Consider the following 57,671-nt stretch of genomic DNA (forward strand, 5'->3'; position numbering starts at 1 on the left):
GGGGATAGCCTAATCCATATATTTGCCCGTTAGGGTGAAGTTCTTAGGAATCCCCTTCTTCAAAAATCAATTGATTTTAAGAAGGGGTAGTTCAAAAAATCATTTTATCCAAATATAAGGAGAAAAAAATGGCATAACAGGTACGGCTTAAAGGACAGTCGAATGATATTCGACTGTCCTTTTCTCATCCTAGTATATACTTAGAAATTAACACCGGTTTCCTTTGTAGCCCAAGACTTTCTCCAAGAGCGTGTTACTGCATAGAAAACAAGTGTCGAAACTAATACGATAGAACCAACAACAAGAAATCCAGTAACGTGAGTGCCTGTCGATTCTTTTAATGGACCGAGTATATATTTAGGAAGCAGAAATCCTCCTAAGCCGCCCGCAGCACCGACGATTCCAGTAACAACTCCGATTTCCTTGGAGAAACGTTGCGGTACAATCTGGAACACTGATCCGTTCCCCATACCGAGGCATGCCATCATAATACTCGTATAAACAAGCATAACGAGGAATGAACTTGGCATTGTAGCAATCGCGAACGCACATAAAGTAATAATACTAAATAATAGGGTCAAGAATCGCATTCCGCCAACTTTATCCGCTATCCAGCCGCCTACAGGCCGAAAGAAACTGCCAGCTATAACGGTAATGGTAACCAGGTAACCAACCTGTATTTTGGTTATTCCGCCTGGATTTACACCATCGCCATACACATCGTAGAAGAAAATGCTGAAGTAGCTGGCAAACCCGACAAAACCGCCAAATGTAACCGCGTAGAAGATGGAGAACCACCATGTGTCCGCAAATTTAAATACACTGAGGTAATCCTTCAAAGTTTTAGGTGCAGGCGCATTCGGAGCATCCTTGACTAAAATCGCAAAAATAACAATGACAATGACCAAAGGTATAATTGCCATTCCAAAAACATTGTGCCATCCGTAAGCTTGCGCTAGCTGCGGTCCGAAAAATGTAGCCAGCGCAGTACCGCTGTTGCCTGCTCCGGCAATCCCCATCGCCAGACCTTGATATTGTGGAGGATACCAGCGGCTGGCCAAGGAAAGCGATACGGCAAAGCTTGAGCCCGCGATACCGAGCAAGAACCCTATAGATTGAATTTGAAGCAAGCTGGTACCGCCGAGCCAACCCCAGAGAAGGGGAATGGTGGTAAGCACCATCCCGATAAGGCCTGCTTTTTTACAGCCTATCCGGTCCGCCAATATCCCCATCGGTATCCGGAAAATAGAACCGCCCAAAATGGGGATTGCTACCATGGTAGCTTTCTGGGTATCCGACAAACCGAAATCTTTAGTAATGTAGAGCGATAAAGCTCCGCAAAACACCCAAATCATAAAGCTTACATCAAAATAGAGGAAAGATGACAACAAACTTGGGAAATGACCAGACTTACGAAAACTTTGTGCTTCCATTTTTTATGCCTCCTTTAAATGATAAACCACTGTTCTCTTTTCCCGGCTAAATTGGAGCTTTGGCTGGGATCATTCGCGTTCGATGCTGCTGTTATAATCGATTTTTTACAACCGCTCTGCTTATTTCTTCGTAAACCCTCCATTTCTCGGCAGTAATTGGGCAAAAAGAGGCCGACTAACAGAACCGCATAAATGCGAATTCAGTTCATCGGCCTCATTGCCATAACAGCCACGCCGTCGTGACTGATTTTTTGAAAATCCATGTAAAATTACAAAAAGCCTATCCTTACACTATGTTATTAGGATAGGCTGCATTGCCGGGAGTTAACACATCATTGTGTCGTTGAGCTTATGGAATTACTATAAATCGCTTTTTGTTTCATGTCAACAAATATAACATAGAAATTGAAAAAAATAATTTTAAGGTCTTTATGCAGGGATAAAGCCTTCTATTGTTAGGTTACATAACACGAAATGCTATTGATTCCAAAGATATTGAGAAAATAAGGTCATGCAGAAGAGATATTATGTTACATTTACTTTCAACCGTCGGAGCCGAGTCCAGCATCAAAGACGGCATCTATCGGCCGGAATACCGATGTAAGCGTTAAGGTGACGGATTCGAGCGGCGATTCGATGGATATTATCTCTAATGCTGTAGACCGTGAACCGCCGCTCGAATTGAATCCGGCGGGCGAGACCGCTTTTAGCGAGGGAGCAGAGGGTAAGGTCAAGGAAAAAGACGGAGAGTACTTTGTTACCGATGCTGAGGGGATGTTCCCGTATCATCGTTTCAACTTTAAGCTGGACAAGGCGCCTGCGGCGACCGACGAAGTGAAGGTTGTATGGGAAGGGCATTCCCTGCCTGGCCGGCAGGTCACGATGTATACCTTCGCGGGGGATATGGTGCGAAATAAGCAGATCCATGTCTTGATCCAGGATCTTCTGCTCGATTATATCGATGTGAATGTCTATACCCAAGATACTACTGGTACGCCGATGTGAAGGACGCTTACGGAGGTCATATGGTATCGGACATTTGGTCCTTTTCGACAGGAATCTTCGGCAATCCGAAAAGCAAGTCATCTAAGGATTGATGGAATTCGAATAAATCGCTCCTGCAATATCCGGTATTTCCATGAAAAAGCGGGCGGATACGTCTTTTATATATGAATTTAGATTATACGTTCTCCGTACCGGTTGAGTCCTATTCCAGAACGCGGCATTTACCGTTTCGGGTCTCATCGCGTTGACAGGCTTTAATTGGTTTTTCGAACGCGTATTATTCTAGCCGCTCACTCCGGTCACCGAGATACAACCATGGAAAGGGAGCACTAGGAATGAGCGCCTTATGCTGCGCGCAGCCACTCAAGCGGTACTCTGGAACAGCATTCTATTGTTCTCGCACCATGCCTGCCATTCGGCATTGGGATTACGCTGCGGGCGTTTCTGCTGAGGAATGCCTTGCTGCAGCGTTTCATTATTAAACTGCCTATCCGGTAAGATGGATAACGATCGTTTCTCGACAACGTGTGCTTCAAACGAAAAGATTAAACCAAGACAGGCTGTACCCGTATTTGACGGCTTACTATCGGTTTGAATGATTAGCTTCATAAGATTCCAGAAAAAAAGGAAAATCGTTCTCATTTTTTTATTCCTCCCAATCGAATAATAGGTTAATCATGTTTTGCCAACAACATATCAACGAAAGTTAGAAACATCAATCCCGTTCGGGTGCCTTAAGCAGTGCTCTGGAATAACATTTTATTGTTCTCGCACCATATCTGCCATTCTGTGCGAGGGTTGCGGTTCGGGTGTATATGCATAGGGATAAGTTGCGGCGGCGGATCGTCATGCTTCTGCCTGTTCGGCAGGATGGATACCGTGTGTTTTTCCGTCATGTACGCTTCGAACGAATAAACGAAACCAAGACATGCGGGCTTACCCTTATCAGACTGTTTTGTAGGGGTTCGTTTGTCTACCATCATCAGTTTCCAGATGAATAAAATAATAGCTATCATTTTTCCATTCCTCCCAACCTAGTATTAAGAGTTAACTAGATTATACCAAGCTTGAATTGGAACTTCTGTCGAGTTGTGGTCTATGCAAATAAAAATATTTAGACAAAAATCTTCGTCCGTATATCGGCGCATGGAGCGGGTTTAACTCATTTTATAGGATGGCAGCATAGAAGGGTTGGTCGTATTCGCAACAAAAATCGAGATCTTGATGTAGGAATGTGCTGTAACATTATGTTGGAAAAAAAGCAACTTAAGCTCTATTATGCGCCGCCGACCTTAAACAGGGCTCCAACACCCCGCGGATCTGAAATAGATCTAAAAACTAGCTCTATTACCTCCAAGCCAACCCAAATTGCAAATATAGAGCTAGAAATTAGCCCAATTACCTTCTGGTGGAAAGCAGCAGGGTGTGATAGAATCGAGACAAATTGACAGAAGAGGTGATCTGCTCTTGATAGGCCGTAGCGGCAATCCTACATTGAAAGACCGTACTTTTGATCAAAAGGGGAGTTATTCTTTACAAGATGCAATGACGATCGAAGGTACCGTGAATAAGGCGTTCATAACGCTGGCAGTGCTCCTTGGAGGGGCATTCGCCGCATGGTCTATGTATGCCAACGGTCAGAACGTGTTTCCTTATGCTATCGGCGGTGCGGTCATTGGATTTATTCTTGCTCTGGTGATCAGCTTTAAACCTGCGGCTGCTCCGTACCTGGTGCCGGTATATGCGGTATGCGAGGGACTCTTCCTTGGAGCTCTCTCCGCGAATTACGAATCGCTTTACAATGGAATTACGCTGCAGGCCGCTTTATTAACGATGTGCGTGTTCATTGCTTTGCTTCTGGCTTACAAAACCAGATTGATAAAGGCGACGAAAAATTTCAGGCTCGGCGTTTTTGCTGCTACGGCAGGCATTGCGCTAGTTTACTTGCTGAGCTTTGTTCTTGGCTTTTTCGGCATCACGGTTCCTTATCTGCACGATAATAGCTTGATCGGTATCGGCATATCGCTCATTATCGTCATCGTCGCAGCGCTGAATCTCGTTCTTGATTTCGATTTCATTGAAACCGGCGCGCAGCAAGGCGCTCCGAAATATATGGAATGGTACGGGGCATTCGGCATGATGGTTACGCTGGTGTGGCTGTATATTGAGATGCTCCGCCTTCTCTCCAAGCTGTGGAGTCGAGATTAAAGTTATGGTAAAAGTATCCGACTGAAAAAAATTATAGGGGCAATGGATTGAAGACAAGTTTGGTGTATTATGGCAAATCAGTATGGAGCCGGGTACTTCTCAGAAATAAATCAAACAGCCTTCCCGTCAGCCTTTGCTGCAGGAAGGCTGTTTTTTTGTTAACGGTCTCCCAAAATAAAAGTAAAAACAACCTTCTATTCAAATATAGAAGGTTGTTTTTCATTTTTCTGAATTTTCTAAACGATTTCTTTATATTTTGATGACATTGCAAACGACAGGTACAAACTGAATGAGCGTCTACCGTTAGAAGCCCAATTGTACAGTCGTTTTAGAGAAAACCGGTATACGATCAGACAAGCTTTAGACATTCTTTTGTACAAAGGCGTCATTCGTTCGCATCAAGGCAAAGGTTATTATAACCGGATTCCGAACCTTCCAAGCCATTTACCCTACGGCGCTAGAGGCCAGTTATTTAAATGTACCGTCGAACATTACTCTGCTTCATATTGAAAGCGTCATGGGGGATGGCGATATGCGCCTGGTCAAGGGTAAGCTCGCGTTAATTTCTGTCGTTATTGCAGCATTGGCACTGTCCGGCTGCGGGAACTAGCTTAAGCGGAGAAAATACGGTGCGACCTTCCGATTCTGCGCGCTTCAATAATATGCTCGTAGTCCTCCAGAAGTTTGTCGAACACGCTGCTCCAGGAACGGCTAAGCGCCAAACGCCGGGATTCGCGACTGTATGCAGCGAGCTGCTCCGGGTTTTCTGCCCACATGGTAATCGCTTTAACAAAAGACGCCGGATTGCGGGGCTCACAAAGCAAACCGCTACGGCCGGGTACAACAATTTCCTTTACTCCGCCGGCGTTGGCTCCGATCACCGGCAAGCCGGATGCCATGGCCTCAAGTACAACGTTCCCGAAAGTTTCGCTGCTGGACGGAAAAACAAACATATCTGCCGAAGCGTAGAGCTGAGCCAGTTCTTCGCCATGCTTGTAGCCTGTAAACGTGACATTGGCGGTTGCCTGCTTCTGCAGCTCCGGCTGATTGGGGCCTTCCCCTACGATGAGCCAATGAATATGCGGTTTCAAGGATTCGGGCAGCTCATGCATAACGACGGAGAGCGTATCGATATCCTTTTCGGGTGCTATGCGCCCAACGTAGAGCAATAACAGCGGAGCTGTAATGCCGTATCGCTCACGGACCGACAGGCTCCGTTTGTCAGGTGTGTATTGCTGGCAGTCTACACCCCTGGACCAAAGGCGCAGCCGGTAAAACCCTTGATCGCGAAGCGTATCTATCGTTTCATGAGAAGGAGCGAAGATGGCATCGCACGAACGATGAAACCATTTCATGTAGGACCAATAGAGGGGGACCATTCTTTGCATCCGGTAATGTTCAAGATATCGGTCGAAATGAGTATGGTAAGATGCAGCATGGGCAATTTGGTGCTTTTGGGCAAAGCGGAGTCCGGTTAGGCCGATGTTGAATGGAGTGGCCAAATGGAGCAAATCGGGTTTAAAGGATAGAAGTTCATTGCGTATAGCCGCCATATTGGGCATGGCGAGCCTGCATTCAGGGTACAGAAAGAACGGTATGCTTGCAATGGGGCGAACCGGGCTGGCGTAAGCATCTTCTTGGGGACATTTCGGTGTAAAGACGAGATGCTCAACGCCGCGCCGCTGCAAATGATCGATTAACCTTTGGAGTGTGCGAGCAACACCGTTGATTTGAGGAAGAAAGGTATCGGTAAATAACGCAAGCCGCATCAATATTCCTCCCAACACTGTTTTACCTATATCGTATCAGGCTTTCGTTTGATGGGGGTTAACGTTATGTTAAGTAAATAATAAGATGTTTGGGCATAAGCTGAGCCTGGGTAGGACTAACTCCGCCGAACGATGCATATTATTCAAAAGTTGGGTAAGTGAAATAGGGTCAACTTTTCATACCAAGGAACGAAAGGGAGTGAAGCTTGAGCATGTATAGGCAGAGTGACCGAGCTGCAAATTTGTACAACGAATGGATTCCGCTTACACCGCTGGAGGATATGGAGCGAACGGAGTACGATGTGCTTATTGTCGGATCGGGAGCGGGCGGTGGCGCCGTTCTCTCACAGTTATGCAAGCAGTGGGGGGCAAATGGGAAAAAGATCGGTGTCGTAGAAAAGGGAGGGCTGCTGCTGCCCACCCACTTTTATAATATTCCAACGTATACACTGCCCCGATTCAGAAGCTACTTCGATAAAGTATCCACACCGGTCAACCAAACCTTGTTCAGGGAGCTGTTCGCACTCGGCGGCAGGACGCTGGCCTGGCAGCTAGTAGCGCCGCGAATGCCTCCCTCCGAAACCGTGAGCTGGCCCGTGCCTGCAAGGGAATTGTCCTTTTATTACGCTGCCGCCGAACGGGCCATACGAGTTACTCCCTATTATCAAGAGGGCTCCTATTATACCTCCATTCTGCTCGACAGGCTTCATTCGCGCGGTTTCCCGCACGCGGTCCCGATGCCGATCGCCGTTGATCGCGAGCCGACAAAATATGGGCAGCTTCATTCCAATGCCGCCTTTAGCTCCATTATTCAATTTGCCGAAGCTTTGAACCGAAGGCCCTATGATTTAGCCGTAAATGCGCGCGCGGTGGAAATCATCACGGATAGAAAGCGAGTGACAGGCGTTAGAGTGATGTCGCCGGACAAGAAATCTTATATTCTTAAAGCTAAGACTGTCGTATTATCCGCAAGCACATTTGAAAATCCGCGTCTGCTGATGGCTTCCGGCATTCCGGGTCGGGCCATTGGACATTATCTCACCACGCATTCACTTTTGGGATTAACCGGATATTTTGACCGTCGGCAATTTCCCGAGGTGCTCGGCGCGCTAGGCATTTTGATCCCTGGTCAGGCCGGCCATCCTTATCAAGTGATGATCGGAGGCCCGCCGGAGGAATATAACGCCTATCAGCAGTATCTGGTTAAACCTTTGCAGAATCAATTAAGAGTGGTAGCCGGAGCATTTGGCGAGGTCGAATCCCGTTTTGACAATCGGGTTGTACTGGACATGGCGAAACGCGATGAGTACGGGGTACCGGACATTCAGGTTCACTTTTCCTACAGCGAGAAGGATCAAGCCGTTATTCGGCAAATGAGAGCTGGAGTGAGGCAGCTTTTTACGGCTATGCAAGCGACATCGGTCGAACAAGTAGAAGGGCCGGTAATCGAAGCTATTCATGATATGGGAACGTGCCGGATGGGGTATGATCCCAGTACTTCTGTAACCGATCCGTACGGTCAAGTCCATGGCGTATCGGGTCTGTTTGTAGCGGATAACAGCGTGATACCAACCAGCGGCACCGCGAATCCAACGCTAACCACTGTTGCTTTGGCTATTCGTACGGCGGATTATATCATTCAGCGGCTGAGGTAATCCCAGATGTTGGTCCAGACTAAAAAGGTAGATGTAATTTCGTCCAAGCAACAAGCTAAAAGCACTTGTGTATAAAACAAGACTTATCAGATTCATATTGCCCGATAGGATGAAATTAATATGCATAAACAGGCAAACAAGTATAGATGGAATCGTCAATAACCCTAATAATATACTTATTCCTACGATAACTTGCACAATCGGGATGGCATAATTTAAAAATCCCACACTTTCTAAAGCGATATTTTCGAGAAAATATTTGTAGAATTGTGGGACATTTTCATTTTCCAATGAAAGAAGCAAGTAAACATGGGTTACTCCTCCTGTTCATTTGAAAGCGAAAGCTCGATATATCTATATGTGTAACTCACTTAAAAAGTTTCCCTACTGCAAAAATTTTACCACGAACAAAATAATTGTAAATAGTAAAATTTGAAGTGTGTAATTCCCATGAAAATCTATGTAGCGGATGAGTGGGAGGAGGAGCGGCGCTTTGGAGGATATGTCAACAGTGGGAAGCAATCATAAAAAAATCGGAGTTGTCGGGTGAGCGTGAAAAAAGGATCTGTCCCAAAAGTTATTGCTGATGACTTTTGGACGGACCCTTTTTTACTTGTACATTTTGTCATATTGTTTTGTAAGAATAGCGGACATTTCTCCAGCGATTACAGGGCGGCTAAATAAGTATCCTTGTGCTTCGTTACACTTGCTCTCTTGAAGGAAACGAAGCTGCTCCTGCGTTTCGACACCTTCCGCAATCACTTTTAAATCCAGGTTGTGTGCCATAATGATTATGGTATGAACAAGTGCCGCATCTTTTGAATCCGTAAAAATATTACTTGTAAAAGACCGATCGATCTTTAAGCTGTCGATGGGGAAAAGTTTCAGATAGCTTAAAGAAGAATATCCTGTTCCAAAATCGTCAATGGATAGATGGATACCCATTGATTTTAATTTTTGCATGGTAGAAACAGCATACTTCGAATCTTGAATGATACTTTCCGTTAGCTCAAGATCAAGATATTGAGGATCAAGTCCCGTTCTCTTTAACGTTTTACTAACCGTTTCAACTAAATTACTTTGTTGGAACTGACGGGAAGAAATATTAACAGCCATGCGTAAAGGGGGATATCCCTGATTTTGCCAACATTTATTTTGACGGCATGCCTCATAAAGTATCCATTCACCTATTGGGATGATTAATCCTGTTTCCTCCGCCAAGGGGATAAAATCAGCAGGGGGAATATTTCCCCACTCAGGATGTTGCCAACGGATAAGCGCTTCTACACCAATCACTCTGCCGGAAGTGACATCAACTTGAGGCTGATAGTAAACCTTAAACTCATCGCGCTCCAATCCTTTACGCAACCCAAATTCCAACTTCATTTTTTTGGACACCGCTTCATTCATATCAGGAGTGTAAAACCGGAAATTATTTTTTCCTTGCTCCTTCACACGGTACATGGCTGTATCCGCATTTTTGATCAAGGTCTCCATATCCAAGCCATCGGATGGATACAAACTAATCCCAATTGACGGGGTTACAAACATCTCATGTTCGTTAAGTTCAAATGATTGAGTGAATTGATCGACTATTTTGTGGGCTATTTTCGTAACCTCATCAGCAGTCGTGTTGGGGAGAAGGACAATAAACTCATCTCCGCCTTGACGTGAAATGGTATCCGCTTTATCTAAGCAGGCATGGATTCGCTTGGCAACTTCAATTAATAAACGGTCACCCATGGCATGTCCTAACGTGTCATTGATATATTTGAAACGGTCCAGATCGATAAACATAATCCCGATGTTCTGTTTATTTTCTCTCGCCTGGTCCAATGCTTGTGTGAGACGATCATTTAATAAATGACGGTTCGACAGACCTGTCAAAGGATCAAGGTAAACCATTTGATTAATTTTTTCTTCGGCTTTTTTACGTTCCGTAATATCTCGTATGCTGCTGCTGAAATAGGTATTTTCTTCCTCTACCCACGTGGCGAGAGAGAGTTCGATTGGAAATTCGCTTCGGTCTTTCCTTAGTCCTTGTAATTCAACCGTTTTTCCAATGATCTGTGGTTTACCTGTGGAAATGTAACGTTCCATACCTTTCCGATGAGCGGCTCTGTATCGTTCGGGTATAATGATTTGTATATTTTTGCCCAAAACTTCTTCTTCCTCATATCCGAAAATGAGACGGGCTCCCTTATTCCAGGAAATAATGGTGCCCTTGCTGTCAGCTAATACAATAGCATCATTGGCAGATTCAAACACGGATCGAAATTTTCTTTCCGACGTTATGGAGTGAGATTCAAACCGTTTATCGATAAAAATGCTAATGAACACCAATCCTAATATATATAACACACCAATTCCAATCAAATAGGCCAGCAGCGTATTATCGAATGATCCCGGCAAGCTAATTGGATGATGATCGTGTTTGAACGTTGCTGCCGACATTCCAGTGAAATGCATACCTGATATGGCGATTCCCATAACGAGGGCACTTCCTGCTTTTCTCCGCCAAAATCCCGGTGTGCCGGATTTTTGTTGAGCCCAAAATAATAGCTGCAAGGCTGCTAATGAAACGACATATGCGATTATTGCAGAAAGAACCCATAAAATTGGATTATACTCAATTGTCGCCCTCATCACCATGGCTTCCATCCCGATATAATGCATGGAAACAATGCCTGTCCCTATAAAAAGTGCACCTATGAAAACTTGGGATATGCGCATTGTAGGTTGGCTTACTATATGTAAAGCTAGTCCTGATGCTAAAATCGCAGGAATAATAGAGAAAATAACCAATGATAAGCTGTATGTTACCGGGATAGACAAATGAAACGCAAGCATGGCAATAAAATGCATAGACCATATGCCCATCCCCATCGCGAATGCTCCGCCAGATAACCATATGTATCGAGCAAAACCTTTTGCTTTATGTATTCGATTGCCTAGATCCAACGCAGCAAATGAAGCAATGATTGCAATAATAATAGAAAGGAATACGAGGGGCAAGTGATAGGTGCTTGAGATCGTTTCCATAATAGTTGTCTTATGTCTCCTTATTTGGAATCAAACGTATTATAAAATCTGACATTCACAATAAACTAGTTCATTTGAACTATACCATGATTTTCTAGCGATGACTAACGATATTATTGAAGTGGGTACGCTATACCGCCGGCAAACGGCCAGAAAGGCGCTCATTGTATCCTAGGGCGGGCCGCTGCACCATTGTGTTATCCAATCCTTTTACCCCACTTACAAATTTTAATTATTATGATTTTGATGATACAGATTCGAGAACGTAATGATTTTATTCCATACCAGAAAGAGCCTGCGGAGAGTGATCCGTAGGCTCTAAAAACCATGATCGTTCATTGAAGAGGATTGTTTTGATAAGTCATTGCACTGGATTGTGCCTGTTGAACGTCATGTTGTTCCTTCCTAACTTGTTGTTGTGCTTGCAGTACTTGTTGGATATTCGTTTGCAACTGTTGTTCTGCTTCTCCGCGAGCTCCGCTGCCTTGCTCCGGGCAAAAGCTGCGGTTTGGCTTTATGTAGCTCAAGTAAGCACAATTGAATAAGCTAAGAGTAAGAAGCACGGCATGCAGGCTTCAAAGGGGGAGTTCACTTGGACGTGTGGAAACAAAGTTATGAGCAGCTCATCTTCCTCCAGGACCGCTCTATCGGATTAAAGGCAATCATTGCCATTCATAGCTCGAAGCTTGGTCCTGCTCTCGGCGGCTGCCGGATGTGGCAATATGCCAGCGAAGAGGGTGCCGTTTTGGATGCGCTTAGATTAGCGAAAGGAATGACCTATAAATCGGCAATCTCCGGCCTTCCTTACGGCGGGGGCAAAGCCGTAATCCTCAGCCATCACGGACAAGGCTCGCGTGAGATATTATTTCGGGCGCTAGGACGGTATATCCAAAACTTACAAGGGAGCTATATTACCGGCATGGACTTGGGGACTACGGTTTCCGATATGGACTGGATCCGTCTCGAGACCTCCTATGTGACGGATATATCCGGATCGCTCGGAGCTGTGGACGAGTTAACCGCTAAGATGACCGCTTACGGGGTGTTCCTGGGAATCAAGGCGTCGCTTAAACGTGCTTATGGTTCCGAAACGATGCAACATAAAGTCATTGCCGTGCAAGGCTTAGGCAAAGTAGGCTATCAGCTTTGCCGCTATTTGAAGCATGCAGGTGCCCAATTAGTCGTAACGGACGTCAATCCAATGCTGGTGAAAAAGGTTGTCGGGGACTTTGAAGCAAGCCCGCGTCAGCCGGACGAAATTGCGGCCGCGCCCTGCGACGTATTTTCCCCATGCGCCTTAGGCGGCATCTTGAACGATTTCACCCTGGGGCAGTTGAGCTGCCGAATCGTTGCGGGGGCCGCCAATAATCAATTGGCGGAAAGCCGGCATGGCGAGGAGCTTCATGAGAGAGGCATTTTGTATGCTCCGGATTATGTTATAAACGCAGGCGGCATAATCGTAACGTCGTCTGAGCTGAATGGCGGGGATGCTGCATTAGCACAGAAGAACGTGGAGAGAATCCATGACACGCTGACGAACGTATTCAAAATAGCGGATGCAAAAGGAATCTCGACAGCGGCAGCAGCCGATTGGATCGCTGAGCAGCTTCTTGATAGGTGAACGCTAACGACTAATTCCACTTTGTCAACCGAATAGCGGCAGCCAGGGACATGTAAGTTATGCCGGTGGCTGCCGCTGACTTCATTGAACTAACGTCGCCAAAGAGATTGTGGTAATCCCTTGAATTAACTTGGGCCATTGGTTTATGTACGTTCTGTGGCTTCTTTTTGGCTTTGATTGCATTTCAAATATTTAAGCTTGTCCGTTTGAACCCAGCGGCTGTTTGGAGGAAGAGGGCTCTTGCGAAGCTGAACAGTCAATTCATTTAACAGTCGTGCAAGGGCGGATTGTTCGGGTTCGGTAATTTGAAATTCGAAGCCGTACTGAAATAGTTGATCCTCCAGCTCATGCTGCCAAACGATGAAGCCGTGAAAGGTCAGCATTTTACCAACAATTTCGGTTGCGAATTCAATAATGATCTCATGATTGACAGGAAGCTTTACGACGGACAGAAAACGTAAGCCGCCGAGCCCAATGTCCTCAATGATGACCTCGGTTTTACCTAATTCCAACCGTTTGTCTCTGATCTGAATAATGGTCATGTCCGAGCTTAGTCCAAACGGAAAGGGGACGCGAAAAAATTGACGCTGATTGTCGAAAAGACGCTCCCCTTCTTCCAGGGAGGAATGATAGTGCAGCGTGCCGCGTTTTAATAATTCCCCCATCTTGGCGGCAGGTACAGGCTTGCTGTACAAATAACCTTGCACTTGATCGCAATTCATTCTGCGCAGAATATGAAGCTGCTCTTCCTGCTCGACTCCTTCTGCGGCCACGAGAATATGGAGACTTTTGACCAATTGAATAATGCTTTTGATAATAAAATAGCTTTCGGAATCGACGCGCAGGTCCCGAATGAATGATTTATCGATTTTTATCGTATCCACCTTGAAATGCTTCAAATAAGAAAGGGAGGAGTACCCTGTTCCGAAATCGTCCAAGGAAATGGAAATGCCCATTTTTTGTAAATTCTGCATCGTTAAAATAGTGGATTGATCATTATCCATCAATATATTTTCGGTAATCTCAATTTCCAGCCAATGTGGGTTTATATCCGTTTCAGCTATGATTCTATTCATATGGTGAATAAAATCTTTGCGCATAAACTGATGGGCCGATATGTTGACGGATACGGAAACGGAAGGCAGTCCTTGCTCCTGCCATGCTTTATTTTGCCTGCATGCCGCTTCGATGACCCATTCTCCGATATAAATGATGAGTCCCGTTTCCTCGGCCAAAGGAATGAACTCATCCGGAGAAACTAGCCCCCACTCGGGATGGTTCCAGCGAATAAGCGCTTCCATGCCGACGATTCGGCCCGTATTCGCGTCTAGACGGGGCTGATAATATAATTCAAACTCGTCCCGCAGCAGCGCTCTCCGGAGATCCTTCTCCAGCAGGAATATTTTATAAGTCTGGATATTCATGGACGAGTGGTAAATCTGATAATTGTTTTTTCCTTGCTCTTTGGCGCGATAAAGCGCGGTATCCGCATACTTCATGAGCGATTGAGCATCTTCCCCGTCATTCGGGTATAAGCTGATACCGGCGCTTGTTGTCAGGTACAGCTCGTATTCGTCCACAATAAACATATGGTCGATGGACTTAATGATCTGCTTGGCTATATCTACGGCATCGTTTAGTGCAAGCACATAAGGAAGCAGCACGGCAAATTCATCTCCGCCCAGCCTGTACAGCGTCCCTTTTTCCTGCACGCATTCCGCCAATCTGTCCGCGATTTGCTTGAGCAGCCGGTCGCCGACCGAATGGCCTAACGAATCGTTAATGTATTTAAAGCGGTCCATGTCCAAATAGATGACGGCCAGCTTTTGCTGTCTGCCTCCTTCCACAGACAAGGCTTGGTGCAGTTCGTCTTTAAACGAGCTGCGGTTAGGAAGCTCCGTCAGCGGATCATGGTATGCCAAATATTGACTGAGCTGCTCCGCTTGCTTTCTTTCCGTAATATCGCGGCCAACGGTTACAAGCCCCTTGCGGCTGCCGTCCGAATTAAAAATAGGGACCTTAACCATATCGTAGACGCTTGTTTGCCCGTTCGGAGCGGTAATGCGGTCTTCATAGCGGGTTAACCTGCTGGATTCCCACACCTGTTCATCAGTGCTTGAGCATTTTGACAGGGATTCCGGACTAATGCTGTAATGCTCCGCTATTTCATCATCGTTTTTCCCTGCATAAGAGTCATCGTCAAGCTGGAATAAGGACAGGGCAAATGCGTTGGCCTTCAGCCATCGGCCCTCTCCATCCTTGAATTGAATGAAATCCGGTATGGCATTAATAAGCGTTTCGGTATAAGCGGGATCAGGCATAGGAGATGCGGAGGAGGCATGAACAGGTTCATTCTTGCCGGTCGGATGGTTATCTGATCCTGGTTCCGTCATGTCCAGCAGCGTACCGATAAAATGAGCAGGTTCCCCGTTTTGATCGTAGAACAAATCCCCAAGGGCGTGAACTGTCCGCACCGAATCGTCCGAAAGCAAAAGGCGATGGATGAGGTTGTATGGGATGCCCTTATTCATGGCCTCGCTCAGCCGCTCTTTAACGATGGCCTTGTCATCAGGGTGGATAAAGTCCTCTAATAATTCGGAAGAGTCAAGATGCTCACGGACAGAAATTCCGAATATTCGGCATATTTTACCGGATAAGACGACTTTATTCGTTTTTAGATCGATATCCCAGTTGCCTAACAAATCAGACGTTGCCTGTCCATTGCGCTGCTCGATGGAAGGCTGGAATGCCGGCTGTCCGCCTTTTGTTGAGCGAAATAATTGCAAAAATGACATGATTACATCTCCTGATATTTTTTATATATAAAAAAAAGCAACCCTGCCCGAAAGGAGAGTTGCTTGATTCACGAATATTCGTATGGATCAGCAACTGGCTGGCATCGTGTACCTGCATACACTTTAGCCCCTATAGCTTTGCGTCCTCATCTTTCAATGAGTTTGCCTTTATGAACTTATGTCATCAATTGAATAGGCAAAAATACCTAATCCATCTTTACAATACAAATAATAGTAGAAATATGTCGAAGAATCAAGTGTTATATTTCGCGACAGCGACTTTTGGATTATGAGAAAGCTAGGCAAAACGACCTCAAAACACTTGAATGGCAGGTCTATCCTCGTTCTTTATGCTTACCGCCTATTCTTGCCATTCCTATATTTACAGTAAGAGCCTTCTTCTGCTAGAATGGCTACAGTTAATTGTTAACCAACATTTTTTTAATGTGGTTAACATATCGAGGAAGCAACGGAGGGGGAATCTTCATGGCTACGCGTTCTGAACAACTGGCTGCCGCCGATCAGTCGTATGTATGGCATCCTTTTACGCAAATGAAAGACTATAACAGAGTCGACCCTCTCATCATCGAACGGGGCGAGGGAGTTATGCTTTATGACATTCATGGACGCGCTTATTATGACGGGTTCTCGTCGGTTTGGCTTAATGTGCATGGGCATCGGGTACCGGAGCTCAATCAGGCGATTACGGACCAGCTGGCGCTTGTCGCTCACTCGACATTGCTCGGGATGGCGAATGTGCCGGCTATTGAGCTTGCAGAGAAGCTTATCGAGATCGCCCCGAAAGGATTAAAGAAGGTGTTTTACTCCGATTCGGGCGCAACCGGCGTGGAGATTGCTTTGAAAATGGCTTTTCAATATTGGCATAACAAGGGAATGCGCGGCAAAACGTCGTTCGTCACCATGAATCAGGCCTATCACGGAGACACGATCGGGGCGGTCAGCGTAGGGGCGATTCCGCTCTATCATGAGGTATTCCGGCCTATGCTGTTCCCTTCACACGTCATCCCTTATCCGGATGCTTATCGTCAAGGAGGTCCGGAGGCTGCGGCAGAGGCTGCTCTATCCGGCTTGAGGCTGCTATTGGAGACGCGTGCGGAATCGATCGCCGCTCTTATCGTGGAACCGATCGTGCAAGGGGCGAGCGGCATTATGGTCATGCCGCATGGATGCCTGAGCGAAATGGCCGCTTTGTGCCGCAAGCACGACGTGCTGTTTATCGCCGACGAGGTAGCTACCGGCTTCGGAAGAACGGGCGCTATGTTCGCCTGCGATCTCGAGGAGGTAACGCCGGATTTGATGGTCGTTGGGAAGGGACTAACCGGCGGCTACCTGCCATTGGCGGCGACATTGGCGACGGACGAGGTGTACGGCGCCTTTTATGCCGATTACGAGGAGCGGAAAACGTTCTTTCACGGCCATTCCTATACCGGCAACCCGCTTGGCTGCGCCGTTGCTTTGCGGAGCTTGCAGCTGATGGAAGAGCGAAACCTCGTCGAAGGCGTGAAGGTAAAAGCAAATCTTGTCGAGCAGCGGCTTGGGCCGCTCGCCGATAGGCGCCACGTCGGCGATATTCGGCAAAAGGGATTGATGGTTGGCATTGAGCTCGTTCGCGATAAGGTATCCTGCGAGCCGTATGACTGGAAGGAGCGTATCGGCGTTCGCGTCTGTCTGCGGGCGAGAGAGCTTGGGATGCTGACGAGGCCGCTCGGCAACGTTGTCGTGTTTATCCCTCCTCTGTCGAGTACGGAGGCTGAGCTTGCTTCTATGGTCGATATTTTGAGCGAGGCCATCATTAGCGTTACCGAACAGGGGTGGGGGGCATGAGTGAGGAGACGTCGGCCCGCGTATTTCGCGGCCTCTTCGTCACCGGCACCGATACCGGCGTCGGAAAGACGGTCGTGACGGCGGCTCTTGCCGCAGCTCTTCGGGCCGAAGGGCAGCAGATCGGCGTCTGGAAGCCGGTGCAGACAGGCACGGCTCTCGGTGCCGGCGTGACGGATGCGGAGCGTCTGCTGCAGAGCACGGGAATTATGGAGAGGCCCGAGGACGTTGCGGCGTTTACTTTTCCAGAGCCGCTTACCCCTATGCTCGCCGCCAAGCGGGCAGGCGTATGCCTGACGCTCGACGGATTGATGGCGGCAGGACAAACGATCATGAACCGCTATGATGCCTTAATAGTCGAAGGAGCAGGCGGAGTCGCCGTTCCTCTAACCGATGACGCAATGATGGTGGATTTGATGGCTGAGCTGCTCATGCCGGCTCTTATCGTAGCCAAGTCCGGCCTCGGTACGATTAACCATACGCTATTGACCGTTGCGATGCTTCGGCACCGGGCTATACCGATTGCAGGAATCGTTATGAACGACGGAGAGCAGGCCGTATGGAAAACAGATCCGAGCGTCGCATGGAATGCGGAGCTGATCGAGCGCTTCAGCGGCGTGAAGGTGCTCGGCCGTTTTCCAAGCTTGCCTCGGTCGTCTCATACGCATATGGAGATACTCATTCAAACCGTTCGCGAGACGATCGATTTATCGCCTGTCAGACAGGCGCTTGCTGTTCAAAATAGGGGAGGTTGTTAAAGATGAACACGATAGCTGCTGAAAAGGATTGGCTGAAGCTGGCCCGGAAAGCGCTGAATGGGGAGCGTTTAACGTTAGAAGAAGGGATTGAGGTATTAGAAGCCGACAACGATGAGGTGCTGCCGCTGATGCAGGCTGCGTTTGCGGTACGGAAGCATTATTACGGAAAGAAAGTCAAGCTTAACATGATCATTAACGCGAAAAGCGGCCTGTGCCCGGAAGACTGCGGCTATTGCTCGCAATCGATCGTATCGACGGCGCCGGTCAAGAAATATACGCTGCTCGATAAAGAGACGCTGTTAGCCGGAGCGCGCGAAGCGATGGCCCGCAAAGCCGGAACCTATTGTATCGTAGCGGCCGGGAAGGGCCCGACGGACAAAGAGCTTAACCAGGTCGTCGAAGCGGTGCAAGAAATCCGCTCTACAATGCCGCTTAAAATATGCGCATGTCTTGGCCTATTGAAGGACGACCAAGCGATGAGGCTTGCCGAAGCCGGCGTACACCGCTATAACCACAACTTGAACACCAGCAAAGCGAACTATCCGGCGATTACGACGACTCATACCTACGATCAAAGAGTTGAAACGGTAGAGAAGGTCAAAACCTACGGCATGTCCCCTTGCTCCGGCGTCATTATCGGCATGGGCGAGACGAATCGGGAAATTGTCGAAATGGCCTGCGCTCTCCGGGAGCTGGACGCCGATTCAATACCGGTTAACTTTCTGAACGCGATTCCGGGAACGCCTCTGGAGGGTGCGGGCCGTACTCCGGCGATGAAAGCGCTGAAGGTGCTGGCTTTGTTTCGTCTCATCTGTCCCTCTAAGGAAATACGGGTGGCAGGCGGCCGCGAGGTCAATCTTCGGACGCTTCAGCCTTTGTCGCTGTACGCCGCGAATTCCGTCTTTGTAGGCGACTATTTGACGACGGAAGGCCAGGAGGCTGCAACCGATCATCAGATGATCGAGGATCTGGGCTTCGAAATTGAAATGTGCGCACTATAAGGGGTATGGACCAATGATGGACTGGATGGAAAAGGAACTTGCGGCATTGACCGGGGAAGGGCTGGAGCGCACCTTAACCTGGCATGCTCCGATTACGGATAACCCCGGGTATCTCTTGCGCGAAAACCGAATGCTTCTGGACTTATCTTCAAATGACTACCTGGGGCTAGCCGGGCATTCCGCAGTAGTTGAAGCCATGCGCCAAGCGCTGTTCGTTGAAGGAGCAGGATCCGGCGCCTCCCGGCTGGTGACCGGCAATAGGCGGCCCTACCGCGTATTGGAGGAGCAGCTTGCTGCCTGGCAGCAAAGCGAGGCGGCGCTTGTTTTTGGAAGCGGCTATATCGCGAATATAGGTGTCATTCAAGCGCTGGTTAGCCGGGATGACGTTGTTTTCAGCGACAAGCTTAACCATGCCAGCATCGTGGATGGTATTGCGCTCAGCCGGGCGGAGCATGCGAGGTATCGCCATAACGATATGGAGCATTTGCGCTCGTTGCTAAACAGGCATCGCGATAAACGGCGCAAGCTGATCGTGACGGACGCCGTCTTCTCCATGGACGGAGACTGCGCACCCTTGCAAGAGCTGGTTGCGCTGAAACGGGAGTATGGAGCGATGCTTATGGTAGACGAAGCCCACAGCGGCGGTCTGTACGGACCGCGCGGAGAGGGACTTTGCCATAAGCTTGGGCTGTCAAACGAGGTGGACATTCATATGGGTACATTCAGCAAGTCGTTCGGCGTGTACGGCGCCTATGTCTGCGGCAGCCATATACTAATTCAATGGCTTATCAACAGAGCCAGGCCGCTCATTTATTCGACGGCGCTGCCGCCTTCCGTTATAACCGGCATTTCGCAAGCGCTGGCTTTGGTCCAAGACGAGCATTGGCGCCGCGAGCGGCTTAGCGCAGCAAGCAGACGGTTTCGTTCGATGCTCGGCGAAGCCGGATTTGAAATCGGCAGGGGCGATTCGCCAATCATACCGATTATTGTCGGCGACAACGCTAAGGCTCTGCGGTTCAGCAGCGCTCTCGAGGAAGAAGGAATAGCGACTGTCGCTATTCGACCTCCTACGGTTCCGAGCGGCACAGCACGCATCCGCTTTTCCTTGTCGGCAGTCCATTCCGATGAGGATTTGAACCGTGCGGCCGCAGCCATTCGCAGAATCGCTATTGAATTAGGCGTGCTGCGGTCATGAAGAGGACGGATACAGTCGGCACAATACTGTGGTTCACCGGATGGAGCATGCCGCGTACGGTTTTCGGCAGCCTTCAGGTTTTGTTGCCGGATTATAAGCATGTTTCGTTTGAGTATGGAGAGGTCGAATCGGATGAAGAGCTGTTAGCGCTGGCGGAAGCACAGGCAAGAAGCATTAGGGAAGCTGCAATGGAGGGGGCGGCTCTATATAACGGTACATATAGACCGCTGTTAATTGGAGGCTGGTCGCTCGGAGGCTTGCTGGCATTGCACCTTGCCGTTAACGGATTGGCGGACGGCCTTATTTTGATGGGGGCTACAGCAAGGTTCATTCGCGAGAGAGAGGAAAGCGAACGGGGCTGGCCGGATGTTTATGTCCGGCAGATGATTTTGATGCTCGGAAAGGACCGGCAAGCCGTAGAGGAATCCTTCCGGCATAGACTGCTGACAGCAGAGGGATCGAAGAAAGAGCTCGTTGTGAAGCTCTCTCCTATCGGCAGCTGGTCTACGGCGGCGCTCATTGCGGGTCTCCAGCTGCTTCGAAGTACGGAGTACCTTTCCCGTCTGCCCGGCATTCATTGTCCGGTGCTGCTGATCCACGGAACCAAGGATACGATTTGCCCTTACGGGGCGGCAGAAGAAATGGCTGCCCTGCTGCCGCACGTCGAGCTGCTAACGATAGCGGAATGCGGGCATATGCCCTTTCATGGAAGAGAGGAAAGCATGGCGGCGGAAATAAGGAGATGGTGGCATGGATGCAAAAGCAAGCTCGATCAGCCGTCAATTTAATCGCAGTGCAGCGGGTTCTTACGATGTTCATGCGCGCGTGCAACTGGTCATGGCAGATAAGCTTGCCAGCTCTCTCCGCGGTCGGAACGGAGCGGCAGGCGCAGCGGAACCGGAGCTGCTTGAGATCGGCTGCGGCACCGGCATTTTGACCGAAATGCTGCTGCGGAATTGGCCCGGTTCTTCGATCACGGCACTTGATATTGCCCAGGCAATGATCGAAGCTGCTGAACGTCGTATCCGCTCTATTGGACAACCGCATGGCATTCGCTTCGTGCTTGCCGACGTGGAAGCCTGGGCGTTTGAAGCCCCGCAGTCCTCGTTCGATCTCATCGTCTCGAATGCTTGCTTTCAATGGCTGAGAAATCCGCACGATACGCTAATCGCCCTTAGGCGGCTACTTCGTCCGGGAGGAACGCTTGCATTCGCGACCTTCGGGCCGGATACGTTCCGCGAGCTGCACGAGTCCTTCGCGGAAGCCTACCATGCTAGCGGGAAGGAGCCCCAGCGGCATGGACTTTCCTTTCAGTCGGCAGCCGATTGGCAGACGATGCTAAGGGAAGCGGGCTTCTCCTCCACGAAATATGAGCGTTCCCTTGAAGTAGAAACGCATGCTTCCGTTAGGGATTTTTTGAATGCTGTCAAAGCGGTCGGAGCGAACGCTTCAGAAGCCGCACCGCGCGGACTGGGATCCCGACAGCTATTTACGAAGATGCTTAAGCGGTATGAGGAAAAATTCGGCATACCGGGCGGCATTGCCGCTTCTTACGATATTTTTTATATTCACGCAACGTCTCCGCTCGATCATGAGAAAAGCGCGACCCTGCCATGCATATCCAGAAGCTAATCTTGCGCCCGCTCCTTGTTTAAAGCATAAAAATCTGGGACAATAATAAACAGATTGATAGCTTTGAGCTTGAAGCTTTGGAAAGAGGGCATCGAATGAATATATCATCCATTTATGGATTAACATTAGAGCAATTGACGGCATGGCTTAACGAGCATGGGCATAAGAAGTCTCGGGCTGCGCAGGTGTGGGATTGGCTTTATCGGAAGCGGGTCACAGCATTTTCGGATATGGTTGATATAAATAAGGATTGTATACAATTATTATCGGATCATTTTGTTATTCAAACGTTACACGAGAACCTGAAGCAGGAATCGGCGGACGGAACGATTAAGTTTTTATTTCATTTACAGGATGGCAATTTGATTGAAACGGTATTAATGAGACATAAATTCGGCTTGTCCGTTTGTGTCACAACGCAAGTAGGCTGCAACATCGGGTGCAGCTTCTGTGCGAGCGGCCTGCTGGCGAAGAGCCGCGATTTGTCGAGCGGGGAAATCGTGGAGCAAATTATGAAGGTTCAGCTTCATCTGGACCAGGCGGGCAAGGATGAGCGAGTCAGCCATATCGTCGTGATGGGGATAGGCGAACCTTTTGATAATTTCGAGAACATGACAGACTTCATCAATGTGGTGAAGGATCATAAGGGGCTTGCGATCGGCGCAAGGCATATTACCGTTTCAACCAGCGGTCTGGCAGGCAAAATCGTCGAATTCGCGGACAGCGATCTGAACGTCAATCTCGCGGTTTCGCTGCATGCGCCTAATAACGAGCTCCGTACGCGGATTATGAAGATCAACCGTGCCATTCCAATCGAGAAATTAATGCAATCGATCGATTATTATTTGGAGAAGACGAATCGGAGAATTACGCTGGAATATATTTTGCTAAAGGATGTCAACGACCGAATGGAGCATGCGCTTGAGCTTGCTGACCTTGTCGGAGATCGGCGACAGCTCGTAAACGTGAATCTGATTCCGTATAATCCGGTGGATGAGCATAGCCAGTATCAGAGAAGCGAGCAGGAATCGATTCGCTTGTTCTATGATACGCTGAAGAAGCAGGGAGTGAGCTGCAGCGTACGTCTCGAGCACGGAACGGACATTGATGCGGCATGCGGACAGCTAAGAAGCAAACAAATGAAGAATGCTAACTGATTGGGCCTTTGGGCTAATTAGTAAATGACAAGGGACAACCGGAGGTTGTCCCTTGTCATTCGGCGCTTTATCCTGTATATAAATCCACTAATTTTGCTAGTGCGAGCTCCAATCGGTGCTCTATCCTGTATAAATCCACTAACTTCGCTCATGCGTCTTAGAATTTTCTAGGCGTTCTAAGGAGCTTTTAAACTGGCATGATTGTAATGTACGAGCAGCTTGGGCTTACAGCCTTTTCAAGGCATGCGCTAAGCCAGCATTTTCTCGAAAACAATAACGTCGAACCCGTCGACGACCGTGGGGCCTTTCTCCGCGTAGCCGTTTTTGATGAACATTTTGCGAGCGCCATGTTGGCTCGCCAGCGCGTCCAAATAAATATGCTTAAAGCCGAGCTCCACGGCGCGCTGCTCCAGCTTGGTCAGCATGAGCTGGCCATAGCCATTCTTCTGATAGCTCGGGTGTACGCGAAGTCTCTTGATCTCCGCTTTATGCTCATCAAGCCTCTTAAGACCGCCCATCGCAATGACATTATCCTGTTTCTCGGTAACGACCAAAAATTCCCCGCCGTTCTGCAGGTATTGTTCTTCTATGTGAAAAATATCGTGATAATGCTGATGCGTAGGTTCAACTCCGGCCTCTGAAATGACGAGAAGATGGACCCTCCACACATGATCATGGTCTACTGTGGAATATTGTCTAACGTTTATCATGAATATCTCTCCTTCGCAACTTCTATGTTATATAAACTAACACATAATCCCGAAAAATCAACCCTTTTTTTACAATAGTGTCATTTAAGCAAATTATCGATAGAAAATCATGCAAAACTATTGACTATTTGAGCGAAATCTATAAAATAAGAAGTATTCAAATTATTAAATGTTAAGTATTATAACATAAATTATACAGTCTTATGGACATTGTAGTCGATATGACGAAGGGCAATGGAGCCCTGCATCCGAGTATGCGCTTTTATACCTCTTCTTTGGTATAAGATCATAACGGGATGCAGGGCTCTTTGTTATTCGGAGGAGGAATGCACGATATAATCAGCTGTACGAATGGCTATCGCGGCAGCCGTAAGGGATGGAGTGGTGGCGCCAATGAAAGGCAGGACGCTGTTGCCCGCGACGTAAAGGCCGGATATGCCGTGAATCTGGCCATAACGATTGGTTACGGAGACAGCCGGGTCATCGCCCATGCGGCATGTTCCGAATTCATGGAAATCGGCTCCCGGAGGCAGCAGGCAGAGATCCGGCTGTCCGTTTCGACCGGTTAAAGGAATGCCGGCGGCTTGGGCGATTCGAGTGATGCCCTCCTTCAGCTGTTCGATGACCGCGTGGTCCCGTGCTGACGGATCCCGTAAGCTCGGTTTGCCGGTCCAGAATATGAGGATTTGCGCTAAGAAGCTCAGTTAAATGGATCTAATATTGTTTGTCTATAGCTTCGATGGTATCGTCTTTGCCGGTGACAAGAACCCTCAAGCTGCGCACTTCCGATCCTCTATATTTATGTGCAATTAAACCCGTCTAATGACAAGGCTCCCCAGGCTTTGTCTTAACGGCACATGGTCACCATTAAGGACTGGGCACATATTATAGAAGTGACACGGATAGTACGGAGGAGATTACAACTATGATAAAAGCGTTTATTGGCAGTAACGAGTATCGTGAAACAAGGGCGATTCGCTTGACAATCTGGAATGAATATATAGACGAGAAGGAAATTGCGGAGTCAGCTGCCATTTATCCTCGAGGCATGCATGTTGCGCTTGCCGCGGGCTTGGCGCCTTATGGTTTCCGAATTCACACGGCAACCTTTGAGGAGCCGCAGCATGGGCTGACCGAGCAGGTCCTCAATCATACGGATGTGCTCATCTGGTGGGGGCATGCGGCGCATGATCAGGTCAGTGATGAGGTTGTTGAGCGCGTTTATCAGAGGGTGCTGAACGGCATGGGGCTCATTGTCCTGCACTCTGGGCATTTCTCCAAGCTGTTTCGCAAACTGATGGGGACGACTTGCGAATTGAAGTGGCGGGTAGCGAAGGAGAAACAGCTCTTATGGATCGTGAATCCCGCTCACCCCATTACGGCGGGGGTTGGGTCATACATCGAGCTGGAGGAGGAAGAGATGTACGGTGAATTTTTTGATATTCCCGTGCCGGATGAGCTTATCTTCGTAGGCTGGTTTCAAGGCGGTGAGGTCTTCCGCAGCGGCTGTGCCTTTTATCGCAGACTGGGGAAGATCTTTTACTTCCAGCCTGGTCACGAGACGTATCCTACTTTTTATAATCCGCAAATTTTGCGCGTTATCGCTAATGCGGTGCAATGGGCTGCATCAGCGCATGGGGCAGCGCCCGTATTCGGATATTCTCCGCCGATTTCGCATATTGACGAAAATTAGGTTAAAATAGAGCAAAGAGAGCAAATGGGAGCTGTTAACATGTCAAAAGATGAAGTTATTTTAACCAAAGAAGGCTTGGCTCAATTAGAGGCGGAGCTGGACGAACTGAAATATGTGAAGCGCAAGGAGCTGGCCGCCCGGATCAAACTGGCGATCAGCTATGGCGATTTGAAGGAAAACAGCGAGTACCATTCGGCCAAGGAAGACCAGGCTTTTATGGAAACCAGAATTCTCATTCTCGATAAAATGTTGAAAAAAGCCCGGGTCGTCGATGCGAAGAGCCTCGACCTGTCAAAGGCCGGTATTGGGTCGGTCGTCGTACTGAATGATATTGAATTTGCCGAGAAAATCGAGTACAAAATTGTAGGTACGGAAGAGGCAGATGTCAATGAAAATAAAATATCCTATGAGAGTCCTCTCGGCAAGGAGCTCATCGGAAAATCAGTCGGCGACATTATTCACGTTAATGCGCCGGTTGGCGTCATCCAATACGAGCTGCTTGAAATAAGAGCGGTATAGGCGTTAGAACGAATAAGAAAGACATCATTCCTTTGCGAAGCAAGGATCGGATGTCTTTTTTTGTTTGCTCATCGTACGTTAATGCAAATGATGTCATTGTTTGATGAGAAAATATTAACCTCCTCTGGGACCGTAGAGGGATGCGCGCTAACACTTCGTGTGGCAAAGTAATACCTATACGCAAGAACAAGGAGGAAGATATTTATGAACTTTCATTTCTTTGTAGGTAACGACAACGGAAACAGCGAGCACGACCTCATTATTGACGGCAGGCTCATTCAGCAGCCCAATGTCAATTGCACGGTGGACGAGCTCCCTTGGAGCGAAGAGCAATCGCCGGAAAGCTTTATCAAAAATTTGCAGGATCAACTGGTCGTCACGATTGATTCGCCGGCTGCCAGACCGGGCATGTACTATGTCGGCAAGTTTGCTCTGGAAAGCGGCGAAATTCTCGATAATTTGCAAATCGGAATCGATCTGAAGAGCGATATGGACCTGCCGGTCATCAACACGCTTGCCCAAATTGCGGCGATTGCCGTACAGAAGGCTTATGAAGAAGAGAAACAAATTCCGGAGCAAATTGACGTTGAAGTAGACATGGCGACGGCTCTGCCGGTTACGCAGCATACGGATGAGACCTCGGCGAAGTTCGAGAAACGTTTTACCTCCGGCTCGCATCATGTAACGGTTCATCTGGGCATTCAACGTGTCGGGGTGAAGATCGTTATTCCATTCGCGAAGGTGGTGCCGGAAGCGACGCCCGTCATTTTTACCCTGCAGAAGGATGGCGAGGGGAACTGGCGCGAGGGCGATATTTTCGAGGAGTTTCTGAAGGAATACGGCATTGAGAAAAAGTTCAACGGCAGTTATTTCAAAGACAAACGAATTCTTCATGTGGATATCGGGGACGGCTCGACCGAGTATCCGATTACGGAGGGCAACAAATTTTTGCGTCAATTTGTCCACGGCAGCCATCATGGCGCCGGTTATGCGATCGAGGAAGCATTGGACGAATTTAATCGTTTGATCCATTTGCCTAATAGCCCGCGTCAATTTTTCAGCGATGTCATCAAAAATCCGAAGCATAAATATCATGCTCGCGCGCTTAAGACGCTGAGAAGGCCGCTGGAAAGCCAAGTAAGACAAATCGTGCAGAACGTGAAGAGACAGCTTACGAAGGCGCGTAATGAAATCGATCTGATCTGCGTATATGGGGGAGGAAGCATTCTTATGCGTTCCATCCTCTATTCCGAAATCAAGGAGCTGTGCGCCGAACGCGAAATGCAGCTGCTGTATATCCCGGCTGACTATGCGGTGCAAATGAATGCCATGGGACTGGACGCTTTTGTACGGGGCAAGATTTACGAGGCTTTGAAGAATAAGGCCGCACAGCCTGTATAAATGGCAAGCATGCGCAAACTATGGGATTTCGGTAGGTGACTTGAGTGAAGAAGACGAAACAGCCAGGTGAAAACATTAGTTTAAAAACGAAAAAAACGGAAGATCCATTGGTGATGCAGTGGCTCAATGCCCAATCGAATCTCATGGATTCCCTTCGTTATTTAATCGAGAAAGAGATTTTTCAGAATGGTGTCCGCAATTTGCAGGCTTTCGTTCCCGTAGAAAGGAACGTCTTGCAAGGAGGCGCGGGTTCTGCGCTGCCGCAGGAAATCCCGTTTGCCGGACCTTCCTCAGGCCAGCGGGAAATGGCTGCAGCCGTGGAGGAAAACAAGGAGAATATGGCGGAGCCTGGGTTTGAGTCTATGCATGAGCCTAAGCAAGAGCCTGTATCCGAGCCGGAAGAAGAAATTGACGATGAGGACATCGATGCTTGGAGCTGATAATAGAAACATCTCACGCGAGTTATATTTAGTATTACCTAATATGACTAGATGACACTAAATAGTACTAAATAATATCCGGTATTATTTAGACACACTAAGTGAGATGGAGTGATGTCGAACAACACATCAAAATTCGGAATACCGCTAATCCCAAACAAGGGGGTGGCGGTATTTATTTTTCATCAGAAGTTACTGTTGCATTAAACATAATCGTATGTGATTAAGGGAGCACAAGAATATGGTTGATCAAGCTCTAGAAAGGCCACTAGAAAAAAAAGAGGAGGGCAGTCTGCAGTCTGTTCTCCTCTTTTCCATATAGCTTAGTATGCAAGCGCGAATAGACCGTGAATATGCGACAGGTAACGAACGTTGCTCGCTTCCTTCATAAGCGTCGCAGGCAGGCCCTTCAGCTGTGTAGCGTTGCCGCCGATTGTGCCGACCGCGTCTTTGCGGCCGAGACTTCCGAGCGTACCGGAGAATACCGGCACAAACTTATCCATCGCGCCGCCCTTGATTTGAGCCGCCAGGTTGCAGCCGACTGTTTCACCCATTTGCCAAGCAAGCTGAGCCGTTGGAGGGTATGGACGATCGCCGCCCTCCGGGAATACGACTGCGCAATCGCCGGCTAGGAATACATCCGGATGCGAAGTCGATTGCAGAGTGGAAGTAACGGTAGAACGGCCGCGGTCTTCAGCAAGGCCGCTGCTGCCGACAACCGGGTTGCCTTTAACGCCGCCTGTCCAAATAATCGTGCTGGACTCGATTGTGCGTCCGTCTTTCAGGGAAACGGAATTTTTCGTCGCTTCCGTAATGGCAACGCCAGTAATAAAGTTTACGCCGCGTTTCTCAAGGCTTGCTACTGCGCGCTCAATCAGATTTTTAGGGAAGATTGGCAGAACGGCAGGTCCTGCTTCAACGCAATATAGCGCCACATCATTGAAGTCGATACCTTTGCTGCGGCAAACCTCAGGCAATTTATCGGCGAATTCGCCGACAAGCTCGACGCCGGTCAAACCTCCGCCGCCGACAACGATCGTTGCGTCAGCTTTGTTGCCCGATTTTTTGTAAGCGTCCAGCCGACTTTCGACATGCGCGCGAATTTTGTTGGCATCCGCAACGGATTTTAGGACCAGGCTGTTCTCTTCCAGGCCCGGGATCCCGAAGTAGTTCGTTTCACTGCCAAGAGCTACGACCAGAGAATCATACTTCTGTATTTGGCCGCCAGCCAAAACGACTTGCTTATCGTTCGGCTTAATTTCTTTAACCGAGTCAACGATGATATTGATCTTTTTATCGCCGAGAAGCTTGTTAAGCGGAAGCGAAACGGCTCCTTCTGAAATCGTGCCGCCTGCAAGCCGGTGCAGCTCAGTAATGATTTGGTGGGTAGGGAAACGGTTCACGATTGTGATTGCCGCTTCAGCTGGCGTTAGGTGCTTGCGTGCCGTCATAGCGGTAAGAACGCCGCCATATCCGCCGCCCAGAATTAAAATTTGCTTCGACATGTTTATCCTCCATTCGTTCTATGGGTGTTCCGTTATTATGCTTTTTCGTTTTTCCGTTCAGCTAACACATTCAGGAACGCTTGCGCGAAACGGAGCGTTTTTTGAACTTCCGGATCCTTCAGCATTTTCAGCATGGCGAACAGGCCAACCGTTGAACCAGCAGCCTCTTGCGAGCGCTCGCCTGCTTCTATTGCAGCTGTAGCGATGCCTTTTGCTTTCTCCTGAACCGGCTTGACGAATTCACCGATACCTTGGGCGAAATCGTTGATAAGTACTTTATCCGTTGCGATGTTTTGAGCAAAATCGTAAGCCTTCGTCATAAGCGTGACCATCTCGGCCAACTTCGGCAAATTGTCCACCAGCACAGTCAAGGACTGTTGAACCTCTGGCTTCATTAGTTGATCAAGAATGTCCAGCGTTTGTTTTTGCTCGGCAATGCTCACCGCTACTTCTTGCTCGGCAGATAGTTGTGACATAAGAGAATGTCCCCCTTTACGTAAATTTAAAAGTAAGTTATGGTCTCAATCGTGTCAGCCGCTAAAGATTCAGCTAAACCCCAAGAGATTGTTACACTTTTCACATAGTTTTCCGTTAAGACGTTCGATCAGATGCGACAGACTACTTGTGACTGTAGCGGGGGCTAAGAGCATTAGCGAAAATGACAAAAACGGATCTAAACCCATTGTTTCTATTCTACATCGTTTGGTGCAAAATGAAATAAGAAATTTATACATTTCGAAAAAATAATGATCGGAGATTTATTGTATACTCGGAAATAGAAAGCAGGTGACCTTATGCAGCCATTTACAAAGCGAGTAATTGAGATTATAAAAGCAATTCCTGAGGGCAATGTAATGACCTACGGGCAAATCGCGGCACAGGCGGGAAGCCCGAGAGGTGCGAGACAGGTGGTTCGGATTCTTCACTCGCTAAGCGCTGTACATAGCCTGCCCTGGCATCGGGTCGTTAATGCAAAAGGCGAAATCGCGTTGCAAGAGGAGGAAGCCCGCTTTATGCAGTCGTTCTATTTGAACAATGAGGGCGTCGAAACGGATGAAGCCGGGCGCGTGAATTTAGAGCGGTACCGCTATATCGATACAGAGCAAGCATCCGATCCGGACGCATTGCAATAGGCCTTGCTCTTTCTCTTAGATGGTGCTTTATACGCGCGCTTGCGAGTTTTGTTATAAAATTCTCATAAAGCCTAAATTGAATCCCCTTATCCGAACATTTATTATAGTATAAACCATATGGAAAGGAGAACATGATGATGACCAATGAACTTATAGCAGGCAATATTCGCAATTTCACGGTTTCAACGGAAATCTTTTTCAAACCTAACTTGGATATTTATTCGCAGATGATTTATATCGTACTCAGCTCAAGCACCGCTGATTCCGCTTCACTAACGATTAACGAGGTCGCAAGCAAAGGCCGGATGACAACGAAGCAAGCGATCAAAGCGATGCAGGCTCTCGTCGACGAGCATCTCATTCCACATAAATTGTTCCGCAAAATGATCGGGGAATTCCAGGATGACCGGTTGTCATGGGCGGCCAAAGGGTTGCTCACCTACTGCAAGGAGCATAGGAATATTACGATTGCCGAACTGCTCCAGCTGTCCGACCAGTCCGGGGAGAACGAGCAAAGCATCCGCAAGGCGCTTGTCGAGCTGGACCGCAACGGATATTTGGAGGACTACCCGGAGCTTAGCAAAATCGCGAATTAATCAGGCTAAAAAGATCGGGACCGGTGTTGCTCGTTTGAGGCACCGGTCCCGATTTGCTTATTGAATGCTCAATCGCTCGAGCAGCGCATCTCCGTTTTTACCTACTTTGACATAGGCGAAGCGGGCGTTTTGTTCGGTCTCTGTGCCGGTGCCCTCCGGTACGAAGTAGGTTTCTATGCCGTAGTAAATGCTTGACCAGCCGCTTACGGTTCCATTTATAAGGATCTCCTGAACGGCCAGCTTGTCGCCGTTCTTATACAAGCGATCGAAAACATACACGCCGGAAGCGTCCGGACGAAGCACCACCTTGACGCGGCTTAGGCCCGGGCGCGACTCGAGTTCAGTCATAACCGCAGCCGGAGGCGTAGAGATACTATAATTAAGCGTGACATAGTCGCCCTGCAGGAGCGATCTTGGATCCAGCGGCTCAATCTGCAGCTTGACCTGGGCTCCATTTGCCAATAAGGATTCGCTTGCTGCCGTATGGTAACCGATATAGCTCAGCTGAAGCGCAATGACGATTGCGATCCAGAGTGAGCTTTTTCGCATATATGGCTGAAACCCTGCTGCTTCGGCTGGCTCGCCCGCCCGTGCCCGATAGGCGTAAATATAGGTTGCTGCAATAAAGACAGTGCCTAGGAGAGCAAGCGTGATCGATTTATGCATGAGCGTCCACAGCAGATCGTAGTACTTGAAAGCGATATAAACGAACCAGAACGTGAAGCTTACTGCGGCTTCTAAAGCTTGGCTGCGGCGGACGAATACGAAAGTCATTCCCGTAACGACGATGAAGTTGATGATGTTGAACCATGTATTCGAATGCGGAAAAATATCGTCCATAAAAGTAAGCCATAATAAGAACAGCAGAGTAAAGAACAGTCCGCCCTCCCGCACATGCTGCCGCAAAGAGCCTTCACGCAGCAGGAGGCGGCCGGCATAGATGACAGCGTTCAGCGTCGCAAGAATTAACACAATAAACGCAGCGGCATGCTGCACCGATTGGAAAAGCTGGAACAAAATAATTGCGATATTGCCGTTAATAAGCGTATAAATGAATAGTTGCTGAGCACGTCCGTCTAACCGAAACCATCCTCCGACAGTCAGAAGAAGGAACATAACCGATAAGGCCGTCATGTCGATCCAGACGATGGACACCATTCCAGCCGCATAGCCGATCATCAGCACCGTATACCGAATAGCCGGATTCAGGCGCGGCAGCAGGATAGCGGGAATGACGAACAACAGAGACACGGCATAAAGCGTATGCTGAGGCTCGATTTCTCCCGAGGCCATAAATACGAGGCCGATTAAGGAGATGCTGCCGATGAGGACGCCAATTACCGTCACGATGGTCGATGCGATTTTGCTGACGACCACGCTCTTCTTCTCCTCGGATTGCAAATCCGCAGCATTTTCTTCCGTAGAGGACGGGTTATTGCCGAGCTTGTTTAAATAACGGAAGAAAAACACATTGCCGGTAAGCAATAGAGCGACGAACACAAGCCCCAGAATGAAGAAAGTTGTAGACGCATGCTCCGACATGAGCTCGATAAATCGGATGACCGCAAAAGCGGAGGCGGCCAGCGCATTTAGGGTCAGCATGATTTTGTCCAAACGTACACGGATAAAATAATAAAATCCAATAAGAATGGCGGCACTGCTTGCGATATTCATTGTTGCGTCATATACGTTATTCTGAAACGTTGTCGATAAGATTAGCAACGAGACATGGAATAGAACAAAGCTTGCTGTCTTGACCGGCGCTGACCGCAGCCAGTTGTTCTCCGCAACAAGGAACAGAATCAGATTAATCGCAGCGAATAAACCGCCAATCCATAGAAGCCGCTCCTCGCTGTGCATGAAAGATAAGGAGGAAGGAAAGAAGTATTGCCACAAGGTCAAATGAATGAGAGCATACGTTAATAGATAAAACGGGTTGTAGCGCGTTATTATAGCAAACAGCAGCGCAGGAATGGACCAGACGAGGAACAGCTCGTACGTATCGGCATGGGAATTATAAATTTGATTGAGCAGTGCGACCGAAGCGCCGAATGAAATACAGCCGCCGACGAGAAAAATGGCGGATAGAAACGAATGATGCCCGAGCATAAATTTCATCTTGGAAAATAGGAAGGATACGCCGTAAAACAGGACGATCATGCCTGCGGAGGCGAGAATTTTATCGGCACGGCCGAGACCGTTCCAATTGGCTGCGAAAAAATAAATGATGGCTGCAAGCAGCAGGGAAACGCCCATTAGAAATCCGACTCGCGTGACGTTTAAACGGACCATTGCATTCACTTGCCTTTCTTGTTGGTATGTCTTGTATTATAATAGCCCGTTAGGAGTGCAACTAGTACTCACTTTATGTAGTACCGCTAGCCGCGAAGCCTTTTCGGGTATAATGGAGGATGTACGAATATGAAACGGAAGAGGTTTATCGATGAGCGAGAAGCAATTTAACCAATATGGATTAAGTGAGGAAATAGAAAGAGCGCTGGAAAGCTTGGGCTACGAGAATCCGACCGAGGTGCAAAGCGAGGTGATTCCCGTGGCGCTCGAGAAGCGGGATCTCGTCGTCAAATCGCAAACGGGCAGCGGCAAGACGGCCGCGTATGGCATTCCGTTATGCGAGCTTGTCGACTGGAACGAGAATAAGCCGCAGGCATTAATTTTGACGCCGACAAGAGAGCTTGCTGTCCAGGTCAATGAGGACATTACGAATATCGGGCGCTTTAAACGGATTAAAGCGACGGCCGTGTTCGGAAAGTCCCCCTTCCATATGCAGAAGGCCGAGCTGAAGCAGCGTACCCATATGGTGGTGGGAACGCCGGGCCGCGTGCTGGATCATATCGAGCGGGGAACGCTCGCTCTGGAGCGCATCAAATATGTCGTGATCGATGAAGCGGACGAAATGCTGAACATGGGCTTTATCGAGCAGGTGCAGGCCATTATGAAGGAGCTGCCGGTCGATCGTGTAACGATGCTGTTCTCGGCTACATTTCCGCAGGATGTGGCGAAGCTGGCAGATCAATATTTGGACTTGCCCGTCCATATTGCGATGAAAGCAGCCGGATTAACGACAGCTGCGATCGAGCATGCGCTCATTGAAGTGAAGGAATCGGATAAGCTGAGCTTGCTGCAAAATGTACTGACCGTCGAAAATCCGGACAGCTGCATTATTTTTTGCCGGACGCAGGAAAATGTCGATTATGTATTCAGAGAGCTGGCGGAGCTCGATTATCCTTGCGATCGGATACATGGCGGGATGGAGCAATATGAGCGCTTCGAGGTGATGAATGCTTTTCGGAGAGGCCAATTCCGCTATTTAATCGCAACCGATGTAGCGGCCAGGGGCATTGACATTACCAATATTACGCATGTTATTAATTATGACATCCCGCTGGAGAAGGAAAGCTACGTGCATCGCACGGGGCGAACGGGCCGGGCAGGGCAATCGGGCAAAGCGATTACCTTCGTGACTTCCAAGGATAGCAGGCGGTTATCCGATATTGAAGGTTATATCGGTTTTGCGATTCCGCGCGTTACGGCTCCGTCTGAAGCGGCTGTCGAGGCGGGGAGGGAGCCGTTTGAACGGAAGCTGCAAATCGGGCCGATCCTAAAGAAAGATAAGCGGGAGCAGCTTAATAAGCAGATTATGAAGCTTAACTTCAATGGCGGGAAGAAGAAGAAGTTCCGTGCGGTCGACTTTGTAGGGACGATTGCCAAATTAGAAGGGGTAACGGCGGACGATATTGGCATCATTACGATACTCGATCATGTCACGGACGTCGAAATATTGAATGGCAAAGGGTCGCTGGTACTCGAACTGATGAAGAATACGACGGTCAAGGGCAAGCTGTTAAAGGTGCGTAGAGGGAATAAGTCCTAATGGCCGACAGGCTGACTGTACCAAGAGCGCCGCCTGCTTCCTAATGAAAGCAGGCGGTTTCTTGTAAATAAAGCTATATAAGTTGAACTAATCAATCTCGCGAGTTCACGGCTGCTCCGGCAGCACGAACTGGAATAACTCCAGCTGTCTCAGACACACTCTATTAAAGCAACCACCACTCACCCAAATTAGTCTAGAAAATAGATCTAATCCGATCAAACTAACCCATTCAGCCAACTTTGGTCTAGAAACTAGCTTTAATACGTCGCACCATCCGCTATTCGCCCTCAAAAGCTCACTTACTCGCTGATGGAGTAAGTTTAGCGGGATCTTTTCCAGTTAGATTCGTCATTCATCTCGCAGGAGCGAAGCTATTTTGTCAACATGCTTAATAGGACCTGAAAAACTATGCTAACATTAGTTCAACTTATATAGCCTATTAGAGAGTTGCCGCTGCTTGCAAAAGAGGAGATAATCGCTCACGCGTTTACAGCTGCAGCCACCATACGCCCGCGCACTCGGGCAGCTGCACAAGCTTCCGGCTGGCTACGCGGTCTGCGAGCTCATCGCTGAAGAAGAAGCGGGTAAGCTGCTCCGCCTGGAGCGTGTTGTCGAATTGGTAATCCGTACGAATCCATTTATGAGAGAAGCCGTACTCTTGAACCAGCTCGTCGTAGTAAGGCTTTAGAAACTCGGGCGGATTTGGCGTTTCATAGCCGGTACCCATCGTCTCGAAAATAATAATCATGCCTCCCGGCCGCAGTACGCGCATCATTTCGTCCATGACATCCCTAATGTTTTGCTTCCAGTTAGGGATATTTGCGCTGCCTACATAACAAATGCTTCAAGGCGGAAACGCATACATGTTATTTTTGCTTTCTCAATACGAACCTTGGGTAATGGGCTGATTCGCCTAGTCTTGGGCGATAGGTCATATTTGCAAAAGGGTTCATTCAGCTGATTTGAATCAAAAACGACATATTGTCCATATGTTGATTTCACCTGGCAATACGAACGAAAACACGGCCTGTAAGCGGTTTCCGCGACCCTCCAAAATGACATATTTACGGTTGATGCGTTTATTGGCTAAGCTTTGTGTAAGCGTTAGCAATCACCGGTTCCGGCATAGAACGCATAACGAAAGAAACTAACTTCATGAGGAGGGGGTGACACTATGCAGGAAACGAAAAGAATCTTAACGGGCAGCGCGCTGCCGGGATTGGCGAAGGGCAATAACAAAGCGTGGAAGAGAGTTCTGCAAAATTGGGAACTATATCTATTTATAGCACCTGCATTTTTCTACTTTCTAATTTTCCATTACGGTCCGATGTACGGCATACAAATCGCGTTCAAAAACTTTATCCCTACCAAAGGCATCTTCGGAAGCCCTTGGGCCGGCTTCGACCATTTTATCCGTTTCTTTAATTCTTATTACTTTTGGGACTTGCTATGGAACACGCTTAGTATTAGCTTGTATGAATTGGCAATCGGATTTCCGCTTCCCATCATTCTGGCGCTGGCCTTTAATGAGGTGAAAAACGGCTTCTTCAAACGGACGGTTCAGACCGTAACGTATGCGCCTCACTTTATATCTGTCGTTGTTATGGCTGGTATGATCATTACGTTCTTGTCTCCCTCAACGGGGATCATCACGCACTTCCTGGAATGGCTTGGATTTAACGCACCGCAATTTCTGACGGATCCGAGCTGGTTCAAGACGATGTATGTGTTCTCGGGTGTGTGGCAGGGCGCCGGCTGGGGTACTATTATTTATTTGGCAGCGTTGTCCGGCGTTGATCCGCAGCAGCATGAGGCGGCGATTATCGATGGAGCATCACGGTTTCAACGCGTTCGCCACATCAACATTCCGACGATTGTCCCGACGATGACCATTCTGTTGATACTGAATATGGGGAGTCTGCTTGGAGTGGGATTTGAAAAAATTTTATTGCTGCAAAATCCATTGAACATGGAAGCATCGGACGTCATTTCGACTTTCGTATATCGTTCGGGGCTTGTAGATGCCCAATACAGCTTCTCGACGGCGGTCGGCTTATTCAATTCGGTCGTTAACGCGATCCTGTTAATTGTAGTGAACCAGATTGTACGCCGCACCAATGAGAACAGTTTGTGGTAGAAGAAGGGGGTGAGATCTATGGTTTCCGCCGTAAAAGAAACCGGCAGAGATAAAGTATTCGTTATTTGCAACTATATTTTTGTATTTCTAGCCTTTATTGTTGTGGCATATCCCGTGCTGTATATGATCAGTGCTTCGATCAGTGATCCGAAGCTGGTCGGCTCGGGCGAAATGTGGCTGTTGCCGAAAGGGATCACATTTGAGGGCTATGAGAGAGTGTTCCAGAACTCGAGTATATGGACGGGCTACGGCAACACCATCCTATATACGGCGGTGGGGACGCTGATCAATCTGTTCGTAACGCTGCCGGCAGCCTATGCGCTTAGCCGCAAAGATTTTGCGGGACGCAACTTTTTTATGGGCATGTTCATGGTGACCATGTTCTTCGGCGGCGGCCTTGTGCCAACTTACTTGCTCGTCAAAGAGTTAAACATGGTGAACACGATGTGGGCGATCATTATTCCTTCGGCCGCTTCGATCTGGAACATCATTGTATCCCGGACGTTCTTCCAGTCCTCGATACCGAAGGAGCTGCAAGAGGCCGCTCAAATCGACGGGTGCACGAACATGCGGTTGTTCATCAAGATCATTCTGCCGTTGTCGATGCCGATCATCGCCGTTATGGGGTTGTTCTACGGTGTAGGCAATTGGAACAGCTACTTCTCGGCGCTTATTTATTTAAATGATGCTGATAAATACCCGCTGCAGCTTGTCTTACGCCAAATTCTTGTTCTGCAGGAAATGTCGGCTCAGGGCGGGGGAGCCATGGATGCGTCGTCAGCTGCGGCGCTTAACAACAAAGCGGAGATCGCCGCGCTGGTCAAATACGCAGTCATTATCGTGGCAACCGTACCCGTTATTGCGATTTATCCGTTCCTTCAGCGTTATTTTGTGCAAGGTGTCATGATTGGTTCCGTTAAGGGCTGATCTTGCTCATAAATGATTGAAAGAAAAGGGGAGAAGATTCGATGAAAAAGCTTCGCAAAACATCAGCATGGTTGTTGTGTCTCACTTTGCTCGTGTCATTATTGGCAGCTTGCGGTTCATCCAATGACGAGGGTGCTGCCGGCGGTACAAATGCAACAGACGTTTCCAAGACGGCTGAGGATGTCAAGAAAGAAGGTTTTCCGATTGTTAGCGAGCCGCTTACGTTGACAATGATGTCGCAAGACGCCGGCGTAGCGGACTGGAATAAAATGCCTGTTCTTCAAGAGATGGAGAAATTGACAGGCATCAAGCTGGAATACCAAAACTCGCCGATTGACAGCTTCGCCACCAAGAAAAACCTGGTATTTGCCAGTGGCAATTTGCCGGACATCTTCTATGCTGCGGATCTTAAGCCCGCTGAACAAGTAACCTACGGCAGTCAGGGCGTTCTTATCCCGCTTGAAGGTTATATCGATAACGGTTATGCGCCTAATCTTAAAAAGATTTTTGACGAGAATCCGGATATCCGTAAGTCGTTTACAACGCCTGACGGCCATATGTATGCGCTTCCGAATATCGATTTGGCAGCGGTCTGGTATCGCAGCCCGATGTGGTATAACGGTAAGATTTTGAAAGCCCTTGGAGTAACCGAATTGCCTAAGACAACAGATGAGTTCTATGCCTTTCTGAAGCGTGTCAAAGAGGAAGATCCGAACGGCAACGGGAAGCAGGATGAAATTCCGCTTACTTCCGTTAAGCTGGACGATTTGCGTATGTTCTTCCTTGGTTTCTGGGGCATTTATAATGAGGTCATCTATGCCGATAAGGATGGTAAAGTGCACTATACGCCGCAAGAAGAAGGCTACAAAGGTTATTTAACATTTTTGAATCGTCTGTGGAATGACAATTTGCTCGACCACGAAACATTCTCGCAGACGGCTGATCAGAAGAAAGCCAAAGGGCAAAATAATCAAATTGCCGTGTTCAATGACTGGTTTCCATACTTTACGCTTGGCGGCGAACCAAGTGGAGACAACCCTATGATGACTCCTTTGAAGAGTGAAGTAGCCGGATCCCCAGTCTATGGCAAGCATCCCGGTATTTCTGCGAACGGTACCTTTGCCATTTCGAGCAGCAACCCGGCACCGGAAGCGACAATGCGTTGGATCGACTACCTGTACAGCTATGAAGGGGCCACACTGTTCGCTCAAGGTCCTGAGAATTTACTGTGGAAATATAAAAACAAGGATACGCACGAGAAAGAATGGCTTCCGGTTCCCGGCGGCGTGGATCGTGAAGAATACCGCGGTACGATGACACCGAACTATGGTATCCTCACCCCCGGTATGAACGACACCGAGCTTACTAAAGGACTTAGAAGCGAGTTCGACGCATGGATTGATAAGGAAAATGCGGAGAAGCTGACTCCAATCGGCAAAGCGCCTTTCCCTAACGTTTATTTAACGAATGAAGAGCAGTCCGAAGCTACCGCTTTGTTGTCCGATCTGAACACATATGTGATTCAGATGGAAGCGAAGTTCGTAACAGGCAATGAACCGCTCTCTAACTGGGATACGTATACGGCCCAAATCAAAAAAATGGGCGGTGACCGTATTGTGGAGCTTTATCAAGGCGCATACGATCGCTGGAACGAATCGAGTAAGTAGCAACACTTCGCCGTCCTTTTGAATGAACTCAAAAAGCCAATATACCCGGTCATGCTTCATGATGATCGGGTATATTGGCATCGTATATAATTATTCTTTTTCGAGATCTGGTTCCGGGTCTGCCAGACCGTTTTCCGAGTTCAGCTTGCGGTATTGGCCCGGAGTAAACCCGGTTTCCTTCTTGAATTTACGGATAAAGTTAGGTGTATCGAGGTAGCCGACGCGTATAATGATGTCCTTTAACGGATCGTTCGTTGTTTTCAATTGATGCATGACCTCTTCCAGCCTTTTTTGCCAAATGTACGGAATAAAGTTCTGGCCCATCTTCTCCTTGAATGAACGGCTGATATGCGACGGCGAGATGGCGAACTCGAAGGATATCGTCTCAAGACTGAGCGTATGATCCATAAAGTGACTGTCAATGTAGGCAACTACCTGATCCATTAGTGAATGTTCTTCCTTCTTCGTATCACGCTCAACCTGCGTGCAGATTCGGGAAGCCAGATTCAGAAAACTGCGTTCTAATTCATCCAACGAATTGAAAGCCATATTTGGTGCAATTTCCTGCAAAACGTTATGGATGCCGAGCTCGGATGCGGTCTTCAGCATCGTATTCAGAACGTCAAAGCAAATGCAGCGGATGAGCAAGGTGGAAAGCTCCGAAGATTGCAAACTTCGGATCGTAGGACTGATCATTTGTGCCGCCACATCATAGCTTCCCAGCTTCAAGCTTTGCGAAAGCTTCAACAGCACGTTATTAGGAATCCAGTAGGTTTGGTCCGGCGCATAAGACAGCTTCTCGAAATAAGTGACCGTACCGTGCCCGGTTGACAAACGAAGCTCGAATGCGGAACAAGCTTCAATAAAGGACTGATTTAACTGGTCCGGATTCGAGTAGCAGGTCCCGACGCCAATCATCGGGGTCACATCGGACATTTCGAGCATATGGCTGCGTGCCGCTTCGACAATATGACGGATCTGAGTGAATTCCTCCATAGCGCCATCTAGGTTAAAGCTGACTATGAGTGCGAGCTGGTCCAGCTGCGGGAGCTCGACGCCGTAGGCATGCGCAGCCAGCTCCGGAAACTCAATCCGGGCAAGCAGCTCGATCATTTCTTGCCGGCTTTGTCTGTCGTCCGGATGAACATCTAATTCGACCCATCCGATGACCATCACGAAGTGACGGGAACGGTCGAATTGGAGATCGAACGCTTCCAGGAGGTCGGGCGTCATGCTCCGGGCGTTGCCGTATTTCAGCAGCATGGACAAAAAGTGGTTACGGGCATAGGGCTCTTGCAAATCCACCCTTGAGCTGTAATCCTGCAGCGCTGTCCGGATACGCTCAAGCTCGTTTCCGTTCGGAACGGAATCATTTGCCGAACGGCCCGGATTGGATTTGGAGTTCGCGAATTCCACCAGCATGGATATGGGCTGGTATTGCATTCTGGCAAGCAGGAGCGCGATCGCGGCGCCCGCAAGGACGACGATGCAGAACAACATGATGATGAAGCTGCGAACATGCAGGACGCTGCTGAAGAACTGGGCGCTCGGCATCAATGTCACATAAGTCCATCCGTTTACCGCGGATTTGACAGATACGAGGGAATGCGGTTTGCCGTTTAAGGTTTTACTGTGTATGCCCGGGGACAGCTTAAAGAGCGACTTGACCTCCGCATCCGTGAGGAATTCGCCTTGGCTGTTACCGGTCAGAATTTGGCCGTTGTTATCGAAAATATAGGATAATCCTTGAAAATTGCCGAGAATCGAATCGATTAAGCCGGTTAGCTCGGATTCTTGAATCAAGTACATGACCGTGCCGTGCGGATTAGGGCTGTTCGGTGTGATTGGAACCAGATAAGCCAATATCGATTGCTGCAAGTAGGTGTTTCGATTGACAAGATCGGCCGGACGCATGGATGGAAATACGACGCTGTTCAAATCCTGGATGAAGTCTGCTTGCTTCCAATTGTGAAAGCTGTAATTATTGGCAAACACGTCAAGACTCGACATTCCCTTGGAAGAGTAGATTTTCTCATCTCCGTGGAAATACAGGAACATTTCGCCAATGATAGAGCTTGTTGCTTTGTACTGATCAAGCGCTTGAATAGCTTCTCCGCCGAAATAGGGATCACGGACCCGATAAGGGGTCAGCCTTTCGTCATAGGTGACGCGGGAGGCGATTTCGCTCAGCTCTTTCATACGGCCGTCAATAATATGTTTGGTTTGCGTTAATTGATTGAGATGAGATTGTTCGACCTCTGACCTCAGGTTGCTGACAGCGTTCTCATATATAAATACGGTAATGAGGACTAATGGGAGAAGCAAAATGAATAAGTAAGACCAGATATATTTTAAAAATAGTTTGGATTTGAAGTAATTCCAATTCATTTATTCTGCCTCCTGTTATTTACGATGTTGATGAGTTTTTCTATGAATCGTATTTTGATTGAGGTTAATAGTTAATAGACTAATGATAACAACAAATCTGCCGTTTGGACATAGAGCGCGCAGTATAATATTGCTGGAAGATAAACTAGGAGGAAAAAAGATGAATTATAGCGGAGTGCCGGAGCCGAATATTGCATTCGCTCCCAAATCTTATATTTGCAGACGCGCGGCCGGACCGCTCCTACTGGACGGCCGCGTGGATAAACCGTTCTGGGCGGAAGCGGAGTGGACGGACGATTTCGTCGATATCGAAGGGGATCTCCGTCCGAAGCCTGCGAAGCGAACCCGGACGAAAATGCTATGGGACGATAACTATTTCTATTTTGCGGCGGAATTGATGGAGGATCAGATTTGGGCGACGTTGACGGAGCGGGATTCGGTCATCTTTTACGATAACGATTTTGAAATTTTCATTGATCCTGACGGAGACACGCACCACTATTATGAGTTTGAAATCAATGCGCTGAACACCGTATGGGATCTGCTGCTGGTCAAGCCGTATCGCGACGGGGGGCCCCCGGTTAACGGCTGGGATATTAACGGACTCCAAACGGCCGTGCATATTGACGGCGAGTTGAATCGGCCGGGCGCGGCTAATCGAAAGTGGAGCGTTGAGGTGGCTATGCCTTGGACCAGCCTGCGCGAGTGCGCGCCCGAAGGCCGCCCGCCGGTAAAGGGCGAATTTTGGCGCGTCAATTTCTCGCGCGTCGAATGGCGCGCAGAGGTCAAGGATGGCGAATACCGCAAGGTATTGAATCCGGACACGGGGAAGCCCTATCCAGAGGATAACTGGGTGTGGTCCCCGATGGGAATTATTAATATGCATTATCCGGAATTATGGGGATATGTCGTGTTTGCCGATGAGGACGGTCCAGAATCGTTTGAACTGCTGCAGGATGAACGCATCAAGTGGGAATTGCGCAAGCTTTATTACCGTGAGCGCAATTACTTTGCAAGCAGCGGTCAATTTACAACGGACGAGAAGCTGTTAATGGGCGACGGGCAGTGGAGCATTGTGCCGGTGATCGAGACGACCGGCAGACTGTTCCAGATTTCGGCGCCGTCAACGTGCGGGGGCGCGACCTTTTATATCCGCGAAGACGGAAAGCTGTGGAAGGAGTGAATAGGAATGACCGAACAAACCTCTGTGTTCTCGTTAGATGATCGGTCGATGGAGCAAATCGAACGGAAATTCCGCGAGAAACAGCATATCGCGCAGGCCAGAATAGGCGGACTGTTCGAAATATTCCGGGAGGAATTGACCGCAGAAGAGACGTGGGCGCTTAAATTTTTGTATGCGTATATGCCTTTGAATGATTTGGCCGATTACGACGGTCCTTTATTTCTGAGCCATGTCCGCCGAACGCTGGACATCCGCAAACGGGTGCCTTGGGGGAAGCGGGTTCCGGACCATCTGTTTTTGCATTTTGTGCTGCCTTACCGGGTAAATAGCGAAAATATCGAGGATTGCCGAGGTATCCTGTACGACGAACTGGCGGCTCGCACCGCGAATCTGTCCATGGCGGAAGCGATTCTGGAGACGAACTATTGGTGCCACGAGAAGGCGGTTTACATTGGAAGCGATTTGCGGACGATCTCGCCGCTGACGATGATGAGAACCGCGCGGGGCCGCTGCGGCGAAGAATCGACTCTTGCGGTCGCGGCGCTGCGCAGTCTGGGCATTCCTGCCCGGCAGTGCTATACGCCGCGCTGGGCCCACTGCGACGATAACCATGCCTGGGTAGAAGCATGGGCGGATGGGCAATGGTATTTCATCGGCGCATGCGAACCGGAGCCGCGTCTGAACCTTGGATGGTTCAGTCCGCCCGCCCGGCGGGCGATGCTCATCAACACGCGGGTACCCGCGAACTACCCCGGGCCGGAGGACATTACGCTTGCCCACGAATGGTACACGGAGATCAATCTGTTGGACGGTTACGCGCCCGCGCGAACGATCACGGTTGTTGTGAAAGACGGGAACGGGCGGCCGGTTGACGGCGCCCATGTACAATTCCAGCTGTACAATATGGCCGAATTAACGCCGATCGCCGCACTGCCGACGAACGAGCGGGGCGAAGCCTCGTTCAAGACAGGATTCGGCGATTTGGTAATCCGTGCGGTGCATGCAGGCGGGTGGGGGGAAGAGAAAATAACCGTTGCCGACGGTGAACGCTTCGAAATCGTTCTTAACCGGACGAAGCAGGAGGAAGGGACGGCAGACTTTGATATGGTTCCGCCGCCGGAACGGGGAGACGACGCTTCCGATCCGGTATCCGGGAAGGAGATGGAGCGGCACAACGGCCGTATCGAAGAAGGGACAAAGATCCGGAAAAGCTTCGAGGAGACCTTCGCCGACGAAGCGCAAGCGACGGATCTTGCCCGGATATTGGGCCTGCAGCCGGAGCGGGTATGGGACGTTCTGCGCAAAGCGCGCGGAAATAGCCGCGAAATGGCCGCTTTCCTGCAGGAACGGTCGCATGAATACGGAGAGTGGCCGCTCCGGCTGCTGGAAAGCTTGAATGAGAAGGATTTGGCGGATACGTTCCGTGAAACGTTGGACGATCATCTGATCGCCTCCCTCTCTCAACGGAGGGATTATCCGGAGGATACCTTTGTCCGGTATATACTCTGTCCGCGCGTACAATATGAAATGATCGGACCGTACAAGCGTTTTTTCCAAGGCGAGTTCACCGATGCGGAATCCGCGTTGTTCAGAGCGAACCCGCCTGCTCTGGTCAGCCGGCTTGATAAGGAGTGGGAGATCAGGGAAGATCTGTCGCATTTGCAGGGCAAAGCGACGCCGCTTGGAACCTTCCGTTTGAAGAAGGGAGACCGTACCTCCTTCGCTATTATGTTCGTGGCGATCTGCCGCAGCATAGGAATCCCGGCGCGGCTGCACCCGAGCGAACGGAAGCCGCAATATATGGCGGACAGCGGCTGGAAGGATGCGGTATTTGAGAATGGATCCGGGCGGCAGCCGGAACGGAAGGACAGCGGCAAGCTGCTATTGCTGCGGGATACCGAAACGGCGGCAGAAGCGCCGGCGGCCTCCTATTCCGAGAATGTCACGATTGCCCGGCTGGAGAACGGAAATTATAAAACGCTGATCTACCCGCACGGTAAATCCGATATGTATGATGAGCCGTTCGAAGTCGAGCAGGGATCTTACCGAATGACATCGGGCATACGTCTGAAAGACGGAACGGCGCTTGTACGCTTCACTTATTTTACGGTGTCTGCAGGCGAACTGACGCAGGTGCCGCTTACATTCCGCCAGGCTCCGCTTCACCTTCCGGTGCTTGGTTCCGTCGACCGGCGCAGCACGTTCACACTGCCGGACGGTGGCGATAAGACGCTGGGAGAGCTGGCCGGCACGAACGGAGCGATTATAGCTTGGATCGAACCGGAGCGGGAGCCGTCCAAGCATTTGATTCGTGAAATCCGTGAGCTTGCCGAGGCTCTTACGGCAAGCGGCGCGCCTGTCATTCTAGCGGTCGGTGACGATAAATCGACTGCAACGTTCGATCTTTCCAGTTATCCGGGACTGCCGGCTGACACGATTATTGTTCGGGATTCCGGGTTTGCGTCGCTTCGGAGCTTCATGTCAGATTTCCCGGGCAATGAGGCGGGCTTCCCTCACGTTTTTGTGCTGGACGGACAAGATCAAATCCGTTACAAGGAATCCGGGTACAAGCTTGGAACAGGCAAGGAAGCGCTGCAGGTTTTTTGCGGGGTATGGCAGCAACAGACGGACAGGAGTGAAGCGAAATGATGACGAAGAAATATATTGTGGCGGGTTATGCCGTCGATTCCAAGCTTCCCGGCATGACCCGGGAAGACCTCTTGAAATTGACTCATCTGAATGTGGCGTTCGGCCATGTTCGGGAGGATGAGATCTGTACCGATCATATGAAGCATGTAGACGTACTGCGTGAGATCAAACGCAACCATCCCGATTTGAATGTGATGCTGTCCGTCGGAGGCTGGGGTGCGGGCGGATTTTCCGAAGCCGCTTCAACCGAAGAGGGAAGGGGACGCATGGCCGAATCTGCGGTTCGTATTTTGACTGATTATCCGTTCGATGGCATCGATCTGGATTGGGAATATCCTTGTTATTCTGCAGCAGGCATTCAGTCTAGCGCTGACGATAAGACGAATTTCACGTTGCTTCTGAAGACGATGCGGGAAGCATTGGATCGTAAAAGCGGGCAGGATGGGAGACCTTATTTGCTTACAATCGCTGCGGGAGCCGATCAGTATTATGTAGACGGCACGGAAATGGACCTTGTGCAGCAGTATGTCGATTTTGTCCAAGTGATGACCTACGATATGCGCGGAGGATTTCAAACATTGACGGGGCACCATACAAATCTGTACACGCCGTCAGGGGATTTGTTCCGCATTAGTACGGATTCTTCCATCAACATGTTTATCCGGGCGGGAGTTCCTAAGGAGAAAATCGTAATCGGCGCGGCATTTTATTCGCGTATTTGGCAGCAGGTGCCCGACATTAATCGCGGTCTCCATCAGATGGCCGGGAGCACGGGAGGTTATGGGCCGGATTTCACCACCCTTGCGGCCGATTACATCGATAAAAACGGGTATACCCGTTTCTGGGACGAGGAAGCCCGGGCTCCGTTCCTTTTTAACGGCAGCTCCCTCATATCTTACGAGGACGAAGAGTCGATCCGGCATAAATGCGACTATGTGAAGTCTAATGAACTCGCGGGTATGATGTTCTGGGAGTACAGCTGCGACATGACCCATCGGCTGCTGAGCGCGATCTATCAAGGATTAGAAGAATAACTAAGACGGGCATAATAACGGCATGGCAAACTCACATGATTATAAAACCGTTAGCGGAGCTGCAACGTATACTCCTCTAACGGTTCCATACCGATCACTTAATTCTTTTCTATACGAATCTGTTGATGAATGGGCAAGGTCTTTTTCCGTATCATGAACGTATGGACTAAGACCGCGGATAAACTGCAGAAGGCAACAACCATTCCCATTGGGACCGCTGTTTGGCTGCCATTAATACCAACTAATGGAGCCATCATACCGCCAATTGCAAACTGTATTAATCCTAGTAATGCAGAAGCGCTCCCCGCATTCTTGGATTGACTATTCATGGCCAAAGCCACTCCGCTCGAACTAATAAAACCGACGCTTGAAACAACCAGAAATAAAGCAATCAAAACAGGTACAAGTCCTGCGTCCATTAATGTAAAACTAAATAAGAGCACGCCGCCTGCGAGTAAGATACTTAGACCAATGACAAGAAACCGATTTTCTTCAACTCGACCAGCCAGTCTACCCGTAATCTGCGATGCAATGATTAATCCCATCGCATTTACCGCAAAAATGATGCTATACACCTGTGGCGATACTTGAAAAATCTCTTGTAACACAAATGGCGAGCCTGAGATATACGCAAACATCGCTCCACTAGACAAGCCGACAGCTAACGCATAGCCTATAAACAAACGATCACTTGCTAACCCTTTAAATGTCGTTAACGTCTGGCTGAAACCGCCTTTTGACCGTCTTTCCTCTTGTAACGTTTCAGGAAAACGGAAGATGATCAAGGCTAGCATCAGCATACCTAAAACAAAAAGAGCCATAAAAATCCCGCGCCATGACACATAGTTTAGAAGTAATCCTCCAGCAACTGGAGCAAATATAGGAGCTGCTCCCATTATGAGAACTAACATCGAGAAAATTTTCGTCATCTCGGGCCCTGAGTACATGTCACGAACAGAAGCTCGTGAAATAACCATTCCTGCCGCTCCAGCAGCTCCTTGAATAAAACGTAAAAGAACAAGCATCCAAATCGATGGTGCAAACGCACATAGAATGGATGCAAATGCATACAAAGATAAAGCAATCATTAAAGGCTTCCGGCGGCCATGCACATCACTAAGCGGACCAACAATGATTTGCCCGAACGCTAACCCAAGAAGACATGCGGTTAAACTAAGTTGAACGAGTGTCGTCGTTGTTCCTAAGCTGCTCGTCATCGCCGGAAATGCCGGCAAATACATATCAATGGTCAAAGGACCAAACGCAGATAAAGCACCTAATATGAATATAATGGCTAATCGACGAGACTTTTTATCAACGCTCACGTCGAATTCCTTTGGTTTTTTCATTTTTCCTCAACCCTCTCTTATCCATATGGCTTCATGATAAAGGGTCCAGTTACTGGAGGGTCAATTAGTGGATGGGTATTTGTATTTCAATTAAGTACTCTTCCGGATCATTCGTAATAAATCGATCAATGATCGTCCGTAAGATGAAATCGCCATTCGGATAAAAGTTTTCTTTTTCTAAAAAGTCTAAAACCATCTGATAATAGCGGCCTGCCTCTGTCGTATCCCCTCGGTAATAAATAGTAGCGTACTTTCCTTCCGGAAGCACGGATATCATTTCATGGCTAGTGTATAAATGATCTGCCTCCTCTAATAAAATAAAAATAGAATTATACTCGGAATAGTTCCCTTTTATGATGTCTGTAACCGAAAGAGTAAGTCCTACCTTTCCGATAATAATCGGTGAAACTTGGTGAAACTCCTTCTTTAACATTCTCAATGATAATTCTAATTCATATAGAGAGCGTATTTTGCCCATTACTTGAACGATGGTTCTTTTTGGTACGTTTTTCAAAATAGGTACTCCAATGTCCATCACATCGCGTGTACTTTCTATTTCTTTGATCCTGCTTTCAAATCGTTGATTAATCCGCTCCAATTCCTTGATCTTTCGTTCAGTAAGCTGTTTATGGAATTTAAAAGCTTCTACTAACTCGTTAAGGTTTTTATTTGTAATTTGGTGTTTGATTTCCTTTAGAGGGACACCCAGCGTTTTTAAATAAAGGATAATGTCTAATTGCTCAAACTGTTCAATGGAGTAATAGCGATACTGGTTCTCTGCATCAACCTCAACCGGCTTAAACAAACCTATTTCGTCATAGTACCTTAACGTTTTGATGGGGATATGATGAAGCTTTGATAATTGGCCGATTGTGAATCTTTTTTTCATATTAACACCCGTTTGTTGGATTTATTTTGATTGTATCGTTTTAAGTATATCATACACGACAAAAGCCGCCTTTCAGGCGGCCCTTGGTCAACTCTTTAAATAATCGCCACCTTTAAGATAATTTTGAAGCATTAGCATCGTTAAAGCAACAATAAGCAGTTGACAAAGACCGGTGAATGTATTATCTTAAATTTAAGATAATTGATTTTAAGATATCGGAGGCAAGCAGAGGGGAGTGATAAACGTGGCAGACAAGGCGCAAAATGATTCATTGGATCTCTTTATCGCGCTGTCCAGAGCCAGCCAGTGGGTGAATGCTCATGCCGATCGCGATATACGCAAGAATGGCTTGAACCGGACCGAATTCGGCGTGCTGGAGCTGTTGTATCACAAGGGACCACAGCCTTTGCAGCAAATTGGCGAGAAGGTGCTGATGAGCAGCGGGAATATTACGTATGTGGTCGATAAGCTCGAGAAGAAGCAGATGGTAAGGCGCAGAGCTTCAACGGAGGATAGGCGGCTCATTTATGCAGAGCTTACCGAGCAGGGCAAGCGGTTTGTTGAAGAAGTATTTCCTGCACATACGAGCACGATCGAGAGCGCAGTGAGCGGACTATCGCCGGAAGAGAAGCGGTTAGCGAGCGGGCTGTTAAAGAAGCTGGGGAAATTTGCGCAGGAGCATTACAAGTAGCCTTGCGGCTGTGTAAATCCGCTCCGCTGGCGGTCAGATTTGACCGTCTGTGCTTGTCAATTATCTTAATTTAAAGATTCTCTTAATTGTAATATAAAACATAAAAATGGAGGAATTAAAAATGAGCATCGCATTGGGTTTATTGATCGTTCGGTTAGTTGTCGGGTTGTTGTTCGCAGGGCATGGCGCACAGAAGCTGTTTGGCTGGTTTGGCGGCTATGGGCCAAAAGGGACCGGGGGCTGGTTGGAGTCGATCGGCGTTAAGCCCGGGGTGGCGATGGCTGTCGTTGCGGGATTGATGGAGCTTATCGGCGGGCTGCTGTTCGCAGCGGGACTGCTCACGCCAATTGCCGCAGGTTTAATTGTCATGACGATGCTGGTCGCCATCGTAAAGGTACACGGCCAGAACGGGCTGTGGTCTACCGCTAACGGCTATGAATACAATCTCGTGCTGACAGCCATTGCTATAGGAGTGGCGTTAACGGGTGCCGGAGCATATTCAATTGATGCACTTTTGGGGTAAATAATAAAAAGTTAGTTACAATACTTTTCATACTAATATAAAATAGGGAGTGGACGTTATGACGACGCAAACCGCGGGTATTCATCATATAACGGCTTTTGTGAGAAATGCGCAGCAAACGGCTGATTTCTACGCGGGCGTACTTGGCCTTCGTTTAATTAAGAAGACGATTAATTTTGACGCGCCAGAGGTTTATCATTTGTACTTCGGAAACGAGATAGGAAGCCCAGGCACTATCATTACGTTCTTCCCTTGGGAAAATTCGCGGAAAGGACGGATTGGCGGCGGGCAGGTTGGCGTGACGACGTATGTCGTTCCCGCTGATGCGTTCGATTTTTGGAAAGAGCGGCTGGCGAAGCTGAAAGTTGCGGCCGAGGTAACGGAAAGATTCGGCGAGCGGTATTTAGCGTTTGCCGATCCGGACGGCTTGAAGCTCGAGCTCGTTGCCCGCGCCGAAGGTCCGGCGAGCAAGTGGGCGTTCGGCGGAGTTCCGGCGAGCAAAGCGATCAAGGGATTTGGCGGCGCGATTCTCTACAGCACGTCTCCTGACAAAACGGCAGATTTATTGGCGAATGTGATGGGACTCAAGAAAGTCGGACAGGAAGGCGCTTATGCCAGGTACAAAGCGACGGGAGATTTGGGCAATTTGATCGATGTCAACACAGCGGCAATGGAGCCGGGCCACGGCGGTTCCGGTACGGTCCACCACATTGCTTGGCGGGCAAAGGACGACGAGGAGCATGCGTTTTGGAGAAGCCTTGTTGCCGGCAACGGCTTCCAGCCTACGCCGATCGTCGACAGGCAATACTTTAACGCGATCTATTTCCGCGAGGAAGGCGGCATTTTATTCGAAATCGCGACCGATCCGCCAGGCTTTGCCCGCGATGAAGAGCCGGATAAGCTGGGCGGGAAGCTGATGCTTCCCGAATGGTTTGAACCGCATCGCACGCAAATTGAGCAGTTGTTATCGCCTTTTGAGGTGAGAATATTGGAGGAGGATAAAGGATGAAGCATCTATTTAAACAAGGGACGGATGTAAATGCTCCGGTGCTGCTTCTATTGCACGGAACGGGAGGCACGGAGCGGGATTTGCTGCCGCTTGCAGAACGTATATCGCCGGCTTCGTCCGTACTGAGCGTAAGGGGAAATGTGCTCGAGAACGGGATGCCGCGTTATTTCCGCAGGCTGGCTGAGGGTGTATTTGATCTGGAGGATCTGGTTTTCCGCACCAAGGAGCTCTATGATTTTCTGGACAGCGCGGCAGAGGAATATGGCTTTGACCGCGGCAACCTAATCGCGATCGGTTATTCCAACGGAGCAAACATAGCGGGCAGCCTGTTGTTTCACTACAAAGGGACGCTGCGCGGAGCGATATTGCATCACCCGATGGTACCGATTCGCGGAGTAGAGCTGCCGGATATGAGCGGTATGCCTTGCTTCATCGGCGCAGGCTCGAATGATCCGCTCTGCACGCCGCAGGAAACGGAGGAGCTTGAGCGTTTGTTAAGCGCCGCGGGCGCCGACGTTAAGGTGCATTGGGAGCAATATGGCCATCAATTAACCAGCTCCGAGGTTGCGGCGGCGGAAGCATGGTATAACGAAACGTTTTAATTCAGGGTTAAAGTGTAGGAGAAGGGATAGGAGGTGCAAGCTTGATTTCAATCGATCCAACGAGTCAAAGCGTGCAGGATAACTACAAGCTGCTTATAGGCAGCATTATTCCAAGACCGATCGCTTTCATAACGACGCTTACGGGAGAAGGGGTGCTTAATGCGGCGCCGTTCAGCTTTTTTAATATCGTAACGGCCAACCCTCCCATGATCGCGGTTTCGGTACAGCGCAAGCAGGGCGGCGTACAGAAGGACACGGCGCGTAACGCTATCGAATCGGGACAATTCGTCGTTCACATCGCGGATGAAAGCTATATTGAAGCGATTAATGCGACCGCCGCTAATTTGCCGCCGGAGGAAAGTGAAGTTGCTTTAGCCGGCCTTACGTCTGCACCTAGCGAGAAGGTGAACGTGCCGGGAGTCACCGAGGCGAAGGTGCGGATGGAATGCGTGCTGGAGCAGGCTTTGCCCCTTGGAGGGACAGTGGAATCTCCGGCTTGCGACCTCCTTATTGGCCGCGTAGTATGCTTCCACGTAGATGAATCGTTGTATGAGAACGGGCGGATTCATGCGGAGGGGCTGAAGCCGGTCGGCCGTCTGGCCGGTAACGATTACGCAAAGCTCGGTGAGCAATTTACGATTGAGCGTCCAGTGTAAACGAATAAAACGACTGAAATATAGAGCATCCGCAGCGGATGCTCTATATTTTTTTCTATTTTGGGGGAAGTTATCGGGATTAAAAGGGGGACCTGTTATGGTTTTTTATATCTCGATTGCGATTATCGCATTGTAGTTATGAGTCCAGATGAGGCGGGTGAAGGTATATTAGATCTAGTTTTTAGATCTATCTTCACAGAATTGGTTAGTATGAGGTGTTTAGATCTAGTTTCTAGATCTATATCCGGCGATACCGCCCACATGAGTCCAGTTGAGACGGGTAATGGTATTTTAGATCTAGTTTTTGGATCAATTTTTTCAGGATTGGTTAGTTTTAGGATATTAGATCTAGTTTCTAGATCTATTTTAGGAGATGAGGCGCTATAGTGGACTTTTGCAGTAACTCTGCGGCTGTGGCGCTCGTATGGAGGTAACGGTTATAGTTGCCTTCTTAGCCATAGTCCAGCAATAACAAAAAGAGCTGTTTCCCTGGTCGCGAAACCATGGGAACAGCTCTTTTTAAAATCAGCCTTTCACCGCGCCGGCGACGACGCCTTTGACGATGTATTTCTGCAGGAAGATGAACACGATGATCGATGGCAGCACGGCCATGACCATGGCGGTCATCGCATATTGCCAATCCGATGTGTATTGGCCGACGAACGTGTAAGCCGCGAGCGTCAACGTCTTCGTATCCGGCGAGCCGTTCACCATCAGGAGCGGCAGCAGGAAATCGTTCCAGATCCACATCACGTCAATGATGATGATTGTCGTTGTCACCGACTTCAACAGCGGGAAGATGACGAGGAAGAACAGCTTGAAGCCCGAAGCGCCGTCAATCGTCGCGCTTTCGTCAATTTCCTGCGGGATGCCCTTCACGAAGCCGTGATAAATGAAGACGGCCAGCGGAGCGCCGAAGCCCCAGTAGAGAACGCCGAGTCCCCATGTGCTTTCAGACAGGTTCAAATCCTTTGCCAGCTGCAGGACCGTCAGCATGATTGATTGGAACGGAATGAGCATCGGCATAATGCATAGAAAGTATAGAACCGCGCTCCAGCGCGTTTTCGTTCTCGCGAGCTTATAGGCTGCGATGGAGGAGACGAGAATAATACCCGCCAGTCCCACCGAAGTAATAATAAAGTTGTTTAGGAACAGCTTCGGATAGTTGATAAACGACCAAACATACGAATAGTTCTCGAATACAAGCTGCTTCGGCAAAGCAACGACATCGGTCATCACCTCGCCGAAGCTTTTGAGCGAGTTGTTAATGGCCAGGAACAAAGGATACAGGAAGACGAGCGAGATGAGCACCATCACGATTTCAAGGACGATGCGTCCCGCTCTCGTTTGACTTTGCGTTTTCATTAAGCCTCAACCTCCCTGCGTTTGAAGATCGTCAATTGGATGATCGTAACGAACAGAACCGCAACGAACAGGATGAGCGCTTTCGCCGTCCCGTAGCCGTAAAGGTTGTTCTGGAACGTGTCTCTGTAGATGTCGTAAGCGATACTGTATGTCGTGCCGCCAGGTCCGCCGCCGGTAAGCGACAGAATCACATCGAATACTTTAATGGAGTTCGTCAAAGCCATAAACACGGAAATCGTGATCGATGGCGCAAGCAGCGGCAGCGTAATGCTGAAGAAACGTCTTACAGGTCCGGCGCCATCCACCGTAGCGGCTTCCTTCAAATCACCCGGTACCGACTGCAAGCCGGCGATGTAAATGACCAGGTAAAAGCCGATCGACTGCCAGATGGATACGAGCAGAATCGAAATAAACGCCAGACCCGGCTCACCCAGCCAGCTGAGATTAAAGATGCCCCAGCCCGTGCTCTCGCCCAGCGACTCAAAGCCTTGCATGAAGATGAACTTCCAGATGAAACCAACGATAACCAAGCTAAGAATGTAAGGAATGAAAAATGCAGCACGCAGCCAAGATGACGTTCTCAGCTTCATGTCAAGGATAACGGCAAGCAAGATGGCAAGCACGTTCACCAGCACGATGTACAAAATCGCATATTTAATTGTGAACCACGCAGAATTCGCAAAATTCGTGTCGCCCATAAAGATTTGTTTGAAATTATCGAGACCGACGAAGGTTGGATTCTTGGCAATGCCGTTCCACTTCGTCAAGGAATAGCGTATGGTCATCGCGAACGGGATATAGAAAGCTACGGCGATACAGATTAATACCGGAAGCGTAAAGATGCCGAATTCAAGCTTCTCGCTCCATTTTCTCCCTAATGATTTAAACATTGAAGCACCTCTTTCCTCGCAGTTTGTGTATGGCATCTCGTTGGCCCGCCTATACAACAAATCCGTATCAGCTATAATGTGTATTATAATTCAGCCCGTCACGCGCAAAAATGGATTTTACAAAACAGTTAGGGGTAAAAAGGTGAACCGAATATCAAGCCGCAGGGATGGTGATATGCATCATGAACAGAGCAGTCAAAGCCGTTCTGTCGGTCATGGAGCGTCTTTCGAGAAGACTGGTAAACAAGCTTATTTTGCTTTTCACGACCATTATTATACTTGTGGTGGGGTCATTGACCTTTATTTCCTATCAGATGCTTCAGAAGGAATCCGTATCAAGCAGCATAGCGAGCACATCCAACAATCTGCTGCTCGTTAATCAGAATCTCGAGGAGTATTTGAAGGGGATGGAGCAGCTGTCGCTGCCGCAAATTCGTTATGACGAAATCGTCTACGCGATTAATCATGAATCGGAGGATTACGCCTCGAAAATGTACGTGGAGGATTACCTTCGAGAGCTGTACTATTCCCGGACCGATTTAAAGGCGATTTATTTGTACGTCGTGAAGGAGAAGAAGTACTACGCCGTTACGAAGGAAAATTACAATATTACGGTGCGGACAGGCTCGGATGCGGACATTAGCGAGTTGCCGTGGTACGGGAAGGCGATGTCCAGTCCGGCTAACCGTTCGTATCAGTCATTCGTTCAGCCGGGCAGCGATCCGGGCTATAAGCTGAATACGGAGGACACCTTTATGGCTTACCATCGCGTTCTGCGGTCCATCGTTTCGCGCGAGCCGCAGGCGATGCTTTCCTTTTATTTCGATTCCACGGTGAGAGATGAAATTTTGAGAGACGTACCGTTCAGCGGGGGTCAGCATCTGATGTTTCTGAGCCCGGATAATGAACCGTTTTACGCCGATGATCCTTCTGTTTATGAAGAGATGAAAGCTGCCGCTTTGACGGAAGAGCTAACGGAAAGCGGACAAGGCCCAATAACCTTCTCTTCCGGGGAGCATAAATATTTGATCGTTTATAACGTAGGGGAGCAGCAGGGCTGGAAGCTCGTCAAGCCGATTCCGTATACGCAAATTTACGAAGCGGCGACGACCGCGAGAAACATCAGCTTCTCGCTCGGTCTGTTGTTTCTGCTGCTGGCCGTCATTCTCGTCACCTATTTCTCCAATGCGATTACGAAGCCGTTGAAGAAACTATCCTACCAAATGAACCGCTTCAGCGCCGGCGACTTCGATGCGGAGACGGAGGTGAAAGGGCGGGACGAAATTGCCTATTTGTCGCGCCACTTCAACCAGATGGTGAGAAGAACCAACGATCTGATTAACGAACGGTACAAAATGAAGCTGGTGGAGAAAAACGCGATTCTGAAAGCGCTGGAGGCCGAGATCAACCCCCATTTTCTCTATAACGCGCTTCAAGCGATCTCGACCAAGGCGTTAAAGCATGAGAGGCTCGACATTGCCGATATGGTCGATGCGCTTGCATTGACGCTCCGGTATTGCATTAGCGGCAAGGATATCGTGAGGGCCAGAGAGGAATTAAAGCATATCGGGAATTATCTGTCTCTGCAGAAAGCGAGATTCGGCAGCAGGCTTCAGGTGACGTACGATTGGGATGAATCGTTGATGGAGCTGGAAATGCCGAAGCTGTCGATTCAGACGCTGGTCGAAAATGCGATCAAGCACGCGGTGGAAAAGGTGTCCAGCATGATTACGATCGATATATGCGCGAAGCTTGTAGAACGGCATACCGTGATCTCCGTCCGGGATAATGGACCGGGCTTTACGAAGGAGCGACTGGAGCAGGTGAGAAGTTCGTTCCTCAGCGAGTGGGAGGACCGGGGTAGCGAAGGAGATAGCATCGGTCTCGTGAATTTGAATACCCGCTTGAAGCTGCTGTACGGGGAAGCGGCGGAGCTGGTCATTCGGACGGATAATACGGGTACGGAAATGGAAATGTTATTACCGCGGGGAGGCGTGAGCCATGTATAAGGTGCTCATTATTGACGATGAGGAGCCGCTGCGGGAAGCCATTCGCATATTGGGCGATTGGAAGGGGCTCGGCGTAGAAGAGGTGCTGGAGGCGACGGACGGCAAGATCGGACTGGCGATGCTGGCGGAGCAAAGAATCGATCTGGCGATGGTCGACATGAAGATGCCGGAGCTGAACGGGATGGAGCTGCTGCAAATCATAGAGCGCGATTACCCGGAACTGCTGACGATCGTCATCAGCGGATACAATGATTTTGAATATACGAGGCAGGCAATCCGGTCGAAGGTCGTCGATTATTTGCTTAAGCCGGTTAACCGGATTGATCTTAATCAGTCGCTCCGCAAGGCGGTAGATCTGCTCGATGCCAAGCGCAAGAAGGACAGCGAGTTTATTAACCGCAACATTACGCTCAATATGTCGCTTCCGCGACTGAAGGAAAAGATCTACCAGTCCATTATCGAACGAAGCTTCAAGAGCAAGACGAACGAAGCGTTCTTGCCGCTTATCGGAGCCGACGATCCCGGCAATCGGTTCACCGTCGCGGTATTTCGGATACTCAATTTGGAGCAGGTGAGAAAGCGCCGCTTTCATGAGGATACCGATTTACTGCATTTTGCCGCAGCTAACGTCATCAATGAAATCGCCGGCGACCATTTCGGCGCTTTCAGCTTTGCGAGTCCGAAGCAGGAGCGGGAGATGA

At 48.8% G+C, this 57,671-nt stretch carries 49 protein-coding genes and 1 riboswitch (1 of these 50 running past the window's edge); of the genes, 32 read left to right on the forward strand and 17 right to left on the reverse strand.

The features are described 5' to 3' along the window. Positions 1–200 precede the first annotated feature (200 nt). Positions 201–1,433: an MFS transporter gene (locus L1N85_RS06410; RefSeq protein ID WP_235236221.1), complete on the reverse strand. Its 1,233-nt coding sequence runs from the start codon at positions 1,431–1,433 to the stop codon at positions 201–203. Positions 1,434–2,069: 636 nt separating this feature from the next. Here L1N85_RS06410 and L1N85_RS06415 point away from each other — a divergent pair. Further along, complete coding sequence (locus L1N85_RS06415; protein ID WP_235236223.1) at positions 2,070–2,438, forward strand: hypothetical protein; 369 nt, start codon at positions 2,070–2,072, stop codon at positions 2,436–2,438. Positions 2,439–2,801: 363 nt separating this feature from the next. Here the strand turns inward: L1N85_RS06415 and L1N85_RS06420 are convergent, their stop codons facing one another. Then, a complete protein-coding gene (locus L1N85_RS06420) occupies positions 2,802–3,080 on the reverse strand; it encodes a hypothetical protein (RefSeq protein WP_235236225.1) in 279 nt (92 codons plus the stop codon). A gap of 92 nt (positions 3,081–3,172) precedes the next feature. Then, positions 3,173–3,454, reverse strand: a complete 282-nt coding sequence (locus L1N85_RS06425; protein WP_235236228.1) for a hypothetical protein — start codon at positions 3,452–3,454, stop codon at positions 3,173–3,175. 451 nt (positions 3,455–3,905) lie between these two features. Between L1N85_RS06425 and L1N85_RS06430 the strand changes: the two genes are divergently transcribed. Both L1N85_RS06430 and L1N85_RS27835 read left to right on the forward strand, forming a co-directional pair. Further along, the gene (locus tag L1N85_RS06430) at positions 3,906–4,646 is read left to right on the forward strand and encodes a Bax inhibitor-1/YccA family protein (RefSeq protein WP_235236230.1); all 741 of its coding nucleotides are present in this window, start codon (positions 3,906–3,908) and stop codon (positions 4,644–4,646) included. A 264-nt stretch (positions 4,647–4,910) separates the two neighbouring features. Next, entirely contained in the window at positions 4,911–5,156 is a 246-nt protein-coding gene (locus L1N85_RS27835) for a GntR family transcriptional regulator (RefSeq protein WP_407946336.1), read from the forward strand. Positions 5,157–5,257: 101 nt separating this feature from the next. On the opposite strand, the gene L1N85_RS06435 is transcribed toward L1N85_RS27835, so the two are convergent. Further along, positions 5,258–6,415: a glycosyltransferase family 4 protein gene (locus L1N85_RS06435; protein ID WP_235236232.1), complete on the reverse strand. Its 1,158-nt coding sequence runs from the start codon at positions 6,413–6,415 to the stop codon at positions 5,258–5,260. A gap of 212 nt (positions 6,416–6,627) precedes the next feature. Here L1N85_RS06435 and L1N85_RS06440 point away from each other — a divergent pair, with 212 nt between their 5' ends. After that, a complete protein-coding gene (locus L1N85_RS06440; protein WP_235236234.1) occupies positions 6,628–8,070 on the forward strand; it encodes a GMC oxidoreductase in 1,443 nt (480 codons plus the stop codon). A gap of 609 nt (positions 8,071–8,679) precedes the next feature. On the opposite strand, the gene L1N85_RS06445 is transcribed toward L1N85_RS06440, so the two are convergent. Further along, positions 8,680–11,112, reverse strand: a complete 2,433-nt coding sequence (locus L1N85_RS06445) for a bifunctional diguanylate cyclase/phosphodiesterase (RefSeq protein ID WP_235236235.1) — start codon at positions 11,110–11,112, stop codon at positions 8,680–8,682. Positions 11,113–11,710: 598 nt separating this feature from the next. On the opposite strand from L1N85_RS06445, the gene L1N85_RS06450 reads away from it, so the two are divergent. Continuing rightward, positions 11,711–12,733, forward strand: a complete 1,023-nt coding sequence (locus L1N85_RS06450; protein ID WP_235236520.1) for a Leu/Phe/Val dehydrogenase — start codon at positions 11,711–11,713, stop codon at positions 12,731–12,733. 143 nt (positions 12,734–12,876) lie between these two features. Here L1N85_RS06450 and L1N85_RS06455 read toward each other — a convergent pair whose 3' ends face one another. Then, entirely contained in the window at positions 12,877–15,528 is a 2,652-nt protein-coding gene (locus tag L1N85_RS06455; protein WP_235236237.1) for an EAL domain-containing protein, read from the reverse strand. Between the two features lie 86 nt (positions 15,529–15,614). Then, positions 15,615–15,705, reverse strand: a riboswitch (cyclic di-GMP riboswitch). Between the two features lie 309 nt (positions 15,706–16,014). On the opposite strand from L1N85_RS06455, the gene bioA reads away from it, so the two are divergent. The 7 genes from bioA to rlmN all read left to right on the forward strand — a co-directional run bounded on the left by bioA (position 16,015) and on the right by rlmN (position 23,113). Further along, entirely contained in the window at positions 16,015–17,373 is a 1,359-nt protein-coding gene (bioA, locus tag L1N85_RS06460) for an adenosylmethionine--8-amino-7-oxononanoate transaminase (protein WP_235236239.1), read from the forward strand. Then, positions 17,370–18,128 carry a dethiobiotin synthase gene (bioD, locus tag L1N85_RS06465; RefSeq protein WP_235236241.1) on the forward strand — a complete coding sequence of 253 codons (759 nt, stop codon included), beginning with the start codon at positions 17,370–17,372 and terminating at the stop codon, positions 18,126–18,128. The genes bioA and bioD overlap by 4 nt, the downstream gene beginning before the upstream one ends. 2 nt (positions 18,129–18,130) lie before the next feature. Beyond that, positions 18,131–19,129: a biotin synthase BioB gene (gene bioB / locus L1N85_RS06470; protein WP_235236243.1), complete on the forward strand. Its 999-nt coding sequence runs from the start codon at positions 18,131–18,133 to the stop codon at positions 19,127–19,129. Between the two features lie 16 nt (positions 19,130–19,145). Beyond that, complete coding sequence (gene bioF, locus L1N85_RS06475) at positions 19,146–20,324, forward strand: 8-amino-7-oxononanoate synthase (protein WP_235236522.1); 1,179 nt, start codon at positions 19,146–19,148, stop codon at positions 20,322–20,324. Continuing rightward, positions 20,321–21,112: an alpha/beta hydrolase gene (locus L1N85_RS06480; protein ID WP_235236245.1), complete on the forward strand. Its 792-nt coding sequence runs from the start codon at positions 20,321–20,323 to the stop codon at positions 21,110–21,112. Before bioF ends, L1N85_RS06480 begins: the two co-directional genes overlap by 4 nt. After that, positions 21,075–21,956, forward strand: a complete 882-nt coding sequence (gene bioC / locus L1N85_RS06485) for a malonyl-ACP O-methyltransferase BioC (protein WP_235236247.1) — start codon at positions 21,075–21,077, stop codon at positions 21,954–21,956. Before L1N85_RS06480 ends, bioC begins: the two co-directional genes overlap by 38 nt. Positions 21,957–22,051: 95 nt before the next feature. Beyond that, complete coding sequence (gene rlmN / locus L1N85_RS06490) at positions 22,052–23,113, forward strand: 23S rRNA (adenine(2503)-C(2))-methyltransferase RlmN (RefSeq protein WP_235236261.1); 1,062 nt, start codon at positions 22,052–22,054, stop codon at positions 23,111–23,113. A gap of 248 nt (positions 23,114–23,361) precedes the next feature. On the opposite strand, the gene L1N85_RS06495 is transcribed toward rlmN, so the two are convergent. Continuing rightward, positions 23,362–23,823, reverse strand: a complete 462-nt coding sequence (locus L1N85_RS06495; RefSeq protein ID WP_235236263.1) for a GNAT family N-acetyltransferase — start codon at positions 23,821–23,823, stop codon at positions 23,362–23,364. A gap of 311 nt (positions 23,824–24,134) precedes the next feature. Then, positions 24,135–24,314 (reverse strand): GMC oxidoreductase, encoded by a 180-nt coding sequence (locus tag L1N85_RS06500; RefSeq protein WP_235236266.1) that lies wholly within the window; start codon positions 24,312–24,314, stop codon positions 24,135–24,137. Between the two features lie 434 nt (positions 24,315–24,748). On the opposite strand from L1N85_RS06500, the gene L1N85_RS06505 reads away from it, so the two are divergent. The 4 genes from L1N85_RS06505 to L1N85_RS06520 all read left to right on the forward strand — a co-directional run bounded on the left by L1N85_RS06505 (position 24,749) and on the right by L1N85_RS06520 (position 27,876). Next, a complete protein-coding gene (locus L1N85_RS06505) occupies positions 24,749–25,516 on the forward strand; it encodes a ThuA domain-containing protein (protein ID WP_235236268.1) in 768 nt (255 codons plus the stop codon). 39 nt (positions 25,517–25,555) lie between these two features. After that, a complete protein-coding gene (greA, locus tag L1N85_RS06510; RefSeq protein WP_235236270.1) occupies positions 25,556–26,035 on the forward strand; it encodes a transcription elongation factor GreA in 480 nt (159 codons plus the stop codon). A gap of 204 nt (positions 26,036–26,239) precedes the next feature. Beyond that, positions 26,240–27,436 (forward strand): ParM/StbA family protein, encoded by a 1,197-nt coding sequence (locus L1N85_RS06515; protein WP_235236272.1) that lies wholly within the window; start codon positions 26,240–26,242, stop codon positions 27,434–27,436. Between the two features lie 44 nt (positions 27,437–27,480). Then, entirely contained in the window at positions 27,481–27,876 is a 396-nt protein-coding gene (locus tag L1N85_RS06520) for a hypothetical protein (RefSeq protein ID WP_235236279.1), read from the forward strand. Positions 27,877–28,199: 323 nt separating this feature from the next. Here the strand turns inward: L1N85_RS06520 and L1N85_RS06525 are convergent, their stop codons facing one another. After that, entirely contained in the window at positions 28,200–29,381 is a 1,182-nt protein-coding gene (locus L1N85_RS06525) for an NAD(P)/FAD-dependent oxidoreductase (RefSeq protein WP_235236281.1), read from the reverse strand. A gap of 35 nt (positions 29,382–29,416) precedes the next feature. Next, complete coding sequence (locus L1N85_RS06530; RefSeq protein WP_235236283.1) at positions 29,417–29,857, reverse strand: DUF1641 domain-containing protein; 441 nt, start codon at positions 29,855–29,857, stop codon at positions 29,417–29,419. 318 nt (positions 29,858–30,175) lie between these two features. On the opposite strand from L1N85_RS06530, the gene L1N85_RS06535 reads away from it, so the two are divergent. Both L1N85_RS06535 and L1N85_RS06540 read left to right on the forward strand, forming a co-directional pair. Continuing rightward, positions 30,176–30,514, forward strand: coding sequence for an MGMT family protein (locus L1N85_RS06535; RefSeq protein ID WP_235236285.1), 339 nt, complete (start codon positions 30,176–30,178; stop codon positions 30,512–30,514). 137 nt (positions 30,515–30,651) lie between these two features. Further along, a complete protein-coding gene (locus L1N85_RS06540) occupies positions 30,652–31,110 on the forward strand; it encodes a hypothetical protein (protein WP_235236287.1) in 459 nt (152 codons plus the stop codon). A gap of 57 nt (positions 31,111–31,167) precedes the next feature. On the opposite strand, the gene L1N85_RS06545 is transcribed toward L1N85_RS06540, so the two are convergent. Beyond that, positions 31,168–33,402 carry a GDYXXLXY domain-containing protein gene (locus tag L1N85_RS06545; RefSeq protein ID WP_235236289.1) on the reverse strand — a complete coding sequence of 745 codons (2,235 nt, stop codon included), beginning with the start codon at positions 33,400–33,402 and terminating at the stop codon, positions 31,168–31,170. A 151-nt stretch (positions 33,403–33,553) separates the two neighbouring features. Here L1N85_RS06545 and L1N85_RS06550 point away from each other — a divergent pair, with 151 nt between their 5' ends. Then, positions 33,554–35,002 (forward strand): DEAD/DEAH box helicase, encoded by a 1,449-nt coding sequence (locus L1N85_RS06550; RefSeq protein ID WP_235236291.1) that lies wholly within the window; start codon positions 33,554–33,556, stop codon positions 35,000–35,002. Between the two features lie 487 nt (positions 35,003–35,489). Here L1N85_RS06550 and L1N85_RS06555 read toward each other — a convergent pair whose 3' ends face one another. Continuing rightward, complete coding sequence (locus L1N85_RS06555; RefSeq protein WP_235236294.1) at positions 35,490–35,786, reverse strand: class I SAM-dependent methyltransferase; 297 nt, start codon at positions 35,784–35,786, stop codon at positions 35,490–35,492. Between the two features lie 390 nt (positions 35,787–36,176). Between L1N85_RS06555 and L1N85_RS06560 the strand changes: the two genes are divergently transcribed. Genes L1N85_RS06560 through L1N85_RS06570 form a run of 3 tightly spaced genes read left to right on the forward strand, consistent with a single transcriptional unit; the run spans position 36,177 to position 39,733 of the window. Next, positions 36,177–37,139 carry an ABC transporter permease gene (locus L1N85_RS06560; protein WP_235236296.1) on the forward strand — a complete coding sequence of 321 codons (963 nt, stop codon included), beginning with the start codon at positions 36,177–36,179 and terminating at the stop codon, positions 37,137–37,139. 18 nt (positions 37,140–37,157) lie between these two features. After that, the gene (locus tag L1N85_RS06565; RefSeq protein ID WP_235236298.1) at positions 37,158–38,066 is read left to right on the forward strand and encodes a carbohydrate ABC transporter permease; all 909 of its coding nucleotides are present in this window, start codon (positions 37,158–37,160) and stop codon (positions 38,064–38,066) included. A gap of 41 nt (positions 38,067–38,107) precedes the next feature. Next, entirely contained in the window at positions 38,108–39,733 is a 1,626-nt protein-coding gene (locus L1N85_RS06570) for an extracellular solute-binding protein (protein WP_235236300.1), read from the forward strand. 90 nt (positions 39,734–39,823) lie between these two features. On the opposite strand, the gene L1N85_RS06575 is transcribed toward L1N85_RS06570, so the two are convergent. Then, complete coding sequence (locus L1N85_RS06575; protein WP_235236302.1) at positions 39,824–42,121, reverse strand: helix-turn-helix domain-containing protein; 2,298 nt, start codon at positions 42,119–42,121, stop codon at positions 39,824–39,826. A gap of 160 nt (positions 42,122–42,281) precedes the next feature. Between L1N85_RS06575 and L1N85_RS06580 the strand changes: the two genes are divergently transcribed. Genes L1N85_RS06580 through L1N85_RS06590 form a run of 3 tightly spaced genes read left to right on the forward strand, consistent with a single transcriptional unit; the run spans position 42,282 to position 46,987 of the window. Beyond that, positions 42,282–43,304, forward strand: coding sequence for a carbohydrate-binding family 9-like protein (locus L1N85_RS06580; RefSeq protein ID WP_235236305.1), 1,023 nt, complete (start codon positions 42,282–42,284; stop codon positions 43,302–43,304). A gap of 6 nt (positions 43,305–43,310) precedes the next feature. Further along, on the forward strand, positions 43,311–45,953 hold the full coding sequence (locus L1N85_RS06585; RefSeq protein WP_235236307.1) for a transglutaminase domain-containing protein: 2,643 nt from the start codon (positions 43,311–43,313) through the stop codon (positions 45,951–45,953). Continuing rightward, complete coding sequence (locus L1N85_RS06590) at positions 45,953–46,987, forward strand: glycoside hydrolase family 18 protein (RefSeq protein WP_235236525.1); 1,035 nt, start codon at positions 45,953–45,955, stop codon at positions 46,985–46,987. The genes L1N85_RS06585 and L1N85_RS06590 overlap by 1 nt, the downstream gene beginning before the upstream one ends. Positions 46,988–47,085: 98 nt before the next feature. On the opposite strand, the gene L1N85_RS06595 is transcribed toward L1N85_RS06590, so the two are convergent. After that, the gene (locus L1N85_RS06595; RefSeq protein ID WP_235236309.1) at positions 47,086–48,336 is read right to left on the reverse strand and encodes a multidrug effflux MFS transporter; all 1,251 of its coding nucleotides are present in this window, start codon (positions 48,334–48,336) and stop codon (positions 47,086–47,088) included. 64 nt (positions 48,337–48,400) lie between these two features. After that, positions 48,401–49,225, reverse strand: a complete 825-nt coding sequence (locus tag L1N85_RS06600; RefSeq protein WP_235236311.1) for a MerR family transcriptional regulator — start codon at positions 49,223–49,225, stop codon at positions 48,401–48,403. Positions 49,226–49,469: 244 nt separating this feature from the next. On the opposite strand from L1N85_RS06600, the gene L1N85_RS06605 reads away from it, so the two are divergent. From L1N85_RS06605 to L1N85_RS06625, 5 genes are all read left to right on the forward strand, one after another. Then, entirely contained in the window at positions 49,470–49,916 is a 447-nt protein-coding gene (locus L1N85_RS06605) for a MarR family winged helix-turn-helix transcriptional regulator (RefSeq protein ID WP_235236313.1), read from the forward strand. Positions 49,917–50,037: 121 nt separating this feature from the next. Continuing rightward, positions 50,038–50,439: a DoxX family protein gene (locus L1N85_RS06610; RefSeq protein ID WP_235236315.1), complete on the forward strand. Its 402-nt coding sequence runs from the start codon at positions 50,038–50,040 to the stop codon at positions 50,437–50,439. Between the two features lie 58 nt (positions 50,440–50,497). Next, a complete protein-coding gene (locus L1N85_RS06615) occupies positions 50,498–51,448 on the forward strand; it encodes a ring-cleaving dioxygenase (RefSeq protein WP_235236317.1) in 951 nt (316 codons plus the stop codon). Next, positions 51,445–52,050: an alpha/beta hydrolase gene (locus tag L1N85_RS06620; protein ID WP_235236319.1), complete on the forward strand. Its 606-nt coding sequence runs from the start codon at positions 51,445–51,447 to the stop codon at positions 52,048–52,050. The genes L1N85_RS06615 and L1N85_RS06620 overlap by 4 nt, the downstream gene beginning before the upstream one ends. A 41-nt stretch (positions 52,051–52,091) precedes the next feature. Further along, positions 52,092–52,706, forward strand: a complete 615-nt coding sequence (locus L1N85_RS06625; protein WP_235236320.1) for a flavin reductase family protein — start codon at positions 52,092–52,094, stop codon at positions 52,704–52,706. A 525-nt stretch (positions 52,707–53,231) separates the two neighbouring features. Here L1N85_RS06625 and L1N85_RS06630 read toward each other — a convergent pair. After that, a complete protein-coding gene (locus L1N85_RS06630; RefSeq protein WP_235236322.1) occupies positions 53,232–54,071 on the reverse strand; it encodes a carbohydrate ABC transporter permease in 840 nt (279 codons plus the stop codon). Continuing rightward, the gene (locus L1N85_RS06635; protein ID WP_235236324.1) at positions 54,071–54,961 is read right to left on the reverse strand and encodes a carbohydrate ABC transporter permease; all 891 of its coding nucleotides are present in this window, start codon (positions 54,959–54,961) and stop codon (positions 54,071–54,073) included. The genes L1N85_RS06630 and L1N85_RS06635 overlap by 1 nt, the downstream gene beginning before the upstream one ends. A 182-nt stretch (positions 54,962–55,143) precedes the next feature. Here L1N85_RS06635 and L1N85_RS06640 point away from each other — a divergent pair, with 182 nt between their 5' ends. Both L1N85_RS06640 and L1N85_RS06645 read left to right on the forward strand, forming a co-directional pair. Then, positions 55,144–56,970, forward strand: a complete 1,827-nt coding sequence (locus tag L1N85_RS06640) for a sensor histidine kinase (RefSeq protein WP_235236326.1) — start codon at positions 55,144–55,146, stop codon at positions 56,968–56,970. After that, a protein-coding gene (locus tag L1N85_RS06645) for a response regulator transcription factor (RefSeq protein WP_235236328.1) crosses the window boundary here: on the forward strand, positions 56,963–57,671 show its beginning. The gene runs 938 nt beyond the window's last position; only the first 709 of its 1,647 coding nucleotides appear in the window; its start codon is at positions 56,963–56,965; its stop codon lies off the right edge, out of view. The genes L1N85_RS06640 and L1N85_RS06645 overlap by 8 nt, the downstream gene beginning before the upstream one ends.

It is taken from the genome of Paenibacillus alkaliterrae (assembly GCF_021532375.1).
Classification (GTDB): Bacteria; Bacillota; Bacilli; order Paenibacillales; family Paenibacillaceae; genus Pristimantibacillus; species Pristimantibacillus alkaliterrae.

Excerpts from the sequence above, each read along its gene's own strand:
- L1N85_RS06410 (WP_235236221.1), bottom strand. The coding sequence starts at position 1,433 with ATGGAAGCACAAAGTTTTCGTAAGTCTGGTCATTTCCCAAGTTTGTTG.
- L1N85_RS06415 (WP_235236223.1), top strand. The coding sequence starts at position 2,070 with ATGGATATTATCTCTAATGCTGTAGACCGTGAACCGCCGCTCGAATTG.
- L1N85_RS06420 (WP_235236225.1), bottom strand. The coding sequence starts at position 3,080 with ATGAGAACGATTTTCCTTTTTTTCTGGAATCTTATGAAGCTAATCATT.
- L1N85_RS06425 (WP_235236228.1), bottom strand. The coding sequence starts at position 3,454 with ATGATAGCTATTATTTTATTCATCTGGAAACTGATGATGGTAGACAAA.
- L1N85_RS06435 (WP_235236232.1), bottom strand. The coding sequence starts at position 6,415 with ATGCGGCTTGCGTTATTTACCGATACCTTTCTTCCTCAAATCAACGGT.
- L1N85_RS06440 (WP_235236234.1), top strand. The coding sequence starts at position 6,628 with ATGTATAGGCAGAGTGACCGAGCTGCAAATTTGTACAACGAATGGATT.
- L1N85_RS06445 (WP_235236235.1), bottom strand. The coding sequence starts at position 11,112 with ATGGAAACGATCTCAAGCACCTATCACTTGCCCCTCGTATTCCTTTCT.
- L1N85_RS06455 (WP_235236237.1), bottom strand. The coding sequence starts at position 15,528 with ATGTCATTTTTGCAATTATTTCGCTCAACAAAAGGCGGACAGCCGGCA.
- bioA (WP_235236239.1), top strand. The coding sequence starts at position 16,015 with ATGGCTACGCGTTCTGAACAACTGGCTGCCGCCGATCAGTCGTATGTA.
- bioD (WP_235236241.1), top strand. The coding sequence starts at position 17,370 with ATGAGTGAGGAGACGTCGGCCCGCGTATTTCGCGGCCTCTTCGTCACC.
- bioB (WP_235236243.1), top strand. The coding sequence starts at position 18,131 with ATGAACACGATAGCTGCTGAAAAGGATTGGCTGAAGCTGGCCCGGAAA.
- bioF (WP_235236522.1), top strand. The coding sequence starts at position 19,146 with ATGGACTGGATGGAAAAGGAACTTGCGGCATTGACCGGGGAAGGGCTG.
- L1N85_RS06480 (WP_235236245.1), top strand. The coding sequence starts at position 20,321 with ATGAAGAGGACGGATACAGTCGGCACAATACTGTGGTTCACCGGATGG.
- bioC (WP_235236247.1), top strand. The coding sequence starts at position 21,075 with ATGGATGCAAAAGCAAGCTCGATCAGCCGTCAATTTAATCGCAGTGCA.
- rlmN (WP_235236261.1), top strand. The coding sequence starts at position 22,052 with ATGAATATATCATCCATTTATGGATTAACATTAGAGCAATTGACGGCA.
- L1N85_RS06495 (WP_235236263.1), bottom strand. The coding sequence starts at position 23,823 with ATGATAAACGTTAGACAATATTCCACAGTAGACCATGATCATGTGTGG.
- L1N85_RS06500 (WP_235236266.1), bottom strand. The coding sequence starts at position 24,314 with ATGGGCGATGACCCGGCTGTCTCCGTAACCAATCGTTATGGCCAGATT.
- L1N85_RS06505 (WP_235236268.1), top strand. The coding sequence starts at position 24,749 with ATGATAAAAGCGTTTATTGGCAGTAACGAGTATCGTGAAACAAGGGCG.
- greA (WP_235236270.1), top strand. The coding sequence starts at position 25,556 with ATGTCAAAAGATGAAGTTATTTTAACCAAAGAAGGCTTGGCTCAATTA.
- L1N85_RS06515 (WP_235236272.1), top strand. The coding sequence starts at position 26,240 with ATGAACTTTCATTTCTTTGTAGGTAACGACAACGGAAACAGCGAGCAC.
- L1N85_RS06525 (WP_235236281.1), bottom strand. The coding sequence starts at position 29,381 with ATGTCGAAGCAAATTTTAATTCTGGGCGGCGGATATGGCGGCGTTCTT.
- L1N85_RS06530 (WP_235236283.1), bottom strand. The coding sequence starts at position 29,857 with ATGTCACAACTATCTGCCGAGCAAGAAGTAGCGGTGAGCATTGCCGAG.
- L1N85_RS06535 (WP_235236285.1), top strand. The coding sequence starts at position 30,176 with ATGCAGCCATTTACAAAGCGAGTAATTGAGATTATAAAAGCAATTCCT.
- L1N85_RS06540 (WP_235236287.1), top strand. The coding sequence starts at position 30,652 with ATGACCAATGAACTTATAGCAGGCAATATTCGCAATTTCACGGTTTCA.
- L1N85_RS06545 (WP_235236289.1), bottom strand. The coding sequence starts at position 33,402 with ATGGTCCGTTTAAACGTCACGCGAGTCGGATTTCTAATGGGCGTTTCC.
- L1N85_RS06550 (WP_235236291.1), top strand. The coding sequence starts at position 33,554 with ATGAGCGAGAAGCAATTTAACCAATATGGATTAAGTGAGGAAATAGAA.
- L1N85_RS06555 (WP_235236294.1), bottom strand. The coding sequence starts at position 35,786 with ATGGACGAAATGATGCGCGTACTGCGGCCGGGAGGCATGATTATTATT.
- L1N85_RS06560 (WP_235236296.1), top strand. The coding sequence starts at position 36,177 with ATGCAGGAAACGAAAAGAATCTTAACGGGCAGCGCGCTGCCGGGATTG.
- L1N85_RS06565 (WP_235236298.1), top strand. The coding sequence starts at position 37,158 with ATGGTTTCCGCCGTAAAAGAAACCGGCAGAGATAAAGTATTCGTTATT.
- L1N85_RS06570 (WP_235236300.1), top strand. The coding sequence starts at position 38,108 with ATGAAAAAGCTTCGCAAAACATCAGCATGGTTGTTGTGTCTCACTTTG.
- L1N85_RS06575 (WP_235236302.1), bottom strand. The coding sequence starts at position 42,121 with ATGAATTGGAATTACTTCAAATCCAAACTATTTTTAAAATATATCTGG.
- L1N85_RS06580 (WP_235236305.1), top strand. The coding sequence starts at position 42,282 with ATGAATTATAGCGGAGTGCCGGAGCCGAATATTGCATTCGCTCCCAAA.
- L1N85_RS06585 (WP_235236307.1), top strand. The coding sequence starts at position 43,311 with ATGACCGAACAAACCTCTGTGTTCTCGTTAGATGATCGGTCGATGGAG.
- L1N85_RS06590 (WP_235236525.1), top strand. The coding sequence starts at position 45,953 with ATGACGAAGAAATATATTGTGGCGGGTTATGCCGTCGATTCCAAGCTT.
- L1N85_RS06595 (WP_235236309.1), bottom strand. The coding sequence starts at position 48,336 with ATGAAAAAACCAAAGGAATTCGACGTGAGCGTTGATAAAAAGTCTCGT.
- L1N85_RS06600 (WP_235236311.1), bottom strand. The coding sequence starts at position 49,225 with ATGAAAAAAAGATTCACAATCGGCCAATTATCAAAGCTTCATCATATC.
- L1N85_RS06610 (WP_235236315.1), top strand. The coding sequence starts at position 50,038 with ATGAGCATCGCATTGGGTTTATTGATCGTTCGGTTAGTTGTCGGGTTG.
- L1N85_RS06615 (WP_235236317.1), top strand. The coding sequence starts at position 50,498 with ATGACGACGCAAACCGCGGGTATTCATCATATAACGGCTTTTGTGAGA.
- L1N85_RS06620 (WP_235236319.1), top strand. The coding sequence starts at position 51,445 with ATGAAGCATCTATTTAAACAAGGGACGGATGTAAATGCTCCGGTGCTG.
- L1N85_RS06630 (WP_235236322.1), bottom strand. The coding sequence starts at position 54,071 with ATGAAAACGCAAAGTCAAACGAGAGCGGGACGCATCGTCCTTGAAATC.
- L1N85_RS06635 (WP_235236324.1), bottom strand. The coding sequence starts at position 54,961 with ATGTTTAAATCATTAGGGAGAAAATGGAGCGAGAAGCTTGAATTCGGC.
- L1N85_RS06640 (WP_235236326.1), top strand. The coding sequence starts at position 55,144 with ATGAACAGAGCAGTCAAAGCCGTTCTGTCGGTCATGGAGCGTCTTTCG.